The sequence below is a fragment of the Pseudomonas sp. NFPP02 genome (assembly GCF_900119355.1).
In the GTDB taxonomy this organism is placed as follows: Bacteria; Pseudomonadota; Gammaproteobacteria; order Pseudomonadales; family Pseudomonadaceae; genus Aquipseudomonas; species Aquipseudomonas paracarnis.
Map to the genome: position 1 here is coordinate 57672 of NZ_FPJI01000017.1, position 56828 is coordinate 114499.

The 56828-nt window shown below is 59.4% G+C and carries 55 protein-coding genes (2 of these 55 cut by a window edge); 27 read left to right on the forward strand and 28 right to left on the reverse strand.

The features are described from left to right. Together BT204_RS24270 and BT204_RS24275 are read right to left on the reverse strand one after the other, a co-directional pair. On the reverse strand, positions 1-108 hold the beginning of the coding sequence (locus BT204_RS24270; RefSeq protein ID WP_020303212.1) for a hypothetical protein. 171 nt of this gene lie to the left of the window's left edge; the window shows 108 of its 279 coding nt (coding positions 1-108); it begins with the start codon at positions 106-108; the stop codon falls past the left edge of the window. 5 nt (positions 109-113) lie between these two features. After that, a complete protein-coding gene (locus BT204_RS24275) occupies positions 114-368 on the reverse strand; it encodes a hypothetical protein (RefSeq protein ID WP_014718023.1) in 255 nt (84 codons plus the stop codon). 192 nt (positions 369-560) lie between these two features. Here BT204_RS24275 and BT204_RS24280 point away from each other — a divergent pair, with 192 nt between their 5' ends. The 11 genes from BT204_RS24280 to BT204_RS24335 all read left to right on the forward strand — a co-directional run bounded on the left by BT204_RS24280 (position 561) and on the right by BT204_RS24335 (position 16268). Next, the gene (locus BT204_RS24280) at positions 561-1775 is read left to right on the forward strand and encodes an EAL domain-containing response regulator (protein WP_054895710.1); all 1215 of its coding nucleotides are present in this window, start codon (positions 561-563) and stop codon (positions 1773-1775) included. A gap of 20 nt (positions 1776-1795) precedes the next feature. Further along, positions 1796-2218 carry a hypothetical protein gene (locus BT204_RS24285; protein WP_032892354.1) on the forward strand — a complete coding sequence of 141 codons (423 nt, stop codon included), beginning with the start codon at positions 1796-1798 and terminating at the stop codon, positions 2216-2218. 137 nt (positions 2219-2355) lie between these two features. Next, entirely contained in the window at positions 2356-3690 is a 1335-nt protein-coding gene (locus BT204_RS24290) for an EAL domain-containing protein (protein ID WP_054895709.1), read from the forward strand. 324 nt (positions 3691-4014) lie between these two features. Further along, positions 4015-4680 (forward strand): response regulator transcription factor, encoded by a 666-nt coding sequence (locus tag BT204_RS24295; RefSeq protein WP_032892352.1) that lies wholly within the window; start codon positions 4015-4017, stop codon positions 4678-4680. 151 nt (positions 4681-4831) lie between these two features. After that, the gene (locus tag BT204_RS24300; RefSeq protein WP_003190442.1) at positions 4832-5497 is read left to right on the forward strand and encodes a response regulator transcription factor; all 666 of its coding nucleotides are present in this window, start codon (positions 4832-4834) and stop codon (positions 5495-5497) included. A 29-nt stretch (positions 5498-5526) separates the two neighbouring features. Further along, complete coding sequence (locus BT204_RS24305; RefSeq protein WP_072448504.1) at positions 5527-7887, forward strand: ATP-binding protein; 2361 nt, start codon at positions 5527-5529, stop codon at positions 7885-7887. Continuing rightward, positions 7884-10226: an ATP-binding protein gene (locus tag BT204_RS24310; RefSeq protein WP_054895707.1), complete on the forward strand. Its 2343-nt coding sequence runs from the start codon at positions 7884-7886 to the stop codon at positions 10224-10226. The genes BT204_RS24305 and BT204_RS24310 overlap by 4 nt, the downstream gene beginning before the upstream one ends. 923 nt (positions 10227-11149) lie before the next feature. Further along, positions 11150-11698, forward strand: coding sequence for a fimbrial protein (locus tag BT204_RS24320; RefSeq protein WP_003190448.1), 549 nt, complete (start codon positions 11150-11152; stop codon positions 11696-11698). 71 nt (positions 11699-11769) lie between these two features. Next, positions 11770-12516: a fimbrial biogenesis chaperone gene (locus BT204_RS24325; RefSeq protein ID WP_054895706.1), complete on the forward strand. Its 747-nt coding sequence runs from the start codon at positions 11770-11772 to the stop codon at positions 12514-12516. Between the two features lie 33 nt (positions 12517-12549). Further along, positions 12550-15147 (forward strand): fimbria/pilus outer membrane usher protein, encoded by a 2598-nt coding sequence (locus BT204_RS24330; RefSeq protein WP_044273270.1) that lies wholly within the window; start codon positions 12550-12552, stop codon positions 15145-15147. Between the two features lie 2 nt (positions 15148-15149). Beyond that, complete coding sequence (locus tag BT204_RS24335) at positions 15150-16268, forward strand: fimbrial protein (protein WP_239695926.1); 1119 nt, start codon at positions 15150-15152, stop codon at positions 16266-16268. A 68-nt stretch (positions 16269-16336) separates the two neighbouring features. Here BT204_RS24335 and BT204_RS24340 read toward each other — a convergent pair whose 3' ends face one another. Further along, complete coding sequence (locus BT204_RS24340) at positions 16337-16519, reverse strand: con-10 family general stress protein (protein WP_003190457.1); 183 nt, start codon at positions 16517-16519, stop codon at positions 16337-16339. Between the two features lie 320 nt (positions 16520-16839). Here BT204_RS24340 and BT204_RS24345 point away from each other — a divergent pair, with 320 nt between their 5' ends. The 4 genes from BT204_RS24345 (at position 16840) to BT204_RS24360 (ending at position 20378) form a co-directional block, all read left to right on the forward strand. Next, positions 16840-17070 carry a hypothetical protein gene (locus BT204_RS24345; RefSeq protein WP_054895704.1) on the forward strand — a complete coding sequence of 77 codons (231 nt, stop codon included), beginning with the start codon at positions 16840-16842 and terminating at the stop codon, positions 17068-17070. Between the two features lie 165 nt (positions 17071-17235). Further along, complete coding sequence (locus BT204_RS24350) at positions 17236-18120, forward strand: manganese catalase family protein (protein ID WP_014718025.1); 885 nt, start codon at positions 17236-17238, stop codon at positions 18118-18120. 63 nt (positions 18121-18183) lie between these two features. Continuing rightward, positions 18184-18693, forward strand: a complete 510-nt coding sequence (locus BT204_RS24355) for a ferritin-like domain-containing protein (protein ID WP_072448510.1) — start codon at positions 18184-18186, stop codon at positions 18691-18693. Positions 18694-18800: 107 nt separating this feature from the next. Then, on the forward strand, positions 18801-20378 hold the full coding sequence (locus tag BT204_RS24360; RefSeq protein WP_175550985.1) for a histidine kinase famiy protein: 1578 nt from the start codon (positions 18801-18803) through the stop codon (positions 20376-20378). Between the two features lie 214 nt (positions 20379-20592). Here BT204_RS24360 and cyoE read toward each other — a convergent pair whose 3' ends face one another. Genes cyoE through cyoA form a run of 5 tightly spaced genes read right to left on the reverse strand, consistent with a single transcriptional unit; the run spans position 20593 to position 25292 of the window. Next, positions 20593-21489 carry a heme o synthase gene (gene cyoE, locus BT204_RS24365; protein WP_072448512.1) on the reverse strand — a complete coding sequence of 299 codons (897 nt, stop codon included), beginning with the start codon at positions 21487-21489 and terminating at the stop codon, positions 20593-20595. Further along, a complete protein-coding gene (gene cyoD, locus BT204_RS24370; RefSeq protein ID WP_034127103.1) occupies positions 21447-21785 on the reverse strand; it encodes a cytochrome o ubiquinol oxidase subunit IV in 339 nt (112 codons plus the stop codon). Before cyoD ends, cyoE begins: the two co-directional genes overlap by 43 nt. Before the next feature lies 1 nt (position 21786). Next, positions 21787-22401 carry a cytochrome o ubiquinol oxidase subunit III gene (locus BT204_RS24375; protein ID WP_034127104.1) on the reverse strand — a complete coding sequence of 205 codons (615 nt, stop codon included), beginning with the start codon at positions 22399-22401 and terminating at the stop codon, positions 21787-21789. A gap of 3 nt (positions 22402-22404) precedes the next feature. Beyond that, positions 22405-24378 carry a cytochrome o ubiquinol oxidase subunit I gene (gene cyoB, locus BT204_RS24380; RefSeq protein WP_057978062.1) on the reverse strand — a complete coding sequence of 658 codons (1974 nt, stop codon included), beginning with the start codon at positions 24376-24378 and terminating at the stop codon, positions 22405-22407. 2 nt (positions 24379-24380) lie between these two features. Then, a complete protein-coding gene (gene cyoA / locus BT204_RS24385) occupies positions 24381-25292 on the reverse strand; it encodes a ubiquinol oxidase subunit II (RefSeq protein ID WP_233097344.1) in 912 nt (303 codons plus the stop codon). Between the two features lie 409 nt (positions 25293-25701). Between cyoA and BT204_RS24390 the strand changes: the two genes are divergently transcribed. Both BT204_RS24390 and BT204_RS24395 read left to right on the forward strand, forming a co-directional pair. After that, a complete protein-coding gene (locus BT204_RS24390; RefSeq protein ID WP_034127106.1) occupies positions 25702-26016 on the forward strand; it encodes a hypothetical protein in 315 nt (104 codons plus the stop codon). A gap of 402 nt (positions 26017-26418) precedes the next feature. Continuing rightward, complete coding sequence (locus BT204_RS24395; RefSeq protein ID WP_003190473.1) at positions 26419-26688, forward strand: DUF6555 family protein; 270 nt, start codon at positions 26419-26421, stop codon at positions 26686-26688. A 476-nt stretch (positions 26689-27164) separates the two neighbouring features. Here BT204_RS24395 and BT204_RS24405 read toward each other — a convergent pair whose 3' ends face one another. From BT204_RS24405 to BT204_RS24420, 4 genes are all read right to left on the reverse strand, one after another. Next, a complete protein-coding gene (locus BT204_RS24405; RefSeq protein ID WP_019821490.1) occupies positions 27165-27398 on the reverse strand; it encodes a DUF2934 domain-containing protein in 234 nt (77 codons plus the stop codon). 29 nt (positions 27399-27427) lie between these two features. After that, positions 27428-27979: an ATP-dependent Clp protease proteolytic subunit gene (locus BT204_RS24410; RefSeq protein WP_038449759.1), complete on the reverse strand. Its 552-nt coding sequence runs from the start codon at positions 27977-27979 to the stop codon at positions 27428-27430. Between the two features lie 53 nt (positions 27980-28032). After that, positions 28033-28383, reverse strand: coding sequence for a con-10 family general stress protein (locus BT204_RS24415; protein ID WP_014718036.1), 351 nt, complete (start codon positions 28381-28383; stop codon positions 28033-28035). Positions 28384-28711: 328 nt separating this feature from the next. Beyond that, complete coding sequence (locus BT204_RS24420) at positions 28712-28888, reverse strand: con-10 family general stress protein (protein WP_003190478.1); 177 nt, start codon at positions 28886-28888, stop codon at positions 28712-28714. Positions 28889-29305: 417 nt separating this feature from the next. On the opposite strand from BT204_RS24420, the gene BT204_RS24425 reads away from it, so the two are divergent. Next, positions 29306-30829: a sensor domain-containing diguanylate cyclase gene (locus BT204_RS24425; RefSeq protein ID WP_072448514.1), complete on the forward strand. Its 1524-nt coding sequence runs from the start codon at positions 29306-29308 to the stop codon at positions 30827-30829. Between the two features lie 27 nt (positions 30830-30856). Here the strand turns inward: BT204_RS24425 and BT204_RS24430 are convergent, their stop codons facing one another. Beyond that, positions 30857-31189 (reverse strand): hypothetical protein, encoded by a 333-nt coding sequence (locus BT204_RS24430; RefSeq protein WP_072448516.1) that lies wholly within the window; start codon positions 31187-31189, stop codon positions 30857-30859. A gap of 23 nt (positions 31190-31212) precedes the next feature. Continuing rightward, positions 31213-31668: a GNAT family N-acetyltransferase gene (locus BT204_RS24435; protein ID WP_054895693.1), complete on the reverse strand. Its 456-nt coding sequence runs from the start codon at positions 31666-31668 to the stop codon at positions 31213-31215. A gap of 267 nt (positions 31669-31935) precedes the next feature. Here BT204_RS24435 and BT204_RS24440 point away from each other — a divergent pair, with 267 nt between their 5' ends. Then, positions 31936-32775 (forward strand): DNA/RNA non-specific endonuclease, encoded by an 840-nt coding sequence (locus tag BT204_RS24440; RefSeq protein WP_072448518.1) that lies wholly within the window; start codon positions 31936-31938, stop codon positions 32773-32775. A 3-nt stretch (positions 32776-32778) separates the two neighbouring features. Here BT204_RS24440 and BT204_RS24445 read toward each other — a convergent pair whose 3' ends face one another. Beyond that, positions 32779-32997, reverse strand: a complete 219-nt coding sequence (locus BT204_RS24445; protein WP_054895691.1) for a hypothetical protein — start codon at positions 32995-32997, stop codon at positions 32779-32781. A 234-nt stretch (positions 32998-33231) separates the two neighbouring features. On the opposite strand from BT204_RS24445, the gene BT204_RS24450 reads away from it, so the two are divergent. Both BT204_RS24450 and BT204_RS27960 read left to right on the forward strand, forming a co-directional pair. Beyond that, positions 33232-33675, forward strand: coding sequence for a DUF421 domain-containing protein (locus BT204_RS24450; protein ID WP_034127111.1), 444 nt, complete (start codon positions 33232-33234; stop codon positions 33673-33675). A 135-nt stretch (positions 33676-33810) separates the two neighbouring features. Beyond that, entirely contained in the window at positions 33811-33960 is a 150-nt protein-coding gene (locus tag BT204_RS27960; protein ID WP_003190489.1) for a hypothetical protein, read from the forward strand. 282 nt (positions 33961-34242) lie between these two features. Here the strand turns inward: BT204_RS27960 and BT204_RS24455 are convergent, their stop codons facing one another. The 4 genes from BT204_RS24455 to BT204_RS24470 form a co-directional block, all read right to left on the reverse strand. Continuing rightward, positions 34243-35583: a c-type cytochrome gene (locus tag BT204_RS24455; protein WP_072448519.1), complete on the reverse strand. Its 1341-nt coding sequence runs from the start codon at positions 35581-35583 to the stop codon at positions 34243-34245. 16 nt (positions 35584-35599) lie between these two features. Further along, on the reverse strand, positions 35600-37837 hold the full coding sequence (locus BT204_RS24460; protein ID WP_054895689.1) for a xanthine dehydrogenase family protein molybdopterin-binding subunit: 2238 nt from the start codon (positions 37835-37837) through the stop codon (positions 35600-35602). Next, a complete protein-coding gene (locus tag BT204_RS24465) occupies positions 37837-38295 on the reverse strand; it encodes a (2Fe-2S)-binding protein (RefSeq protein ID WP_014718046.1) in 459 nt (152 codons plus the stop codon). Before BT204_RS24465 ends, BT204_RS24460 begins: the two co-directional genes overlap by 1 nt. Positions 38296-38575: 280 nt before the next feature. After that, complete coding sequence (locus BT204_RS24470; RefSeq protein ID WP_072448521.1) at positions 38576-39517, reverse strand: LysR family transcriptional regulator; 942 nt, start codon at positions 39515-39517, stop codon at positions 38576-38578. A 108-nt stretch (positions 39518-39625) separates the two neighbouring features. Between BT204_RS24470 and BT204_RS24475 the strand changes: the two genes are divergently transcribed. Both BT204_RS24475 and BT204_RS24480 read left to right on the forward strand, forming a co-directional pair. Further along, a complete protein-coding gene (locus tag BT204_RS24475; RefSeq protein WP_057978048.1) occupies positions 39626-41125 on the forward strand; it encodes a CoA-acylating methylmalonate-semialdehyde dehydrogenase in 1500 nt (499 codons plus the stop codon). 174 nt (positions 41126-41299) lie between these two features. Continuing rightward, positions 41300-42076 (forward strand): ABC transporter substrate-binding protein, encoded by a 777-nt coding sequence (locus BT204_RS24480; protein WP_072448522.1) that lies wholly within the window; start codon positions 41300-41302, stop codon positions 42074-42076. Positions 42077-42231: 155 nt separating this feature from the next. On the opposite strand, the gene BT204_RS24485 is transcribed toward BT204_RS24480, so the two are convergent. The 7 genes from BT204_RS24485 to xylA all read right to left on the reverse strand — a co-directional run bounded on the left by BT204_RS24485 (position 42232) and on the right by xylA (position 50512). Beyond that, on the reverse strand, positions 42232-42858 hold the full coding sequence (locus tag BT204_RS24485; RefSeq protein WP_057978045.1) for a helix-turn-helix transcriptional regulator: 627 nt from the start codon (positions 42856-42858) through the stop codon (positions 42232-42234). Beyond that, a complete protein-coding gene (locus BT204_RS24490; protein WP_072448524.1) occupies positions 42858-43991 on the reverse strand; it encodes an NAD(P)/FAD-dependent oxidoreductase in 1134 nt (377 codons plus the stop codon). Before BT204_RS24490 ends, BT204_RS24485 begins: the two co-directional genes overlap by 1 nt. Positions 43992-44108: 117 nt before the next feature. Further along, positions 44109-45050: an ornithine cyclodeaminase family protein gene (locus BT204_RS24495; RefSeq protein WP_072448525.1), complete on the reverse strand. Its 942-nt coding sequence runs from the start codon at positions 45048-45050 to the stop codon at positions 44109-44111. 223 nt (positions 45051-45273) lie between these two features. Next, the gene (locus BT204_RS24500; protein WP_034127128.1) at positions 45274-46410 is read right to left on the reverse strand and encodes a sugar ABC transporter permease; all 1137 of its coding nucleotides are present in this window, start codon (positions 46408-46410) and stop codon (positions 45274-45276) included. Continuing rightward, the gene (gene xylG / locus BT204_RS24505) at positions 46411-47955 is read right to left on the reverse strand and encodes a D-xylose ABC transporter ATP-binding protein (RefSeq protein ID WP_072448527.1); all 1545 of its coding nucleotides are present in this window, start codon (positions 47953-47955) and stop codon (positions 46411-46413) included. It abuts the gene before it with no gap. A gap of 97 nt (positions 47956-48052) precedes the next feature. Next, positions 48053-49051 (reverse strand): D-xylose ABC transporter substrate-binding protein, encoded by a 999-nt coding sequence (xylF, locus tag BT204_RS24510; RefSeq protein ID WP_072448528.1) that lies wholly within the window; start codon positions 49049-49051, stop codon positions 48053-48055. A gap of 144 nt (positions 49052-49195) precedes the next feature. Next, positions 49196-50512, reverse strand: coding sequence for a xylose isomerase (gene xylA, locus BT204_RS24515; protein WP_054895675.1), 1317 nt, complete (start codon positions 50510-50512; stop codon positions 49196-49198). A gap of 249 nt (positions 50513-50761) precedes the next feature. On the opposite strand from xylA, the gene BT204_RS24520 reads away from it, so the two are divergent. The 4 genes from BT204_RS24520 to BT204_RS24540 all read left to right on the forward strand — a co-directional run bounded on the left by BT204_RS24520 (position 50762) and on the right by BT204_RS24540 (position 54903). Beyond that, a complete protein-coding gene (locus tag BT204_RS24520; RefSeq protein ID WP_072448530.1) occupies positions 50762-51232 on the forward strand; it encodes a hypothetical protein in 471 nt (156 codons plus the stop codon). A gap of 86 nt (positions 51233-51318) precedes the next feature. Beyond that, the gene (locus BT204_RS24525) at positions 51319-52731 is read left to right on the forward strand and encodes a PAAR domain-containing protein (RefSeq protein ID WP_072448533.1); all 1413 of its coding nucleotides are present in this window, start codon (positions 51319-51321) and stop codon (positions 52729-52731) included. 518 nt (positions 52732-53249) lie between these two features. Further along, entirely contained in the window at positions 53250-53639 is a 390-nt protein-coding gene (locus tag BT204_RS24535) for a hypothetical protein (protein WP_072448536.1), read from the forward strand. An 88-nt stretch (positions 53640-53727) separates the two neighbouring features. Further along, the gene (locus BT204_RS24540; protein WP_034127136.1) at positions 53728-54903 is read left to right on the forward strand and encodes a XylR family transcriptional regulator; all 1176 of its coding nucleotides are present in this window, start codon (positions 53728-53730) and stop codon (positions 54901-54903) included. Here BT204_RS24540 and BT204_RS24545 read toward each other — a convergent pair. Next, positions 54900-56162 (reverse strand): carbohydrate porin, encoded by a 1263-nt coding sequence (locus BT204_RS24545; protein WP_072448538.1) that lies wholly within the window; start codon positions 56160-56162, stop codon positions 54900-54902. The genes BT204_RS24540 and BT204_RS24545 overlap by 4 nt on opposite strands. A gap of 57 nt (positions 56163-56219) precedes the next feature. Beyond that, positions 56220-56828: the end of a glucose/quinate/shikimate family membrane-bound PQQ-dependent dehydrogenase gene (locus BT204_RS24550; protein ID WP_072448540.1), read on the reverse strand. Its footprint extends 1800 nt past the window's final position; the window shows 609 of its 2409 coding nt (coding positions 1801-2409); the start codon falls outside the window, past its right edge — the gene reads right to left on this strand; its stop codon occupies positions 56220-56222.

Consider the following 56828-nt stretch of genomic DNA (forward strand, 5'->3'; position numbering starts at 1 on the left):
CACAAGTTGCCCCATGCATTCGCTGGCGAGCGTGTTCACACCGAACAGCGTGTCATGCAGGTATTGAATGTTGACCGGTTGCAGCGTTGCGTCAGTAGCGTCTGGCATATCTGTTACCCCACCGATGACAGCCAGAAAGACTGTCTGGCGATGACCATTTCTTCACGTATTTCCCGCACAAGCCGGTTGATCCCCGAAACACCGTGGTAGTGGGCGCGGTTGATGTTGGCGATGGTGAATTGGTCCATACCGTGCGCCGTTACAGTGACTGAAAGGCTGCCGTCCGCGTTGAGTGCGCACTTGACCGCGCACTTGGGAAGGCGAGCGGACAGGGCCGTTTCGATTTCGGCTTTCGTTAGCGTATCCATGAGTTCACCGCATAAAGGACTCAGCGCGTTAAGGCTAGCTCAGAATCAGTTGGCGTAAATACTGGCAAGGTAATGGCTGCTGGGGCAGATGTTCTACCTTACATATTTCTGGCCCTTTCTAGGAGCGTTCCTAAATACGCCGGCTGAAGGTCTGCCGATAATTCGCACATCCCCACTTATGTGTGCTCTGCCATGTCCTTCCTACCTATTCGTGTTCTGGTCATCGAAGAACACCCGTTCAAGCGGCTTGTTGCCACCCAGGTGTTCCGGGAGGTCGGGTGTGAAGAGGTGGCCGCCGTTGCCGATGTCGTGGCGGCCGTTGAGTTGCTCGAGCGTACCGGGCCTGTCGATATCGCCTTGTGCAACTTGAAGGACGAGGGCGCACACGGCTTGAGGGCCATCGAAGTGCTCGGCCGTGGCCACTTGGCTAAAGCGCTCATTATGTTCAGCGCCCATGGCACGGACCTGCACGATGCAATTGATCGCATGGCAGGCCTGTTGGGCATCAGTGTATTGGGTTATGTGGACTTCCCGGTGCCAGCAAGCGCCATTGCGCCTATGCTCAGCCGCTACTTGGAGAGGATTGGCGCGCCGACAAAGCAGGCGCGCCGAAGCAGCCGGTCTGGGTTCTTGAGCAAGGCCTGCGTGGCTGGGGGTTTTTCAAGGCATGAGTTCAAGGCGTTCTTCCAGCCCAAGTTCAATTTGAGCACGGGGCACGTGCGCGGTTTTGAAGTGCTGGCGCGTTGGCAACATCCACAGTACGGCCTGTTGTATCCGGCAGATTTTTTGCCGCTGCTCGCTCAAGTTGGCGCATTGGATGAACTGTTCTTCGCGCTGTTGCAACAAGGCCTTGAGTTCTTGCAGCAGTCGGCAGAGCAGCAGCAGGTCTTATCGCTGGCATTCAACCTGGAGTCCGACCAGCTCGGTCGTGGCTCATTATTGCCGCGTCTTTGCGATTCACTCCAATCCCACGCCATTGCTGCGTGTCGTCTGACGTTTGAAATCACTGAATGCGGCCTGCTGGAAGTTTCTCCCGCCGTGCTCGACACCCTGATACGACTGCGCATGATGGGTGCCGGCCTGTCGATTGATGACTTCGGCACCGGCTATTCCTCGCTGGAGCGCCTGTGCCAGTTGCCGTTTACCGAAATCAAACTGGACGCCGCATTTACCCGCGATCTTCAAAGCAGTGCGCGCAACCGTGCCGTGGTCAGTAGCACATTGGCACTGGGCGAGGCACTGGGCATGCGAGTGGTGGTGGAGGGCGTCGAGAACGAAAACCAGCGCCAGGGATTACTGAAGCTGGGATGCAACGAGGCCCAGGGCTATCTCTGTGCTCGTCCCATGAACGCTGCGCGCGCGTTGGCCTGGCTGGCGACCCAGTTGAACTCGCGCAGCAATATTTGATGTCAATCAGGAGGGCTTTTATGTCCAATCCACGTTTGCGGATCGCGTTGGTAGATAGCGATGCCACCCGGCGAATGAGTATTGAAAAAGACCTTGGCCATTTGGGATACCACCGCGTTGTGCCTGTCGATTCCCTCAAGGTGTTGATTACGTTATTGGATAACGCAAGGGATGTATTTGATCTGTTGGTGATCAATGAAGAAACCGTGCACGCGGCGGGCGCACAGTTTAAGCAAATGCTTGAGGAGTACGCGTGTGTCAGACACTCATTGATTTATCAGGGCGTGACCCTGCAAGCGTTTCCCGATAATCCAGTCACGGCGCAACGCTGCGGCTTTATTGCCTCCGGTGTTCCGGACCGATCGATTCTGGCGCGCGTCATGGATCGGGTGGATGTGCAAATAAAACAGCGCTCGGGCAGACCGTTGCTGGAATCCAATTAATCCTGATGTGAGCTATTGCACGCTTTTCGCGGGACCCGCCACCGCCTCAGTTTTATGCTTTTAGTCCCATTCCTATTTGCTTCTTTTTAGGCACTGATAAGCTTTTTCGCTGAAACAATCTCGGGAAATTCTTTGTCATGATCTTAAATGCCGCCGTGCCTAACGAGTTCAGCGCCCTGCGCGTGATCACGTTGGCAACCGACCCTGCGTGTGTCTTGCGCCTCGCCTCTGCGTTGGGTGGCATGGGGGTCACGCCGCTGGCCACGGTCGCCTCGCTGGAGGCGCTGCAGGCGTGGTTAAGCGCGCACCGCGTGGACATCATCGTGTGCGAAATCCGCTCCGAGTGTGGCGATGGCTTGATGTTGCCAAGTGTGCTCAAAGCACTGCATGACGCGGGTACGTTAATGCAGTTTCCGAGTATTTTCTGGACCGGCGAAACCACCCTGAATGTGCAGGAAAATTTGATCGAAGCAACAGTTACACCGGCGTGCGAAGCGCCCGCTAAGCAGTTGTGGGTCAAGCACATGGGCGGCGTAGCCATCAGCGCACTGGAATCCCATTCGCGCCTGGCGCAGTCGGCGGGAATCAGCGTGCAGATCTTGCGTGACGGTGGCCCGCTGGAGCTGGGCGATGCCTTGCGCACGGTGCTGCTGACCCTCGCTCAACCGGACCCCAAGCTGCAGGCCATGACGTTTGAGTCGCTGGCTGAGGATGAAGTCATCAACGCCCTGACCACCGGCGAGGGATTGCGCTTTGTCTTTCAGCCACAGTTCGAGTTGCTGAGCCGGCGCATCGTCGGCGCTGAGGCGTTGGTGCGCTGGAAGCACCCGCGCTTTGGTGAAATTCCGCCTGCGGTGTTGATGCCGCTGGTCAACCGTCTCGGCCTGGACCTGTTGCTGTTCAGCCTGGTGGAGATGTGGACTCTGCGCGTGATGCTAGCGTTAAAGCGCGAAAACATTACGATCCCTATCGCGGTGAATGCGTCGGCCAAGACCCTGTGCACCCCCAATTTTGCCGAGCGCCTGGCCTTGCGCATGCGCCAGGCAGATCTGCCGAGCCGCTTGCTGAAAGTCGAACTGACCGAAGATGTGCAGGAGCCGGATGAGCTGCATCTTTCGGCGTCATTGACGACTATTCGCGCCAAGGGTTTTCAGGTTTCGCTGGATGACTTCGGCAGCGGCGCAGCCACTTTCAAGCTGTTGGCGAACCTGTCGTTTGATGAAATGAAAATCGACGGCTCGTTTGTGCGCGGTGTCGAGCAGCACGCCTCGTCACGCAAGGTGATCGCAGGCATTGTGAACTGGGCAGGTCTGCTTAACCTGAGCCTGGTGGCGGAGGGGATCGAGGACGAGTCCACGATCCCCCTGCTGCACCGCCTGGGTTGCCGGGTAGGGCAGGGCTATGCGCTGGCGCGCCCGATGGAAATAGACGCCTTCTTGAACTTTGTGATTGAGCGGGAAAAGAACGGCTGAGGCTGTAAAGTTTGGCGGGCAGGTAAGTATTGGAACTTGATGTGTGTAGGTCAGCTCTTGGTTTTTAGGAGTTTTCTTATATTAAGTTTTTCGCAGATCTATTAAGTTTTATACCGTTGTTATTGTGAAGAATTGGCGCATTTTTTAACTGCGATGGTGAGCCTGTGCGCGTTAAGTTATAGGGAGTGAGCGTGTGGCGTGTGATGTTCAGTTGCACGGATGTAATTGATGAAATGGATGAGTCTGAGAGGACCTTAACTTATTCAGAGTGAGGCAGCGCTGTTGTCCATTTTTTTGCACGCTATACAGAGTGTTCCGTCATTTATGAAACGCCTACAAATTGCTTTGCTGGATGATCATGCAATCGTGCGGCATGGTTTGGTCAATCGGTTGGTACAGGAACCTGATTTTGAAGTGGTGGGGGTCTACGCTCGCAGTCGTGAGTTGATGGCCGGCCTGCTGACACACCCGGCCGAGGTGTTGTTGCTCGATTTTGTGCTCGGCCCTCATGAGCTGGATGGCATCCTGCTGATCCGTGCTCTGCGGGTAAAGTACCCGGGCTGCCGAATCCTGGTGTTTTCCACTCACCATGACGCGGCCACGGTGATTCTTGCCCTGCGCGTCGGTGCCCGTGGGTTTATCGGCAAGGGTGAAGACATGAGCCAATTGATCAGCGCAGTGCGGCTGGTGGCCTCGGGCGCTGTCTACCTGAGTGCTGACATGGCCTATCGGGTGGCCGAAGCCACGGCGGTCAACTATGACGGTGAGGAGCAATCACGCGATGACGCGATGCGTTTTGTCAGCTTGTCTGCGCGGGAGCAAGAGGTGATCCGCTGTTACCTGTCGGGCATGACCATCACCGAAATTGCTGAAAAATTCAGCCGCAGTATCAAGACCATCAGTTCGCAAAAGGCCTCGGCTTTTCGCAAGTTGGGCGTGATGTCCAACAACGAGCTGTTTCGGATCAAGCACATCATCGAGAGTGTTTAACGCTAAACGCAGGCCACGCCGACGCGCGCAAAAACAGCGGTAGGCGGGCGTGCCCTTTGGCGGTTGTTGCATATACTCCTTGAAGTGCCGTAATAGCTGTCCCTGTTGTTTGACCGCGCCACCTAAGCGGGGCCAAGTGGGTTCGAATACGATGAAACCTGTACGCATTGCTCTATTGGACGACCACGCTGTTGTTCGGCATGGGCTCGCCAACACCTTGGCGGCCGAGGCCAACTTTGACGTGGTTGGCATTTATGAAAAAAGCCGCGACTTGCTCGCCGGCCTGGTCAGCGCTCCGGCTGACCTGCTGCTGCTGGATTTCTCCCTGAGCCCCGACGAGATGGATGGCGTATCGCTGATCCGCGCCTTGCGGGTCAAGTTTCCCAGTTGCCAGATCCTGGTGTTGTCCGCCCATCATGACCCGGCTACCGTGGCCCTGGCCATGCGGGTCGGTGCCCGTGGCTTTGTTGGCAAGGGCGAGGACATGACGCAAGTGGTCAAGGCCATTCGCAAGGTGGTCTCCGGCGCGGTGTACCTGAGCACCGACATGACGTATCGCCTGGCGGAAACCGTCACCAGCGAGACGCGCAAAGACCCCAGCGAAGCCTCGGATGCCCTGGTCCAGGCCGAGCTGACCAGCCGTGAGCAGGAGGTGATCCGCTGCTATCTGGCGGGCATGACCGTGAGTGAAATCGCAGAAAAATTCAATCGCAGCATCAAGACCATCAGCACCCAGAAAACCTCAGCGTTTCGCAAATTGGGGGTCACCTCGAACAATGAACTGTTCAAGCTCAATAAAATCATCGGCTCACCATGAGGCGATGGCGACCGGGTGCCCTCTTATTCATGTTGCTGATGCTGGATGCCGCGCTTGCCTGTGCGGCGCCGGTTGAGCTGACGGAGCAGGAGCGGCTGTGGATAGCGCAGCATCCGGTCCTTCGAGTGGGGGTGATGGAAAACCTGGTCCCCTTCGAGTACATGAGTAATGGCGTGCTGCAAGGGCGGCCGGTGCAGTACCTGCAATATGTGCGCGATGCCACGGGGCTTGAATTCACCTATGTGCCGGTCAAGACCCGGGCTGCACGTGAGCGCATGCTGTTGGATGGCCAGGTAGACCTGCTGTCTTCGCACTTTCGCTTTCGTGACGAGCCGCCTATCGAGGATCTTACCGCGCTGGTCTACGACACTACCGTGCCGATCATCGTGACCCGTGTCGACGACGCCGATATTTTTGACCTTGACCAGCTACAAGATAAAACGGTCGTGATCCCCGATGTGGAGTATTACGAGCAGTTGCTCAGAAAAAGGGCACCCCGAGCCACTCTGATCAAAAGCCCCCAGGCCTTGGCCATGCTGAACACCCTCCGGGACGGTGGTGCCGATGCAGTCGTGGCCTCCGAAGCCTTCTTGATGCCCTATTTGTATCGACAGTTTCAGGGCGTGCTGGAAATTTCTGGCGTGGTGGGCAGCAGCATGTTGGATGTGAACATGGCGGTGCGCACCGATAACGCCATGCTGGCCTCGATCATTGGCAAAGCCCTAGGCTCGATCAGCCCCTCACAACAGAATGCGATGTACGAGCATTGGTACCGGGACCTGGAGGTAGATGCGCCGACCCTGTGGGACATCGCCAGCCATTACTTGCATCTTTTGATCCTGGGCATGTTGGCGTTGATTGGCTTGTGTGTGCTGGTCTATCGCGGTTACCGCCAGCAGCGGCAGGCCGAGCGGAACGAGCAGGAAAAAACCATGTTCCTGGCGGTGATGGGTCACGAAATACGCTCGCCAATGAACGCCGTGCTGGCGGCCATGGAGCTGCTGTGGCACACCCGACTCAATGACCAGCAGCGCCACTTCGCGCACTTGGCCAACAGCGGCGCCAATATGCTGGTGCGCTTGCTCGATGATGTGCTGCACCGGCCGGATTCAGGGGCCAAGGCGTTACGTCTGACACTTGAGGCGACGGATGTCATCGCGCTGGTGCATGGCGTAGTGGGCTTGCATCGCCTGCGTGCGGGGGAAAAACACTTGAGTCTGAATGTGAGCGTGCAGACACCCCTGCCGTCGTTGTGGCTTGACCGTTCGCGGCTGACGCAGGTGTTTCATAACCTGTTGTCTAACGCCATCAAGTTCACCGATACCGGCGCTGTTGACATCACCCTGCGCCTGGAAGACTTGCTGGACGGTAAGCATCAGTTGCAGGTTGAAGTCCGCGACACCGGCATCGGTATGGGCGAAGCGGTGCAGGCCTCTTTGTTCCGGCCTTATGCCCAGGCGAGTCAGTCCTACAAGCGTGCGGGAGGCAGCGGCCTGGGGCTGATGATATGTCGGCAATTGATCGATTTGATGCAAGGCTCGCTGACCCTGCGCAGCGAGCCGGGAGTGGGGACGTGTATCAACCTGTACTTGCCCGCAACCCTTGCCCCTGAGGCCGCTGAACCGACGCGAGCCCCAGCCCCAATGCCTTTGCATGTCACCGATGGTTTGCAGCTGCTGGTGGTGGAAGACACCCTGGCCAACCAGGAAGTGCTGCGGGCGCAAATCAGCGGGTTTGGTTGTGTGCCAGTGATTGCCGCCGATGCGGCCCAGGCCCGCGTGCGGTTCGCTGAGCGCGCTTACGCGTTGGTATTGATGGACTGCGACCTGCCGGATCAGGACGGCTACAGCCTGGTCTGCGAACTGCGGGCGCTCGAACAGCAATGGGGGCGAGCGCGCTGCCCGATCATTGCCATTTCCGCCTTGACCGGCGAGCAGCACCTTCAACGCTGCCTGGCGGCGGGCATGGATGGGGCGTTGAGCAAGCCCATACGTCTGGGGCAGTTGAGTGACGTGATCGAGCAGTGGTGCGGCGTCACGTTGGCGGCACCGCGTGCCAGCTTGATGGCCCCGACACTTGATCAGGCCGCTATCATCCGTGAGATGGCGGCCGACCTGGGGAGCCTGCTCAGGGCGATGGCGCTCTGTGATCGCCCTTCGGCCATCCATGTTGCCCATCGGTTACACGGCGCGGCACTGATCATCGAATGGCCGGCCCTGGCCCAGGCGGCCGCGCACATGGAGAACCTGTTGCGGGCAGAGGAGGGCTGGGGCAACCCGGTTTACGTGCACACGCTTCAGGCGTTGGTTCAGCACTGGCGTGCCGTGAGCGAGGAGACCCCGCTGGACATGCTGGCCATGGTCGCGCCGCCGCCGATGACGCAACAATGAAGGTTGTACGGTTGCGCCTGCTGCTGGGGTGGTTGCTGCTGGCAAGCGCGGGCCTGGCCGATGCGCAGGCCGACCCGCCGTCGATGACCTTGACCCAGCAAGAGCGTGACTGGATCGCCGCCAACCCCGTGCTGCGTGTCGGTGTGTTCGACAACCTGCTGCCCTTCGAGTACATCAGCGACGGCCAGTTGCGTGGGCTATCGGCCAAGTACCTGGGTTTGATTGCGGCGCGTACGGGCCTGCATTTTCAGTCGGTGGTCACCGGCAATCGTAGCGCCCGCAAGGACATGCTGATCAGCGGCGAGGTGGATATCTTGCCAACCCGGCGCCGCGACGACGATCCGGTCAAGGACCTGGGCATGCGCTATACGACGCCCTACAACACCAGTTCCACCATCCTCGTCAGCCGCTTTGGCCAACAGCCATTCGTGGACCTGGAACAACTTGCCGGCAAACGCCTGGTGATGTTGGGGCGCGAGGGGTATCAGGCGTTTTTGCAGCAGAAAGTCCCCGGCATAACGGTGATCTCCGGCCAGAACGCTGTCGACATCATGGCGATGGTCAAGGACGGTCGGGCGGATGCCGCCATCGCCTCTGAATGGTTACTGATCCCCTATCTTTCCCGGCAGTATCAGGGGGTGTTGCAAGTATCCGGGGTGGTGCCGCAATTGCACACCGGCGTGAGCATGGCGGTGCGTGACAGCGACGCGATCCTGTTGTCGATCCTGGAAAAAGTGCTGGGGTCCATCAGCAACGATGAGCGCAAAGCGATCTATGACGCCTGGTTCGATGACATGAACCTGGACATTCCGACGATCAAGGACATCGCCGAGCATTTCCAGGGTGAGTTGTGGCTGTTGCTGTCGGTGGTGCTGCTGTTGATCGCGTTCGCCTGGCAAAGCCGTCGTCAGCGCCGCCAGGCCGTGCAGAGCGAGCGGGAAAAGGCGATGTTTTTGGCGGTGGTCAGCCATGAAGTGCGTTCGCCGATGAACGCGGTGCTGGCGGCTATCGAGTTGTTGGAGCACACACCGCTGGACGAACAGCAGCGCCACTTCACTCAATTGGCCAACAGCGGCGCCAATACCTTGCTGCGGCTGGTGGATGACGTGCTGGACATTTCCAGGATGGAGGCCGGGGAACTGACCCTGACCCTGGAGCCTGTGGACCTCTGGGCCTTAGTCCAGCAGGTGGTGGAGGAGTATCGCGCCGGCGCCGAAGAAAAAGGCCTGTTGCTGACATTGAGTGGTGAACGCCCCAGCGGCCCCTTGATGCTGGAGGGCATGCGCTTGAGTCAGGTGCTGCGCAACCTGATCTCCAATGCGGTCAAGTTCACTGAGGTAGGCGGGGTGGAGGTGCAGCTCAAGGTGGTTGAATGGCCAGAGGTTCCTGTGCCGCACGTGCTGATCCGCATCATCGACAGCGGCATTGGCTTGTCACAGCAGGCGCAGGCCAGCCTGTTTCGGCCCTATGCACGGGCCAAGCACTCTTACAAACGTACCGGTGGTAGCGGGCTTGGCCTGGTGATTTGCCGTCGCCTCGTGAGGCTGATGTCGGGTGAGCTGACCCTCAACAGCACCCAAGGCGTGGGTACTGAGGTTGAAGTCAAACTGTCTGTCGAGTGGGCCAAGACCCTGGATATACCCCAGGCTGAAGCGGCGCAGGCCCAAGTGGAGGGTAACGGTGTACACGTGTTGGTGGTGCAGGCGCCTGTGACCGGCCAACAGACACTGCCTGCACACCTGCAAGCGCTGGGTTGTAGGGTGTTGCTGGCGGTTGATGGCGCCCAAGGGTTGACGCTATTCAATGTGCGACGGGTCGATATGGTATTGATCGATTGCGACTTGCCAAACAGTGAAATCGAGCCGCTGGCGGGCGCCTTTCGTGAGTTGGAGCAGGTGTTGCAGCGTGCCCATTGTCCGCTTGTAGCTGTCGCGGGCTTCAGCGATAACGAGCACCTTGAGCGTTGTTTTGATGCGGGGCTCGACGGGGTGCTGGTCAAGCCGGTTACACCGGCCAAGTTGCAGCAGATGATCGAGCTTTGGTGTGACATGCCGCAAGGTCCGCTGCCGGCAATGCCCAAGGAAGAGCCAGAGGAGGAGTCGCATATCCTGCGCACGGCCTTCAACGACTTGATCGAGGCACTGGCCTTGCGCGAGCGAAGCCAAGCGTTGCAGGCAGTTCAGCGTCTGCACGAGGCGGCGCTGGGGCTGGAGCGGGACGACCTGGTGGGCACTGTCGAAAGCCTGGGACGGCTATTGCGCGATGAGCGTGACTGGCCAGCGCAGCAGATTGCCGAGCGTCTCAGCGTGCTGCTTGGTCAAAGGCCTGCGCCAGCATAGCCTCGTTGCTGTACCCGCTCGTTCTCACAGGTGGGGCTTGCCTTAATGCCGTTCAGTTAAGCGTATATCGCCCTCTGTAGGAGCGAGCTTGCTCGCGAAAAACGTCAACGATAATGTGTGCTTCCTGAATGAGCGCGGCGCCTGTGAGTTTTTCGCGAGCAAGCTCGCTCCTACAAAATGCCTTAACTGAACGGCATTAGAGCTTGCCTGCGATAGCCATGGGTATCTATACAACTCTGTAGCGCTCAATGGTAACCACGATGCGAAGCGAGCCGCTCAGGCGGCCCCCAAATCACTGGCGGATTACGGGCACACCGCGCCTGGGCGAGGTGCCGAGTGGTGGGGCAAGAGCGTTTTGCTTGCTTTTGCGCTGTTCAAAAGGGAGCCGCCGTCAGGGCGGAACCCTAGGTGGCCGTTACCGCAGGAACGGATATGTACCCAATCCAACTGTGTTGACTGTCAGGTCGCCTTCGCGAGCAAGCCCGCTCCCACAGTTGGATCGCGGGGCGCCAGGTAAATAAGCGTCGGCTGTCAGGCCGCCACGGGTCCAGCCTAACCTCGAAGTTGTGTAGATGCTTAGGCTGCGATAACGGTGGGTCAATCAACATCTGATGATCAGAATAACGATGACCCATTATATAAGCTGGATTTAAATATACCGTTCAGGCGCGCTTTTAGGACCACTCCTATAGACGCTTTGTCTGTTGGCTTATTAAAGCCAGCCCACTATGGTGGGGGGCTTTGTTTGTTGCTTTTAATCGCCTGTTTATAAGGTAATTTGCCCGGGTTATTTGTTTTTCAGAGCACTCCTATTTTGAAAATTAAGTGCGCTGCTTACACTTCACTTCGCAACAACGCAGAAGTATTTCCCGTCCAGGGAACTTCAAAACTTAATCAAGTCTATCGTGCTCTCGGAGTTACTCATGAATTACAAAGCTCGCGCCCTCGCTGTACTGGTCGCTGCCACCGTCTCTTCTGCTGCCATGGCTTCGGACGGCAAAATTGATTTCAACGGTGAGCTGAAAGCCGAAACCTGCCAAGTGGCCGTCAATGGTGCAGCAGCTTCCGGCGCGACCACCGTCACCTTGCCAACCATCTCCACCGCTTCCTTGGCTTCCGCCGGGCAAGTAGCTGGCCAGACCGGTTTCAACATCGAACTGAGCAAGTGCTCTGCTGCGATCAAAACCGCGGCGGCGTTCTTTGAGTCGGGCGGTGGTGTTGATCCGGCCAGCGGTAATGTGAAGAACATCAGCGGTTCAGCCACCAAGGTTCAACTGCAGTTGGTGGATGCCACCAATGGCAACGCGATCAAGGCCGGCAACACGTCTCAGGTTACCTCCACCAGCCGCGTAACTGTTGACCCAACTGCCCTGACCGCTGTGCTGCCGTACGCCGTTCAGTACTACGCCCAGTCGGCTACCACGCCGGGCACCGTTGTGGGCTCCGTGACTTACTCCATCAATTATCAGTAAGTCGCAGGCTTTGGACACACGCCCTGCTCGGTATTGAAGGGCGTGCATCCAGACGGTAAAGGGATTGCTCTATGTCGTGCACACGTGCATTCAAACCACTGCTGCTGATCGGCCTGGCCACACTGATGTGTTCCCATGCATTCGCTGCAGTGGTGATTACCGGTACGCGCCTGGTCTATCCGGCGGACCAGAAAGAAATCACCGTAAAACTGAACAATAACGGCACGTTGCCCGCACTGGTCCAATCATGGATCGACACCGGCAGCGTCGAATCGACACCCACCAGCTCCAAGGCGCCGTTCCTATTGTCGCCCCCGGTGGCGCGCATTGACCCGACCAAGGGCCAAAGCTTGCGAGTGCTCTTTACCGGCGCGCCTTTGGCGCAGGACAAAGAGTCGGTGTTCTGGCTCAACGTTCTCGAAATCCCGCCCAAACCCGAGGCGGGTGCAGACCTTAATACGCTGCAAATGGCTTTCCGTTCGCGCATCAAGCTGTTCTATCGCCCGGTCGGCTTGCCTGGAAATCCCAATGAGGCGGTTGAGCAGGTGCAGTGGCAATTGGTTACGGCACGCGATGGCCAAGGCCTGGCGCTGAAGGCGTACAACCCGTCGGCGTTCCACGTCTCGCTGATCGAGTTGGACCTGGTGGCGGGTAACCAACGCTATCGCAGTGAGGACGGCATGGTCGGCCCTGGAGAAACCCGGCAGTTCGCGCTGCCCACGCTCAAGGCCAGGCCGTCGAGCCAGGCCCAGGTGGAATTCAGCGCCATCAACGATTACGGCGCGTTGGTCCCGACCCACAACACGCTGCAGCCCTGATCCATTCCTGACGTTTTTAACCGCGAGTCATCTATGTCGACCTTTTCTTGCTCCAGGCTTTTTCTGCGGGCGCGGCCTCGCTTCGCCTTGAATCCGCTCACTGCCCTGATCCTCAAGGCATTGGCCATTGCTCCAGGCGTGTGGGGCATGCAAGGCGCACTGGCGCAAGAAGTGCAGTTTAATGACGCCTTCCTGCCCGAAGACTCGCGCAATCTTGACCTGAGTGCCTACCAGGCCGGCAACCCGGTGATGCCAGGCCAATACCGAGCCGACATCATCCTCAACGGGCAACTGAACAACCGGCAGGATATTCGCATTGACGCCCAGGCCGACGGCAGCAAGCCGGTGGTGTGTATGAACCGTGGCTTGCTTGAGCGCCAGGGTGTGCAAATGGCCAGCCTTACGCCCGAGGCCAGCACGATGCTCGACAGTCAGGCGTGCCCGGCAGTGGGGCAGGTAATCCCTGGCGCTACCGCGAACTTCTCCCCAGAGAACCAGGCGCTGGACTTGAGCATTCCCCAGGTGGCGCTCAAGCGTAATGCGCGGGGTTACGTCAGCCCGCAGTTGTGGGACCGTGGCGTGACGGCCGCCATGCTCAGCTACAACTTCAACGCCAATCGTAACCGCACCCGCAGTGGCAACTCCGATTCGGCGTTCATGGGCCTCAACGCGGGCCTGAACCTGGGGGACTGGCGCCTGCGCCACAACGCGTCCATGAGCTGGCAGTCACGTTTGGGCAGCCGGTACCAGGCTCTGGACACATACGCCCAGCGTGATATCACCGCGTTGAAAAGCCAACTGACGGTGGGTGAGTCCAACACCACCGGCGAGATCTTCGACACCTTGTCCTACCGCGGTGTGCAACTGTCCACTGACGACCGCATGCTGCCCGATTCGATGCGCGGGTATGCGCCGGTCATCCGGGGTATTGCCCGCACCAATGCGCGGGTAACCATTCGCCAGGCCGGCAATATCTTGCTGGAAACCACCGTGGCGCCCGGCGCGTTCGTGATCGATGACCTGTACTCCACCGGCTATGGTGGCGACCTCAGCGTGAGCGTGGCCGAAGCCGACGGCACTGAGCAGAACTTTATCGTGCCCTACGCCTCGGTCAGCCAGTTGCTGCGCCCCGGCACCTCGCGGTTCAGCCTCACTGCGGGTGAAACCCGCAACAACTTCGTCGACGATCAGGCGCGCCTGCTGCAAGGGACTGTGCAGTACGGCTTGAACAATACCTTCACCGGTTTTGCCGGTCTGCAATCGAGCGATGACTACACGGCGGTGCTCACCGGCCTGGCGTTCGGCACACCCATCGGTGCGATGGCCGTGGACATCACGCACGCCCAGACCGACCTGGCCGGCGGCGCTGCCAAGGGCCAGAGCATGCGGGTGTCGTACAGCAAGAATGTGCTCAGTACCGGCAGTAACTTCTCGCTGGCAGCCTATCGGTTTTCCACTCAGGACTACCTGGATTTCAGCAACGCCATCCAACTGCTGGATGCCGAGAAAAATGGCTGGGATTCGAGCATGTTCGGTCGCCCGCGCAGCCGTTTTTCGGTGACCGCCGACCAGAACCTTGGGGCTTGGGGGCAAGTCTCCATCAGCGGTTACGCGCAAAACTACTGGAATCAGCCGGGCAGTGATGTGCAGTACCAGTTCAGCTACAGCAAGCAGTTCAACCGCGTCAGCTTCAGTGTGAATGCCAACCGCAGCCGCATGGGGCTGGGCGACATGGAGAACAGCTTTTTGCTGACCATGAGCATGCCCCTGGATTTCGGCGCGTCGGGTAACACTCCGCAAATAACCGCGCAGGTGGGCCGCGATACCCAAGGCAATTACAGTGAGCAGGCCGGTATCAGCGGCACCGCCGGCCAAGACCGTCAATATGGCTATAGCGCCAATTTCGGCCATGACGGCGCCAACCACAGCAAGAGCGCCGCGCTTAACGGTCAGTACACGGGTGGGCGAGCCATGCTCAGTGCGGCACTGGGGCGTGGCGATGGCTATACCAGCGCCTCGATGGGCGCCAGCGGCACCGTGGTGGCCCATGCAGAGGGCGTGACCATGACGCCGTACCGCGGCGAAACCATGGCGGTGGTCAGTGCGCCGGGTGCCGCGGGCGCCAAGGTTTCGGGGTACCCCGGCCTGACGCTCGACAGTCGCGGCAATGCCGTGGTGCCGTACCTGCGGCCTTATGAGCTGAACGAGGTGGCCATCGACCCGATTGGCAGTTCGCTGGATGTCGAACTCAACGAGACCAGCCAACAAGTCGCCCCACGCGCTGGCGCCGTGGTGCATCTTAAATACACCACTAATCAGGGCCGTGCGGTGCTGCTCAATGTGCGCCTGGACGATGGCAGCAGCTTGCCATTTGGCGCAGGCGTGACCGACGGCGAAGGCGCCTCGGTGGGGATGGTCGGGCAGGGCGGTCTGCTCTATGCCCGGATCAAGCCAGAAACCCGCCAGTTGTTGATCAACTGGGGCAGCAAGACCCATCAACAGTGTGCCCTGATGATTCCTCCCGGCCCCGGCGAGGGCCAGCAATTGCAGCAGGTGGACGCTATTTGCGCCGCCGGCAAACAGGTCGCGGGCAGCACGCCGCCCAACAACATGCAAAAGGTACCGTTATGAACATGGGCGCTTTGATCAAACCCAGCCTAGCGCTGGCGGCACTTTGGGCGATGGCCGATACGGCCATGGCAGTGACCTGTACATATAACAACGGTATCCAGGCCGCAGTGGGCAACATGCCATTGCAGGTCTCGGCGATTACCGTCGGACGTGATGTGCCGGTGGGCGCCGAAGTCTATCGACAGCGCTTCAGCATGGCCTTGGGCCAGGCACCCGAGCTGGACTGCCGGTTTGCTCCGTTTCAACAGTGGACCGAGTTGACGGTCGAGGCGACTTCTGGCTTAGCCAATTGGTCCAGCGGCCCCTATGCCAACAAGGTCTACAGAACCCGAATTCCAGGGCTGGGGGTGGTTATCAATAGTCTCGGCGGCGTGCTGCCCAGGCAAACCAACAAATCCTGGACTGCCTGCACATCGGGCTCTCGCTGCCTGATTCCGTTTGATGGACCTTCGAACTTCGAATTGATACTGATCAAACTAGGGGAAGTAACGCCAGGTGTATTGGCGGGCAGCTCATTGCCGGTCGTGAGCCTGTTTGGCAACTTCGGCGATGCCAGGATGCAGGGTTTCAGGATGGGCATCTCCGGCAGTATCCAGATTGTCTCGCGCACCTGCAGTACGCCGGATGTTTCAGTGCCGATGGGGACGCACTTGACCAATAAGTTCACCGGGCTTAACAGCGCCACAGGGTGGACAGATTTTTCCATCAACTTGAATGATTGCCCGGCGTTCCATGGCACCTATTCCACCATCGGACCTGGCTGGCTTTCGCAAAGTGGTAATTCACCCACCGGCGTTGGCTCCGGCGGAACCCTAGCGGGTAACACCCTGCAATTTCGCATCGACTCCTCGCGCCCGGCGATCAATGCCAGTACGGGCGTGCTGAGCATTGATCCCACAGGCACAGGTAATTCGCCTGCCGCAAGCGGAGTCGGCATCCAAGTAGCGACACTAGACAGTACCCCGGTACCCCTGGGGATGAATCGGGCCAGCGGTATTAACCCACTGTCCTTCGAGTCCAGCTACAACATCCGCTTGCGTGCCCGTTATCTGCAAACCGCCAACCGAGTCACGCCAGGCCCGGCCAATGCGTCGGCGACGTTTACGATTATTTATCAGTGATGAATATGTCACTTATGTTCTGTGCGTTTGGTTTGAAGGGGCAGCCAGGCTGCCCCTCCCACCGTTACTCAAGAACCCGACTTCCGACCGCCGCCATGGCTGTGCTGCCCACCTTTACGGCCGGCTTCCGAGGCTTTTTCACGGTCGTTGGCGAAGTTCCCGCCCGACGCTTGGCCGCCTTTTTTACCGGCTTCGGAGGCTTTTTCGCGATCATTGGCAAAGTTGCCCGGGTTTTTATTACCTGTAGTCATGATAGTTCTCCAGTCGCTAAGTTTGCGTTTCGTTAGTTGGCCGTTTCGCAACGGACACTTATTCCGATATTGGCTTTTTGAAAAATGTTTTACCGATTTTTCTAACCGGCGACGAACGGTAATTTCGCTGAAAAAGTTATACAGAAACTTGGTTGATGCGCCGCTTCGTATAACTTTTATTGCCGGCCAGCGCTTTGATATTAATCAGATCGAAACTGCTGGTTTAGTTAACGGTCCTGCCATTCGTCTTTTTCGTCGCACTCCAAAAAAGGGTGTGGTTCCAACGAGGTTCCTAACCTGTGAACGGGAGCTTTTCAGCCATGAAACACAACCCATCCAACCCACAGTACCGGCCGCTCGAGCATCCAGACGCACCCAATGAAGACGGTTGCGTCATCGGCACTGCCGGGCGCGACGAAGACCCCAACGCGACCACCGATTGGGACCATCCCGACAGCGCCGCAACGCCCGCTGACGCCAGCATCAAGCCCGCCAACGGTACGCCCGGCATCGACGCCGTGCCCGAGTCGGAAAACCACGGCGCCGATTGAGAGAACTGCGCTACAAGTGCCGTTTCGCTTGGCCTGCAGCGCATTACCGCTGGTCGTGAGGCGTCGGTTTATTTTGAAATTTTCCACGCGCAGGCCACTTCCCATGCAAGGTAGGCGCGCATTCCAGCAGGGCGCCTTTTTCCGTAAGCCTGAGGAGATTTGTTCATGTTTCTACATAACAAGCGACTTCAATACACCGTCCGCGTCGCCGAGCCCAATCCGGGCCTGGCCAACCTTTTGCTCGAGCAGTTTGGCGGCGCCCAAGGTGAGTTGGCCGCCGCGTCCCGTTACTTCACCCAAGCCTTGGCGGAAGACGATCCGGGGCGCAAAGATTTGCTGATGGACATCGCCACCGAAGAACTCAGCCATCTGGAGATCGTCGGCTCCATCATCGTCATGCTCAACAAGGGCGCCAAGGGGCGAATGGCCGAAGGCGTGGAAGAGGAGGGCGAGTTGTATCGTGCCCTCAATGGCGCCGGCAATGACTCGCATATCACCAGCCTGCTGTACGGGGCGGGTTCGCCTTTGACCAACTCTGCCGGCGTGCCGTGGACCGCCGCCTACATCGACACTATTGGTGAACCCACCGCAGACATGCGCTCGAATATCGCCGCCGAAGCCCGGGCCAAAATTGTCTATGAGCGGTTGATGAACGTCACCGATGACCCGGGTGTAAAAGATGCGCTGGGTTTTTTGATGACGCGGGAAATCGCTCACCAGATATCCTTCGAAAAAGCGCTGCATGCGATCCAGCCGAATTTTCCCCAGGGCAAGTTGCCGGGCAAACCGGAGTTCACCCAGGTGTACTTCAACATGTCCCAAGGCGCGGAGAACCTGCGCGGGCCCTGGAACCAGGGTGACGGTTGGGAGTTTGTGGAAAACCCACAACCGGCGGTCGATGGCGGTGACGGCACCGCCAGCGTGCAGTTGGACGCCGACGATGAAGCGGTGCTGAGCGCGATGAAAATCCGCACGCTCTCGGACCCCACCAGCGACCCCACCACCGGCGCTGACCTGGGGGCGGGCCTCAAGCCCAAGCCCGACCTTTGATTGAGAATAGCCGCACGCTGAAGGGCGTGCGGTGCTTTCGACTTTCTTGACGAGGACAACGACATGGCAACCCCACAGGAAAACCTGCTCGACTGGCTACGTGATGCCCATGCGATGGAGCAACAGGCCGAGAAAATGCTCAAGGCACAGTCCGAGCGCCTGGAGAATTACCCCCAACTCAAGGCGCGAATCGACGAGCACATTGAGGAAACCCTTGGGCAGCAGCAACTGATTGACGAATGCCTGACGCGTTTGGGAGGCAGTGCCTCGACCCTTAAAGACGTGGGCGGCAAGCTGATGGCTTTCGGTCAGGCGGTCGGTGGCTCGCTGATGAGTGACGAGGTGATCAAGGGCGCGATGGCCGGCTACGTGTTTGAAAATATGGAAGTGGCCAGCTACACGGTGCTCATCGCGGCCGCGAAGGCAGCGGGCGACGCCGAGACACAAGCGGCGTGCGAAAAGATTCTACCCCAGGAAGTCGCCATGGCTCAGTGGTTGCTCGCGCACTTGCCAGAGCTTACGCAAGCGTTTTTGCAACGCTCTGAGGCGCCTGACATACAAGCCAAGCGTTAATGACACGTGCGGTGCCCTTGGGGGCGCCGCGTCCGCTCGGCACAAGATGGCACTGCGCAGCGTTTTCACGGTCCATGGAACACGTACCACGTATCTGGAGGTGAACCTTGGCGACAAAGAAGAAGCCTGTGGTCGACGGTATGGAATTGGCAATGCTGTCTGCCAGCCGCAAAGACCTGTTCTTTGCGGCCATGCAAGCCAGCCACAGCGCAATGATCGTGACCGACCCCGCGGGGCCTGATAATCCGATCATCTTTGCCAACCAGGCGTTCCTGACCCTGACAGGCTTTGAACTGGACGAAGTGATCGGACGTAATTGCAGGTTCCTGCAGGGGCCCCAAACCGACAAAAACGCGCTGCACCAGGTGCAACGCGCAGTTGAGCAGCACCATGAAGCCTGTGTCGAGGTGCTCAATTACCGCAAGGACGGCTCGACCTTCTGGAACGAGTTGTTCATTTCGCCGTTGTTCAACGAACGAGGGCAACTGGTGTATTTTTTCGCCTCGCAGCTGGACGTGAGCCGGCGCCACGACGCGGAACAGCGCGTGCGTCGCGCACAAGACCTGGAAGCGCTGGGGCAACTGACCGGTGGCATCGCCCATGACTTCAATAACCTGCTGCAAGTGATGATGGGTTATCTCGACTTGATTCAGCAGAGCGCCAAGCGTCCCGGTAGCGATCCGCAGCGCATCGTCAACAGTGCCAGCCGTGCCAGGGCCGCGGCGGAAAAAGCTCAGACCCTGACCCAGCAGTTGCTGGCGTTTTCGCGCAAGCAACGGCTCGACAGTCGGGTGATCAACTTGAACAGTTTGCTCGGTCGCCCCGAATTCATGGCACGTGCGCTGCAGGGCGTCGAGTTGCATGTAGAACTTGCCGAAGATCTGTGGAACTGCCGCATCGACCCTGTCCAGGCGGAGCTGGCAGTGCAGCACCTGTTATCGAATGCCCAGGATGCTTTGCACGGGCGTGCTGACCCGACGGTAACCGTCAAGACCTGCAACGTCCAGGTACCGGGCGATGTCGGTGCCGAGCGGGATGGGTTGACCGAGGGCTGTTACGTGAGTATTTCGGTCTCGGATAACGGCAACGGCATCGACGCAGGTATTCAGGACAAAGTCATGCAGCCGTTCTTCACCACCAAGGAAGAAGGCCAGGGCTCGGGCCTGGGGTTGTCGATGGTGTACGGCTTCGTCAAGCAATCGGGCGGCACGGCGCGGATTCATTCAGACCCGGGCATCGGTACGACGATTCGCTTGTACTTTCCTGCAGATGACAGCCAGCTGTGGGTCGAGCAGCCCCCCACAGCCATCTCACCGCAAGGTAACGAACGCATCCTGATCGTGGAGGACCGGCCCGAGGTGGCCGAGTTGGCGCAGGTCATTCTGTCTGACTACGGTTACCACACGGACGTCGCCCTCAATGCCGCCGAGGCATTGGGCATGCTCAAACAGGCGACGTATGATCTGGTGTTCAGTGACTTGATCATGCCCGGCGCGATGAACGGCGCGGCGTTGGCGCGGGAGGTGTCGCGCTTGTATCCGCACATCAGGATCTTGCTGACTACCGGCTATGCGAAAGACGCATTGGCCCGCGCGGAGATAGAGGTGCATGAGTTCGAGTTGATTCCCAAGCCGTATCAGCCTGCTGATTTGCCGCGCAAAATCCGGGCGGTGCTCGATGCCTGATCGAGCAGGCCAATGCGCTCAAAATGTGGGAGCGGGCTTGCCCCAATGCCATTCAGTTAAGCGCAATCCCCTGTGGGAGCTGGCTTGCCTGCGATAGCGGCGGGTCAGTCAACATCAATGTTGGGTGGGCCGACGTCTTCGCGGGCAAGCCCGCTCCCACAGGAGATCTTTGTTGCTTTGAGCACTGCATCCCTCGAGGGCGCCGCCCACAAAGCTACCTCAGCACCGCCAGCGCCAGGTCAAGCGCCAGCACCAACACAATCGAAAACCCGAATATCCTGCGTGCCCAGCCGGTCGGGTCAGCGAGGCGTGTACCGCTGGCCGCGAGAGTTAGCCAATAACCCCCCAGCCCGAGCATCACTACGAAATACAACGCCGCCATCTGCGCCACCGCGCCTAGCATCAGGGCGCTGGCGAGGAAGGCCAGCATGTACGCCTGGATCTGCCGATGGGCTTGGGCCAGGCTCAACAGCGGCAGGCCTGCGGCGCGGAAATCCTCGCGGCGCATCACGGTGATGGCGTGTGAATGCGGCATCTGCCAACAACAGAACACCGCGATCAGTAGCATGGCCGTGAGGTCAAACCGCCCGGTGACCGCGCAATAGCCGATCACCGGTGGCATCGCCCCGGAGACGCTGCCGATCAAGGTGGCCCAGTGGGAGCGTCGCTTGAGCCAGTAGGTGTAGACCCCCGCATAGATCACCAGCCCGACCATTGCCAGCCCACACGCCAGCGCATTGCTGCCGGCCCACAGCAAGCCAAAACCGCAGGTGCCCAGGACGATCCCATAGCCTGCGGCAGTGGACACGCTGATGGTGCGCAGTGCCAATGGCCGATGACAGGTGCGCACCATGCGCCGGTCGATGTCGCGGTCAATGCAGTTGTTGACGACACAGCCGCAACCGATCACCAGGGCCGTGCCGAGCAGTGTGGCAAGCCCGTGCGTCACCGAGGCCACATGCCCGCTGGCGGCGAGCAGGTAACCGCCCAGCACCGACGCCAGGTTACCGACAATAATGCCCGGCTTGGTCAGCTCGATAGCGGTATTGAACAGCCCCCGCCAGTGTTTCAGTGCGCCAGCATGTTGTGATGAATACTGTCCATGATCCATAACGAAAGCCCCACCAACAGAAGAATGATGACCGCCGAGAAAATCAGCGCAATCAGGTTCCAGCGTTGTTCTTCGGCCGTGTCCAGGTGCAGGAAGAACTTGAGGTGGACCACGATTTGTATCGCGCCCAACGCCACTACCAACCAGGCGGTGACGGTGCGCGGCAGTGACGGGAACATCACCAGGGCGAACGGAATCAGGGTGAGCAGTACTGACACCAGGAACCCGACCAGATAGGAGCGACTGCTGCCATGGCTGGTACCGGCACTGCTGTGAAGCGAGCTTTGCTTGTACATGTCACACCACCCCCAACAGATAGACCACGGTAAAGACGCAGATCCACACCACGTCCAAAAAGTGCCAGAACAGGCTCAGGCAACTGAGCCGGGTGGCGTTGGTGCTGGTCAGGCCGCGTTGCTTGACCTGGACCATCAGCACCGCCATCCAGATCAGCCCGGTCAACACGTGCGCGCCGTGGGTGCCCACGAGGGTGAAGAAGGCCGTCAGGAAGCCGCTGCGGTCCGGCCCGTAGCCTTCTTCGATCAGGTGGTGGAATTCGTTGATCTCCATGGCGATAAAGCCCGCGCCCAACACGAACGTGAGCCCCAGCCAGCGCAGCACATCGCGTTGCTTGCCATGGTTCATGGCGAGCATGGCGTAGCCGTAGGTGATACTGCTCAACAGCAGCAGCATGGTTTCGGCCAGCACATAGGGCAGTTCGAAAATATCCATGCTCGACGGCCCGCCCGCCACGCTGTCGCGCAATACGGCGTAGCCGGCGAACAAGGTCGCGAACAGGATGCAGTCGGTCATCAGGTAGATCCAGAACCCGAACAGGCTCAGGGAACCGGCGTCTTCATGCCCTTGTTCGTGGGTATGGGCAATGTCTTTTTCCATAACGATATTGGACATGGGTCAAGCCTCCGCCAGGTCTTTGAGACGGGCCGTTTCGATGCGCGCGACTTCCTGGGCGGGCACGAAGTAATCGGTGTCTTCGTCGTAGCTGCGCACCACGAACGCGACCACCGAGGCCACCAGGCCGAACGCCGCCAACCACCAGATGTGCCACACCAACGCAAAGCTGCAGACCAGCGCAAACAGGCTGATGACCAGGCCCGACGCGGTATTGCGCGGCATATGGATGCTCCGATAGTCGGTGTGGCTCAGGGTGCTGACGCCGCGCTCCTTCATGCCCCAGTACGCGTCCAGGTCATTGACCTTGGGCTGCTCGGCGAAGTTGTACAGCGGCGGGGGAGACGCGGTGGCCCATTCCAGGGTGCGCCCGTCCCACGGATCGCCGGTGCGGTCGCGGTATTGATGACGGTTGCGGATGCTGACAAACAATTGCAAGGCTTGCGCCGCCACGCCGCAGAGGATGATTGCCACCCCCACCAGCTCCAGCAGCAGCCAGGGCCGCCACTCGGGGTTGTCGAAATGATTGAGACGGCGCGTCATGCCCATGAAACCCAGCACGTAGGAGGGCATGAACGCGAAATAAAAGCCCACCAGCCAGCACCAGAAGGCGATGCGGCCCAGCTTGTCGTTCAAGCGGAAACCGAACGCCTTGGGGAACCAATACGTCAGGCCGGCCATATAGCCGAACACCGCACCACCGATGATCACGTTGTGAAAGTGCGCGATCAGGAACAGGCTGTTGTGCAGCAGGAAATCGGCCCCGGGCACCGCCAGCAGCACCCCGGTCATGCCGCCGATGCTGAAGGTCACGATAAAGCCCAGGGTCCACAGCATGGGCGTTTCGAAGCGCACACGGCCGCGGTACATGGTGAACAGCCAAGTGAAGATTTTCACCCCGGTCGGCACCGCGATGATCATCGTCATGATGCCGAAGAACGCGTTGACGTTGCCCCCCGCGCCCATGGTGAAAAAGTGATGCAGCCACACGATGAACGACAACACGGTGATCGCGATGGTCGCCCATACCAGCGACACGTAGCCGAACAGCCGCTTGCTGCTGAAGGTGGCGGCAATCTCGGAAAACACCCCGAACGCGGGCAGGATCAGGATGTACACCTCCGGATGCCCCCAGGCCCAGATGAGGTTCACGTACATCATCGGGTTGCCGCCGGCCTCGTTGGTGAAAAAATGCATGCCCAGATAGCGGTCCAGGGTCAGCATCAGCAGGGTGGCGGTGAGGATCGGGAATGCCGCCAGAATCAGCACCGAGGTGCACAGCGCGTTCCAGGTGAACACCGGCATCTTGAACAGCGTCATGCCTTCGGTGCGCATCTTCAGGATGGTGACGAAGAAATTCACCCCCGTGAGCAGCGTGCCGATACCGGATATCTGCAATGACCAGATGTAGTAATCCACGCCGACGCCGGGGCTGTAGCCCAGCTCGGATAACGGCGGATACGCGACCCAGCCGGTGCGCGCGAACTCACCGACCCCCAGCGAAATATTCACCAGCGCCGCACCCACCACGAACAGCCAGAAACTCAGGGCGTTGAGAAACGGATAAGCCACATCGCGAGCGCCGATCTGCAACGGCACGACGATATTCATCAAGCCGACCACGAAGGGCATGGCCATGAAGAAGATCATGATCACACCGTGGGCGGTGAAGATCTGGTCGTAATGTTCCGGCGGCAGGTAACCCGGCCCGCCGCTGGCGGCCATGGCTTGCTGGGTGCGCATCATGATCGCATCAGAAAACCCGCGCAGCAGCATCACCAGGGCGACGACGATGTACATGCAACCGATCTTCTTGTGGTCCACCGAGGTGAACCACTCGCGCCACAAATAACCCCACTTGCGTTTCCAGGTGATCGAGCCCACCAGCGCCACCCCGATCAGGCCCACGACGGCCAGGGTGTACATCACAATGGGTTCAGTGGTTGGGATCGCGTCCCACGACAGTTTTCCGAACATGGTTACCGCTCCTCAGCCAGCAGACTTGGGTGTTGATCGGTGCGTTGTGCAGCGTCGCTCAATGGCGAGCGCCGGGGTTTATTGGCCTTGTTCATGCCCTCGTATTTATCGACGATGTCCAGGAACAAGCGCTCCTGTACCGCCGAGTAATAGGTCACCGGGTGCTTGAGGGTGGGCTTGGCCAATTGCGCGTAAGAGCTATGGTCCAGAGAAGTGGCCGCGCCCTTGACCTTTGTCACCCAGGTTTGAAAGTCGGCAGTGCTCAGGGACAGCGTGGTGAAATGCATGTCGGAAAAACCGGGGCCGTTGTAGTTGGCGGCAATCCCTCTGAACTCACCGGTTTCGTTGGCGATCAGGTGCAACTTGGTCTGCATGCCGGCCATGGCGTAGATCTGCCCGCCGAGTGCGGGAATAAAGAACGAGGTCATGGCCGCGTCGGAGGTGACGGTGAAACTCACCGGCGTGTGCACCGGCAGGGCCAGTTCGTTGACGCTGGCGATGCCCAGGTCAGGGTAGATAAACAGCCACTTCCAGTCGGTGGCCACCACCTGCACATTGATCGGCGGGGTGTCTGATTCCAGCGGGCGATAGGGGTCGAGTGCGTGGGTGGTCTCCCAGGTCACCCACCCCAGGACGATGATGATCAGCAGGGGAACGCCCCATACCACCGCTTCGATTTTGTGTGAACTGGCCCAGCGGGGGGAGTAACGCGCTTTTTTATTGGTGGCGCGGTAGCGGTAGGCGAAGACAAACATCATCACAATCACCGGAACGACCACCAGCAGCATCAGGCCCGTAGCGAGAATAATCAGGTCGCGCTCATCGGTTGCTACTTGCCCCTTGGGGTTGAATACCACCAGGTTGCAACTGGTGAGTAAGAAGAGGCTGGTGATAGTGACCAGGCAATAACCCATCGCTCGTTTCATGCCTTGCTCCTGTATTGGAAACTTGCGTTTTGCTGTGCCGAATCTGTGCTCGCGCGTTAACTAAGCGAAGCGCTTGTTAACACCAGGAGCCATCAGGTGATAAACATTCGGCAATAAGCTGCCGTCAGTAGATAAAATGCGTCTACTGTCCGGTTCTATTGGCTTTTTCTGCCGCTCTGCAGGGCGCATTTCGCCGCGCTCCCGAACATTTTGAATAGAGCCCGATGGGTTGGTTTAACAATTTGTTTCCTCGCCTGACGAACGGTTTAACAGGCGAAACGGTAAAGGGTTTTTATCGGTGCATGATGGAGGTGGCCTTGCAGAAAGTCTGAATTCTGATTAGGGATTTCAGTCGTTAGTTGATGGCCAACCCCACTAACGGTTTTGGAGAAGCGCTATGTTTATACGTGGCAACACCTATAAAGCCTGGGTCTCAAAAGCACTGGAAGAAAAATGCTTCACCCGGGAAGTCGAAAACGGCTGCCATATCGAAGTCAGGGCCCGAGAGCGGGACGATGCTGATATTGAAGTGCTGCTCTGTGTTTATACCGCGACGGGACAATGTGTGGTTGAACGCATCAAGCAGTTGCCGGGTGCCGAATGGACGGTGAATGACGCGCTCAAACGCGGTATTGATCAGGCGGAACGTATTGCCGGAGGTGAGTCCGGCCGACTGCCCTGTGCTGACGCTCACGTGCACGACGATGATTGAGTGGCTCCGCGATCTTGAATGTGGGAGCTGGCTTGCCTGCGATGACGGCCTGACAGCCGACGAGGATTTTGGTCCGACAGGCAAGCTTGGACCTCGGTTCGTCAGTTAGACAAGCGTCGGCTGCCAGGCCGTCACGGGAGCAAGCTCCCTCGCCACAGGGTGTAGCGTCGCGGCAAAATAAAAAAGCCCGCACAGAGTGCGGGCAAGACAGGAGTTTTTACCAAGAGCCTAGAGTGAACAGACTCAGTATTAAGAAACAAAAGAAGCATGAGCAGTTTTATTTTTTTAATGCGAGGCCGACGAACGGTAGTGCAACAGCAAGTGCGTGATCGTCGTCATTAAAACATTAAAATTTCTGAACCTTCGTTCTGAGCAAATAACAAAAAGTCAGAAGGAGAGGTTATGAAAAATTCTTTATATGTCATCGAGTACGAATACCACCACGAGCCTAAGTCTTTCATTATAAGAGCGGAGGTGATGAATAACGCAGAGGCGTGGCATTGGGCCTGTTGCGATGCTGGAATTGGCATTATTCCCAGATCGCGTAATGAAAAGATCAAACGCATCAGTAAACCGCTGGCCGAGCGCTACGGTCTTGAGAATGTAAGATGGCGCCCGTCTGGGAGTATCCCGTTTATTGCAAAGCCTTATGTGCCGCCGCCACCCGAATGAATGTATTTTTAATGGACGGTGTCCATGCGGGTGGCGGTAGGGGCGAGGCGCGTGTTTACTGTTTTTTGCGTCGCTCCTGCAACATGCACAACTTTTGCACGCTGCGTTGAAGTGCCTCTTTCATCAGGTCGGCTGCATAGTGTTGCTGGCACGCCGGGCAGAGCATGTCAGAGGCCGACGACACTAGAAAGTCGGGGTCATCCAGCGTCGATTCGTAGGGTTGTTTGCATTGCAGGCAACTTCGGTTCGCTTGTAGATGGATCACATCGATTCCTCCCTGAATGAACGGCCACTCTCGATTAAGAAATGGGCGTTTTCAACTGCTAAAAAGGAAGAATTCAAACAAGCGATTAGTTGATGTTTTAATGCCAGTATCGAGAGGTGGCGGGGCGGGGATGACGCTTGGACGGCTGCCGATGTTTTAGTACCCTGGCGGGTTTATCGACAGGCGCGTCCTCACTCTCGGCTCTGTGGGTTCAGCTGTTGGGTTTTCTGCTGCGGGTTTTTTGCCCGGCGGCGGTCGCCTGGCGCTTTGATCGGTCCGGGTTGGGCGGGGTGACGCTACTTTCTATCGAGCCTGCCAGGCCGTCAGTCGGCGGGGTTGTCAGCTCCTCCCTGGCTTGTAACCAGTGCACGAAATCCTGACCGTCAGGCTTCCCTTGCTGTTCCCAAATGCGGTACGCGGTGAGTCGGATCGTTTCTTCGTCCATTGTGAGGCTCCCCTATTGAATAAAAGGTGCTAGGAGTGAATGAAGCTGCTCACGTACTCCGCCTTGATCACGGGAAGTTCGATCCCATGGATCAAGCCGGCGGTCAGCGCTTGTTGCGGATCAAGAATGCGTGGCGCGGCGATCAGGTACTTTTCGGTCTCCAGTTTTTCGACAGCATCGGCGGTGCGCTCGGCCACGATGCGTGCGTACAACTGCAAGTCGTAATCGAGGCTCATCGCATATTCGGACATGCGCGAGTGGTCAACCGCGCCTTGCACATGCCAGTGGAAGGGGTGGAACAGGAATTTGCTGTGCTTGCAGGCGGTTCTGCGCTCACCGGCCAGGAAAATGATATTGCCCATGGATTCCACGGTGCCGAGGTTATGGGTATGCACCGGAATCGGCAGGGACAATAAAAAGTTGTACATCGTAAAGCCGTAGCTGCATTCACCACCCATTGTGGCGATATTCAGTACCAGGCCCTGGGCATCTTGTTGTACGGCCAACGAGGCTTTTTCAATCAGTTGGCTGCACGTAGAAGCGGTGACCGGTGCGGTGAAGTTGATAATGTGTAAAGGCATGGTGTCCCTCATCAATGAAAGCAGGGGAGCATGGCTCCCCTGCATCAAGCACATCAGCTTTTGCGTCCGCCGCCGTGGCTGTGTTCGCCACCTTTACGCCCGGCTTCGGAAGCTTTTTCACGGTCATTGGCAAAATTGCCGCCACTGTTCTGGCCGCCTTTGCTGCCCGCCTCGGCGGCGCGTTCGGGGTCATTCTTGAAATTGCCCCCGCTGTTCTGGCCGCCTTTGCTGCCGGCTTCAGCGGCGCGCTCGGGATCATTCTTGAAGTTCCCGCCACTGTTTTGGCCACCTTTGCTGCCGATCTCCTGGTAGAACTCTTTGTCATGGGACGCAGAAGTGGCTTCGCCGCCTTTTTTACCGGCTTCGCTGACGCTCATCTGGCCTTGCTTGTCTTGAGTAGTCATGTTCAGTTACCTCGTCGTTATGTAAGTAATGTAACGTTCACTTCGATTGTGCTGGAAACGTGCACTTAGGCGCGTGAGTCAAGCTGCACGGTTATAAGTGCCTTTCACACAAGGGTGGCGTTTTAGATGCACTTATCGTGGCTTCGGCTTGTTCAGCAAGTTGCTGATGTTCGTAACACGCAGACGTATTAGAACGCAGGCCAGTCCTTGCTTTAGTTTGCACTTCTACAATCGGCCTGCGAGCTGGCTCGCCGCGCTGATTATCAATGGACGCACGCATGATGAATGCCCTTTGTTAACGAACGGAACAGCGGTACTGCCCGTGTGGTCAGGACTTACGTCCACCACCATGACTGTTCTGGCCGCCTTTACGCCCGGCTTCCGAGGCTTTCTCGCGGTCGTTGGCGAAGTTGCCGCCAGAGGCCTGTCCACCTTTCTTTCCCGCCTGTGATGCTTTTTCGCGATCATTGGCAAAGTTTCCAGGGTTTTTATTGCTCGTCGTCATAACAATACTCCCAGTTTTGAAATGTCGTTTCGCTAGTTGCCCGTTTATGCAACGGACATCTTTTCTGATAAGGGCAAGTGCGCAGATGTTTTGAAATTTTTTAAAAAGGGCGATGAACGGTAGAGTGGCAGATGAAACTTGTACAAGTAGGCTCAGAAAGTGCCGCTTCGTCTAAGTTTTTCTGCGTCGATTGATATTGAATTAATGGCGACCTTAACGGTTGGTTTAGCTTTCAATACCCTGTTTGATAGTGGTCATTAAAGGCGCTGGCTCCGCTGGCCGGCGCTCAGCCGCACACTCTGTTGCTGCAGCCCGCACAGACTGCTTGTATGCTGGCACTCTGGAACCGGTTGCCCTGTGAGTACCGACGTTCGAATGATGGCTGGAACGGAAACCGGACTTCCTTAAGGTGCTGACGTGAAGCGTGATACCCGTCTTGTGATGCTGTTGCTGTTGGTGATCGGCTGTTCCCTGACTTCGCTGACGATTTGGAAAGTCCTGTCTTCCCGCGACCGTGCGCTGGCGGAAGTGGATGTGCATGGCTTGAACCTGACCCAGGCCCTTAACACCTATACCGAAGGCATCGTGCGGCAAAGCTCGTTGCTGTTGCTGGGGCTGGTTGAGCGCCTGGAAACCGAAGGCAGTGGCCCGGTGCAAATCCAGCGAATCAGCACGCTGATCAACCTACAGCAGCCGCTGATGCCGCAGCTCAGCGGCATCACCATTTATGATCATCAGGGCCGGTGGCTGCTGTCTTCCAATCGTGCGATTCCGGAGGGCGCCAATAGCAGTGATCGGGCCTATTTCATCCACCATCGCGACGATCCGAGCGCTGAACCTTTTATTGGCCCGCCGATTCAAAGCCGCGCCAACCATGAATGGGTGGTGACCATCAGCCGCCGTTTCAACGACGCGGCCGGCAACTTCGCTGGCGTGGTCGCCGTGACCCTTGGGGTGGAAAACTTTCTGCGGGTATTCGGCAAACTCGATGTGGGCCAGGAGGGCGCCATCGGCCTGTCCTACGCCGACGGCACGTTACTGGTGCGTTACCCGTTCCGCGAGCAGGACATGGGCCGCAACTTCTCCACCTCGCCTATTTATTCCAAGTACCTCGTCGACCAGCCTGTGGGCACTGCGGCCTATACCTCCAGCCTCGACGGGGTTGAGCGGCTCTATGCCTTTCGCAAAAGCGAAACCCTGCCGCTGATCACCACGGTCGCGTTGGGCAAGCACGAAGCCCTCGCGGCGTGGCGTATCGAGGCGGCGCTGTCAGCGGTCGTGGTGGTGGGGCTGTTGGGGCTGACGGGGCTGATCGGCTGGTTTCTGATCCTGGATATCCGCAGGCGAACAGCGGCCGAAGAGGCGTTGCGTGTCGCCCAGCAACAGTTGCTCGACTCCAATCGGCAATTGGCGCTATTAGCGAAAAAGGATGCGCTGACCGGCCTCGCCAACCGCCGCTGTTTTGACGAAACGCTGGCCCTGGAAGCGCGCCGGGCGCAGCGCGAGGGTACGTCACTGGCATTGCTGATGATCGATATCGACCATTTCAAACGCTTCAACGATGCCTTTGGTCACGTCGCGGGAGATGCTTGCCTGCAGGCGGTCAGCACGTTATTGGAAACGTGCGTGCGGCGGCCCTCGGACCTGGTGGCGCGCTATGGCGGAGAAGAAATGGCGGTCGTCATGCCCGCGACTGACAGTGCAGGCGCTGCGGTGGTCGCGCAACGCATTCTTTCGCGCCTACAGCAGGAGAACATCACACACCCAGGCAGCCCCTTCGGGCGCGTGAGTGTGAGCATCGGCGTTGCGACGGGCCTGGGCTCACGGCTGGAGCCGGTGTTGGGTTTGGTCGAGGCGGCTGATGCAGCGCTTTACGGTGCGAAGGCGGCGGGGCGCAATGGGTTCAACGTGCACCCTGCGGACGTGACTTCGGGCGGCTGAAACGGCTTTTACCTCGGTATGCGCGGCTCACATCCCAAGCGTCGGGATCATGAGTTCGCCGCACTCCATCAGTTGGCCAGCAGTGACTTGCAGCTGCGGGGTGGGTTTGGCCGCATAGCCTGCGATGAAGCCGGCACTTAGCAGTGCCAGGCAGAGGACGGCTTTTTTCACAAGCATGCGCAGGGTCTCGATCGGTTCAAAAGGGTGAACCACAGATTGTGCATTCGAGAAAAGGTTCCTGGCCGCGCAGAGGGCTTTCTGCCTTCTTCTTTCTGTAGGAGCGAGCTTGCTCGCGAAAAACCTCAACGATAACGCGTGCTCCCTGAATAAGCGCGGCGCCTGTGAGTGTTTCGCGAGCAAGCTCGCTCCTACAAAAGGTATCGTCAGCGAATGAACCTGACGTACACACGTTCAGGGTCGTTATCGTCCAGATTCTCGATCTGCCCGCTGGGAATAAAGCCGGCTTTCGTCAGCAGGGCCTGGGACGCGCCGTTGGAGGCATTGGTCGACGCGAACAGCTTGGGCGTCTTGCAGGCCGCTTCGGCCGCTGCCAGCAGACGAAGGGCGACGCCTTTGCGTTGATACAGCGGTGAAACCACCACCAGCGCTATAAACCCATGGTTGAAAAAATCGTGGGTGAGCACCAGGTAGCCGGCGCACACGTTAGCGTTGGCGGCTACCAGGCATTGCTGGCGAACCACGGCATCATAGATAAACACACGACGGCTGGCATGCTCGGTTGCGTAGGCATCCAGTGCGACCAAGGCATGCACATCGTCGGGGATGGCTTGGCGGATCAGCCAGTGTGGAGCAGCGGGAGGCAGAAGGTATTCAGCCATGGTCGTGGAGCATCCTCTGTTTAAACATTTGCCCCCACGTGCTTGATGACAGTCCCTTGTGCATTGATGACGCGATGCTATCGCCCGCTAGAGGGCGGCGTTATGGATAGCACAGTTATGGGGCGCGAAGGGGTTACGTTTGTTGGCCTGATTGCAGTCGTTGTTTAGAAATGTTTATGTGTTCCAATGGTTATTTCGACTTGCGCAGGAAGCGCATCGGCCGAGGCCATTCAGTCTTTTAAAAGATTTATCCCAAGGAGTAACACCATGCAAGGAAGCACATCGTTCAAGTACCTGGCGTTTTCGTTGATCCCGTTGATGGCCGCCTGTACCACGCCCACACGCCAGTCCGCCGTCCTCCCTGCGCCAGCCTTGCCGTTCGATAACTGCGCGGTTGGTTGCCCCACCGGTGGCAGCCCGGTGACGTTGAACCGCCAGGCCTACACGTTGAACAACAACGGCTCGACCAAGTTTGCCAATTGGGTCTCCTACAAGATCACCAAGGCCACGGCGGCCAGCGGGCGCTCCCGTGACTGGCGCACCGACCCGGATATTCCAGCCGGGGAAACCCTGGACCCGGTGGATTACAACGGCGCCAACGTCGCGCTCAAAATCGACCGTGGGCATCAGGCCAACCTGGCGTCAATGGCCGGGGTGGCCGACTGGCAAACGCTCAACTACCTGTCGAACATTACCCCGCAAAAGGCCGAACTCAACCAGGGGCCGTGGGCGCGCCTGGAAGACCAGGAGCGCACTCTCAGCAAGGAGCCAGGCGTCGATCAGGTGTATGTGGCCACCGGGCCGCTGTATGAGCATTTTGTGGGCTCGTTGCCGGGTACGAACAAAGTACACACCATCCCGAGTGGCTATTGGAAAATCATCGTGGTCGGCAGTTCGCCGGAAACGGGTCTGTACGCCTCATTCGTGATGAACCAGGAAACCCCCAAAGGCGCAGACTTCTGCGATTACCAGGTCACCGTGGATCACATCGAAGAGCGCTCGGGGCTGACGTTCTGGAGCACCTTGCCGCAAGCGATGCAAGCCACGCTGAAGGCCAGGCAGGGTCAGTTGCCGAGTCGGATCGGCTGTAGCCGAACCAAAGCCTGACGCCTAGTCGGCACACACCAACGAGGGCCTGCGGCTGTTGTTCTTGCCCAGGCGCTCATGCGTGGCGACGTCTGTGGCCTGTTCACGCAGTGCGTCTTCGAGCGCTTGCAAATGCTTGGAAAGGATTTTCACCGACCCACTCGGGTTGGCGGGGTCGAAGGGGATCCGACCGTTGGCAATCAGCACCATGGCCAGTTCCCACGCGCGTTGTGAGTCGTTCATGACAGGGATTCCTTCTTCAGCGTGATCGATATAGAGCTGTGACCCGCTGCCAGCGCCCGGGTATCAACTGGGTTGCTGCCGAAATTTCGATCATTTCACCGATTCAGCGGCGCTGGAACCATCATCTTTTTAGATGGTGGCCGGGACGCGTCGAAAGAATGAACCTGAGCGGCACGGTGCTCACCTAATCCGTATGAATCGGTCGTTTCCCATTCACTGTTCCGAGGGGCAACCATGGACTCTGTACTGCGGGCTGTGGCGATTTACCTGGTGCTGCTGGTGCTGTTCAAAGTTGCCGGCAGGCGCACGCTGGCCGAGCTCACCACCTTTGACCTGGTTTTGTTGATGGTCATCGGCGAAGCCACCCAGCAGGCGTTGCTGGGCGAAGATTTCTCAATGACCAACGCCGTGCTGGTCATCGCTACCCTGATTGCCATCGACATTGGCTTCTCGCTGGCCAAGCAGCGTTCAGCCTGGTTCGCGCGGGTGCTCGATGGCGGGCCGACGGTGCTGGTCGAGCAGGGCCAGGTGCTGCATAAACGGCTCAAGCATGCGCGGCTGGACGAGGGTGACATTCTTGAGGCGGCCCGGTCCACCCAAGGGCTTGTCGAGCTCAAGCAGATCCGCTTCGCGATTCTTGAGCGCAACGGCAAGATCTCGGTGATCCCGTTTGATTGATACGCGGCCCCCATTCGTCAGCCAAGGGTCTGTTTTTTGAACGCACGCGCCTCTGTACCAGACAGATAGATCATGGGCGGACGAATGTTGCTGTCGTCACGCGGATATCACTCACTCGCCAGCAGGTGAACCCTCATGAAGAAGCTCTATATGTGCCTGGGTCTGTGCAGCGCATTCATGCTGCACGGCTGTTTTGACAACGCCGACAACGCCACTAAAGACAACAACAGTGGCACCCAGTCGTCGGTGCAGATGCAGGAAGGCAAGGCGGACGAGAGCAAATAGAGCGGCCTGCCAGCCGCCGCTTATATCATTGATGCTCATTGCCGAATGTGGGAGCTGGCTTGCCTGCGATAGCGGTGGTTCAGTTAACGATGCAGTGACTGACCGTCCGCCTTCGCGGGCAAGCCCGCTCCCACAGCGGACCTGTGCCAGGCGCTGATTTTGTGGGCAATGCATGGCCAGTGTGGGAGCTGGCTTGCCTGCGAATGCATCGACTCGGTTTACCTGAGGAACCGAGGTGTTTGCATCGCAGGCAAGCCAGCTCCCACAGTTGATCGCGACCGATCAGCGCATATGCAGGATGATAGGGCTACTGCTCGCCGGGTCGGTATGCCCACGCAACTTGCCCACGGCCTTCGCATCGACCGCGCCGCCGTGGTTGCCCCAGGTGCCGCGCACGTAGCTCAGCACGTCGGCGATTTCCTGGTCGGACAATTGCTCACGAAACGCGGGCATGCGGTAGGCGTCTGGCATCCCGGCGGTGACCACGCGTTGTGAGCCATTGAGCGTGATGTTGATCGCAGACGCATCTTCCTGGGCCAGGGCCGAGGTAGCGCCGGCCAGAGGCGGCATCCAGTCGGGCTGGCCTTTGCCGTCGAGCCCATGGCAGGAGGCGCAGCGGGTGGCGTACGTGTGGGCACCGGGGACATCCGAGCGTGCCGTTACCGGCTGATATTGCCAGGGGCTGCCGTCACGCTGGGGGTCGCCGGGCAGTGACTTGAGGTAGCGAGCGATCGCGGCCAGGTCATCGTCTTGCATGAACTGCGTGGAGTTGTTGAAGGCTTCGGTCATTGAGCCATAGACCACGGCATGCTGGTTGCGACCGGTCTTGAGGAACTGCACGATCTGTTCCTCACTCCAGCGCCCCAGGCCGGTGTTGTGGTCCTGGCGCAGGCTCGGGGCGTACCAGCCGTCGAGCAGGGCACCGGCCAGGAACGGCGCGCCGGATTCGTCCAGGGCCTTTTCGTTGAACGCCAGCCCCCGTGGCGTGTGGCAACTGCCGCAGTGGCCGGGGCCTTGGACGATATAGGCGCCCCGGTTCCACAGTGCGTCCTTGCCGGGCTTGGCGGCATAGGTCGCGGTCGGTGCAAACACACCGTTCCACAGGGCGATGGGCCAACGCAGGTTGAGCGGCCAGGGAATGTCGCTGGGGATATTAGGCTGGTTGGCCGGTTGCACGCCTTTCATGAAAAACGCGTACAGCGCCTGGATGTCGTCGTCGCTAAGCTTCACATAAGACGGGTAGGGCATGGCCGGGTAGAGTCGTCGCCCACCCGGTGCTACGCCGTGGCGTACGGCGCGGTCGAAGTCGGCCAGGCTATAGGTGCCGATGCCATGCTCGCGGTCGGGGGTGATGTTGGTGGCGTGGATCGCCCCCAGCGGTGTGGCCATTTCCAGGCCACCAGCGAATGGCTGCTTGCCGGCCAGGCTATGGCAGGCCACGCAGTCACTCACTCGCGCGACGTATTCGCCGCGACTGACCAAGGCGGGGTCGAAACTCGTGGCCTGTTGCTGCTCAAAAGGCGAGGCAGGCTCGCGAGTGACGTACCAGGCCAGCAGGCCGGCGGCGACCACGCAGGGCAGCACCAGCCACCCTGCGGTTCTTGCGAATCGGCGGTTATTCATGGGCATTCCCTGTCGGTTAGCTGAAGGTGTAACGGCTCAAAGGCAGACTGCGGATGCGTTGGCCGGTCAGCTGCGCCACGGCATTCGCCACGGCCGGGGCCACAGCCGGCAACGGCGGTTCGCCGATACCGCCCATTTTTTCTCCGCTTTCGACGATCTTCACGTGTACCTGCGCCATACGCGAAGGCGGCAGCACCGGATAAAGGTCGTAGTTGCGCGCCCTTGGCTTGCCATCCACGTATACCGCTTCCTCCAACAAGGTTTGCGACAGGCCCAACGCCACGGCACCGTTGACCTGCGCTTGCACAATCGCCGGGTTGACGATGCTGCCCGGGTCAATCGCTTCCCAGATGTGATGAACCTTGACCTGGCCGTTCTCGATCGACACCTCGGCCACCACCGCTGCATGGGAGCCAAACGGCGAGGCCATGGCTACGCCGCGTGCACGGCGGGTGCCGTCTTCGGCGGTGTAGGGCCCACGCTTCCAACCGCCAGAAAGCTCGGCGGCCGCTTGCAGCAGGGTGGTCAGGCGCGGGTTGTCGCGCAGCAGGTGCAGGCGCAGTTCATAGGGATCATGGCCGCCTTTGTCGGCCAGTTCGTCCAGGAAGGCTTCGTAGAAAAAGTCATTGAGCGAATTACCCACCGAGCGCCAATAACCGAGCATGGCCGGGCCTTTGACGTAAATCTGCGCGATGCGTTTGTTGGGTATTGCGTAGCTCTTGCCCGACAACCCTTCCAGGGCAGTAGGGTCGATGGCGTCGCCCTGTTTGCCGGCGATGGCTTCGGTGGGGCCTTCGGTGGCGCTCACCGCTTCGATGGCGACGGGCAGGCCTTTGTCATCCAGCGCGGCGCGGAACTTGACCACGGCGACCGGACGCAATACATCGCGCACGAATTCTTCTTCACGGCTCCAGATCAGTTTGATCGGCCGGCCCACCGCCTTGGCCAGCGCAATGGCCTGCGGGTAAGGATTTGCCGAGTCATACAGGAAATGCCGGCCGAAAAAACCGCCCAGCAGCGGCGAGTGCAGGGTGACTTGCTCAATGCTCAGACCGGTGCGCTTGGCAATGTCGGCACGGAACATATCCGGCGCCTGGTTAGGCAGCCACACCTCCAGTGTGCCGTCGGGGTTAAAGCGTGCCAGGGCTGAAGGCGGTTCCAACTGGGCATGGTTGAGGTACTGGTTGTGGTAAGTGGCTTCGACGCGGGTCTTGGCGCTGGCCAGTGCACCGGCCACATCGCCTTCGTTTTCGTCATCGCGGGCCGGGCCCTGCTGGGCGGCGAGGAAGTCGCGGTACTTGTCGCTGGAGAAATCCGCTGGCATGGCCCGCACGGTGGAGTCGGCGGCGGCTTCAAGCCATTCGACCTGGATGGCTTCGACGGCCCGCTTGGCATGCCACCAACGCTCGGCTACCACGGCCACGGCGCCGGGCAGGGTGTGAACCGAATGCACGCCTTTCATGGCTTGCACCTGCGCCTGGTTGCGCAGGCTGCCCACGGTCATGCCCAGGCGTGGCGCATGCTGGACGGCGGCATGGAGCATGCCGTCGATTTTCAGGTCGATGGTGTACTGCGCCTTGCCGGTGGATTTGTCATAGGCATCCAGGCGCTTGACCGGCTTGCCGATCCAGCGGAACTGGCTCGGGTCGCGCAGGGTGATGCTGGCCGGGTCGGGCACCGGCATATCCAGGGCGGCACCTGCCAATTCGCCGTAGCCCAGGGAGCGACCGGAAGCGGCGTGCACCACGCGACCGGGCTGTGTGGTCAGCTCGCTGAGCGGTACGCGCAGTTGCTCGGCGCCGGCCTGCATCAGCATCGCGCGGGCGAGGGCGCCGAGGCGCCGCATGGTCGGGTAGCTCATGCGCACCGACATGCTGCCGCCGGTGATGCGCATGCCATTTTCCATCACCACGTAGGCTTCGCCGGGCGGGGCCGCTTCGACGATGAACGTGGCCGGGTCGGCATCCAATTCTTCACCGACGATCTGCGCCATGGCGGTGTGGGTACCTTGGCCGCCTTCCATGAAGGGGCTGAGCAGGCGCACGCTGCCGTCTGGGCGAATCTCCAGGAAGGCGGGTACCTGGGTTCCACGCTCAGCGGCCGCGCCGGTCGCGGCTTGCACGCGGGAGGTGCCCAGCGGCAAGCCGAAGCCGATCACCAGCGCGCCCACCGCGGTGCTGGCCAGGAAGCGGCGACGGGACAGGTTGATCGGTTCGCCCAGGGTAACGCCGGGAATGATCTCGGTGGTGTTCATCAGGCGGTCTCCTTCCCGGCGGCCAAGGCATCCATGGCGGCATGGATCGCGTTGTAGGTGCCGCAACGGCAGAGGTTCACCATCGCCGCGTCGATCTGCGCCTTGGTCGGCGCGGGGGTATGTTTGAGCAGCGCGGTGGCCGCCATCACCTGCCCGGACTGGCAGTAACCGCATTGCGCTACTTGATGTTCGACCCAGGCCGCCACCACACGCTTGCCCACGTCATCGGCCTCCACGGCCTCGATGGTGGTGATCTCGCGACCGACCACGCCCGCCACAGGCGTCACGCAGGCGCGCACCACATTGCCGTCCACCAGCACCGAACAGGCGCCGCACTGGGCCAGGCCGCAGCCGTATTTGGTGCCGGTCATGCCCAGGTTATCGCGGATCACCCACAACAACGGGGTGTCGGCTTCGGCATCGACCTGATAGGCCTTTTGGTTGATACGTAATTCCATGCGGGCTCACCTGCTGATCATCGGTTGGTGGTGCTGAGTTCTTATAGGAGCGGTGCGACTGGAAGTCGCCCATCGTCGAACTCTAGACCAACGCGCAAGGGCTATCTATCCGATTGCCCTCAAGTTCAGAGGATCAGGCAAGAATTCAACAGGATTGGGTCACTGTCCTCTGTAGGAGCGAGCTTGCTCGCGAAGATCGCCAACGATAACGCGCGCTATCAGGTTTAACGCGGGGTTCTCGGTTTTTTCGCGAGCAAGCTCGCTCCTACAAGAGCCTTCATCAGCAGCCACCAAATTGAAACCCGCCTGACAGCTTTTCCTTCAAATACCCTACCAATACGGTCACCGATTTGGGCACATGGGGCGAGTAGGGCCGAATGAGGTAAATCTCATCGGCAAACGCGCCTTTGAGTGTCCAGTCCTTCAATACCTGCACCACTTTGCCAGCGGCCAGCGCCGCCTGGGCGCTGAAGTCCGGGAGCAGGGCGATGCCCAGGTGGTTGAGTGCGGCGTCGCGCAAGGCTTCGCTGTTATTAGTGGCGAAGCTGCCGGCGATAGGCACGGTGAGGCGCTCGAGGGGCTGGCTGCCGCGTTCAAAGGTCCAGGCGGGCTGGTCGGTGCCGCGTGGGTAAAACAGGCAGTTGTGGGCCGACAGGTCGCCCGGCTCGCGGGGTTCACCGTGGTGTTGCAGGTAATCATGGGTGGCGACCAGTACCGAGTTGGTGTCGCACAGTTTCCACGCCACGTGGGTTTCGGGCACCTGGAAGCCGTGGCGCACCGCCAGGTCGTAACCCTCGGCGGCCAGTGAGCTCAAGGCATCGGAGACGTCCAGTTGAATACGCACCTGGGGGTACTGCTGCAAAAAGTCGGACAGGTGCGGCACCAGTTGTTGCCGGGCGAAGGCCACGGGGGCGGTCAGGCGCACCAGCCCGCGTATTTCCCCGACCGAGTCGCGCACCGAGGAAAAACTGCGGGCGATCTGCGCATAGGCGCTGCGCACTTCGCGGGCCAATGACAGCCCTGCATCGGTCAGCCGCACGCTGCGGGTGGTGCGCGTCACCAGCCGCGTGCCGGTGGCCTTTTCCAGGTCGGAAATGCGCTGGCTCACCGCCGATTTACTCACTCCCAGGCGCGCGGCGGCAGCGGTGTAGGTGCCTTGCTCCTCCAGAACAGACAGCCAGTGAATGTGGGTCCACAGCCCTTCGATCTCAGCCTTTTCCATGGGTGTATTGTTCGCATATAAGGACAATAAGTTCTGGATTCTGCTCTGGTTCGGAACAAAGCGAAAGCCTATCGTGTGGACCAACGCTACCCACCTGGATCGACTGCCATGACTGCAACCATCGAGCACTACATCAACGACCAGCGCGTCAGCCGCGATGACCGTTATCAGGACGTCTACAACCCGGCCACCGGTGAAGTCACCGCCCGTGTGGCCCTGGCCAGCCGCCAGACCGTGACCGAAGCCGTCGCCGCCGCCCAGGCCGCGTTTGCCGGCTGGGCCGACACCCCGCCGATCCGTCGCGCCCGCGTGTTGTTCGAGTACCTGCATCTGCTGCGCGAACGCAAGGACGACCTGGCGCGCATCATCGTCGCCGAGCACGGCAAGGTGTTCACCGATGCCCAGGGCGAAGTCGACCGTGGCATCGACATTCTCGAATTTGCCTGCGGCATTCCCAACCTGCTCAAGGGCGAACACTCCGACCAGGTCTCCCGTGGCATGGACAACTGGACGATGCGCCAGCCGTTGGGCGTGGTCGCCGGCGTGACGCCGTTCAACTTCCCGGTGATGGTACCGATGTGGATGTACCCCATCGCCATTGCGGCGGGTAACACCTTTATCCTCAAGCCCAGCCCGACTGACCCAAGCGCGTCGCTGTTCATGGCCGAGCTGCTGCATGAAGCCGGCCTGCCCAAAGGTGTGTTCAACGTGGTGCAGGGGGATAAAGAGTCGGTGGACGCGCTGATCGAACACCCGGACGTCAAGGCCGTGAGCTTCGTCGGCTCCACGCCGATTGCCCAGTACATCTACGAGAGCGGCGCCCGCAACGGCAAGCGCGTGCAAGGCCTGGGCGGGGCGAAAAACCATATGGTGGTGATGCCCGACGCCGATATCGAACGCACCGTGGACGCGCTGATGGGCGCCGCCTACGGCAGTGCCGGCGAGCGCTGCATGGCGATCTCGGTGGCGGTGCTGGTAGGCGACGTGGGTGACAAAGTCATTGCCGCCTTGACCGAACGCGCCAAATTGCTGCGCATCACCGATGGCCGCGATCTCAAAGCCGAGATGGGCCCGATCGTGTCGCGGGCCGCGCTGGAACGCATCAGTGGTTACATTGAGCAGGGTGTACAAGCGGGCGCGCAGTTGCTGCTCGATGGCCGTGACTACGTCCCCACCGAACCCGGCCTGGAAAATGGCTTCTGGCTCGGCGCGACCTTGTTCGACCACGTAACCCAGGACATGAGCATCTACCGCGAAGAAATCTTCGGCCCGGTGCTGGCCTGTGTACGGGTCAACGATTTTGCCGAGGCAGTGAAGCTGGTCAACGACCACGAGTTCGGCAACGGCGTCAGCTGCTTCACCCGCGATGGCAACATTGCTCGTGAGTTTGCGCGGCGCATCGAAGTGGGCATGGTCGGTATCAACGTGCCGATCCCGGTGCCTATGGCCTGGCACGGGTTTGGTGGCTGGAAGAAGAGCCTGTTCGGCGACATGCATGCCTACGGCACCGAGGGCGTGCGCTTCTACACCAAGCAGAAGTCGATCATGCAGCGCTGGTCGGAGAGCATCGAGCAGGGTGCGGAGTTTGCGATGCCGGTGTCCAAGTAACGTTCAAGCTGTGCTGCAGGATCTGATGTGGGAAGGCTCAAGCCCTCCCACATTTTTTTTGCCTGTTGACGGTTGAACACATAAAAGTCCAGTATGGAATTATAAGTACAAAATAGCCGCTCCACGTTTTTCTTCACTCTTGCCAAACCAACAACAACTTGCGAGAACCCCTCCATGAAGAAACGCCATCTCCTTCCCGCCCTGGCCCTGAGCCTGTTTGCCGCCAGCCACCTGCTGGCCGCCGAGAAAACCCTGCGTATTGGCATTGAGGCCGCTTACCCACCGTTCGCCTCCAAAACCGGTGACGGCAAGATCGTGGGGTTCGACTACGACATTGGCAACGCCCTGTGTGCGCAAATGAAGGTCAAGTGCGTGTGGATCGAAGGGGAGTTCGACGGGCTGATTCCGTCCCTCAAGGTCAAGAAGATCGACATGGCGTTGTCGTCCATGACCATCAACGAAGACCGCAAGAAGTCGGTGGATTTCACCCACAAGTACTACTTCACCTCGTCGCGTCTGGTGATGAAGGACGGCGCCGTGGTGGATGACCAGTACGCCAGCCTCAAGGGCAAGAACGTCGGTGTACAGCGCGCCACGACTACCGACCGGTATGCCACCGAGGTGTTCGAGCCCAAGGGCATCAACGTCAAGCGCTACAGCAATAACGAAGAAATCTACATGGACCTGGCAGCGGGGCGCCTGGATGCGATCTTTGCCGATACCATCCCCCTGAGCGACTTCCTGTCGATGCCGCGCGGGCAGGGTTACGCCTTTGTCGGCCCGGAGCTCAAAGACCCGAAATACGTGGGTGAGGGGGCCGGCATTGCAGTACGCAAGGGCAATGGCGAGTTGGTCAGCGAACTGAATGCGGCCATCGACGGCATTCGCGCCAGCGGCGAATACCAGAAGATTTCACAGCAGTACTTCAAGGCCGATATCTACGGCGACTGACGCAAAGACGCGGTCAATGTGGCAGCTGTCGAGCTTTAGCGAGGCTGCGAAAGCGGTGGGTCAGGCGATGACAATGTTGACCTTGCCGGCCCCTTCGCAGCCTCGCTAAAGCTCGACAGCTCCCACCGGGGATCGGCGCTGTGGTCAGAAAGGGTTCATGCCTTCAATTCCTTCAAATGCTTGTAGACCGTCGCCCGCCCCATGCCCAGCACATTGGCCACATAGTTGGAGGCGCTCTTGCCCTTGAAGGCTCCCTCAGCATGCAGCGCCAGCACCAGTTCGCGTTTGTGGTCGCGGGTCAACAGGTTCAGGCTCAACTGACGCTCGCGCAGCCAGGCATGCAGGAAGGTGTTGATGCGTTCCTGCCAGTCATCGCGAAACAGCGCGTCTGGCTGTGCGATCAGCTTGCTTGGCGACAGGAATAAATCCAGCGCCGCCTTGGCCGTTTCGAACATTGAAATATTCAGGTTGATGCACAATACAGCCAGCCGGTGACCTTTGTGGTCGTGCAGCACAGTGCTCAGGCTGCGGATTTTCTGGCCGTCCCAGTTGAGCTTTTCGTAAGGGCCGATATTCACCTCGCTGACGTCGCCGTCGAGCATGTCCTCCAGGGACGAGTCGTCACCCAGGCTGCGTTTGGACAGGTTATTGGCGATGTAATCCACGGTTTGCGTGCGCAGGTCATGCAGCACCACTTCTGCATGGGGAAAGAACAACGTAGCGATTGCATCGGCAATCGCGCGAAAGTTCTGCATGACCTTGTCTTGTTCAGCGGTGTTCATCAATGGGGCTCCAGGCGGACCGGGGAGAGCATACCAGCGTCCAGGCCGAACCGGGTCAGTGCCTCCGGCAGCGGTTCGCCGCGCACCAGAGCGGCGCTTGCCTGGCCCATGGCGGGTGAGGTCTGGATACCATAGCCGCCTTGCGCTGCCACCCAGAACAGCCCCGGTACTTGCGGGTCAAAGCCCGACAGCAAATCACCGTCCTGCACAAAACTGCGCAGCCCGGCCCAGGTGCGCGTGGGGCGGCGGATGGTCAGGGTGGTGGCTTCCTCGATCTGGTAAATGCCCATGGCAATATCCAGCTCTTCGGGTTGCACATCCTGGGGTTCTACCGGGTCGGCGTTGGCCGGTGAGCCGAGGAACATGCCGGCATCCGGTTTCATGTAGAACGCTTCGTCGAGGGCTACCAGCATCGGCCAGTCGTGGCTGTCCATGCCCTCGGGGCCGGCAAAGACAAAGGCCGAGCGGCGCTTGGGCTGCAAGCCGATGGACGCTGCGCCCGCCAGCCCGCCGATATGGTCGGCCCAGGCACCGGCGGCGTTGATGATGACCGGCGCGGTGAAGGTCGCATCCTGGGTGCGCACCTGCCACAGGCCGTCGGCGTCGCGGCTCAAGCCCAGCACATGGCTGTCGGTGCGCACTTCGCCCTGGTTGCGGCGGATACCGCGCAGGTAGCCTTGATGCAGGGCGTCGGTGTCGATGTCACAGGCGGTAGGGTCGTAGATTGCCCCGTGGACTTTTTCACGGCGCAGGATCGGCAAGCGTGCACAGGCTTCATCGACCGTCAGGCGCTGCACCTGCTCTACGGTCGCCTTGGCGCTCAGGTACTGGCTGTCTAGTTCGGCCGGGTCACCGTTGAAATCAACGGTCATTTCGCCCCGGGGCGTCAGCAGGGGATGTTCGCAGAAGCCTGCGGGTGGCTGGTCGAAGAAGGCCCGGCTGGCCAAGGTCAGCGCGCGTACTTGCGGGGTGCCGTACGCGGCGGTGTAGAGCGCTGCCGAACGCCCGGTGGAGTGATAGGCCGGGTGGTTTTCACGCTCAAGCACCAACACCTTGCCGTGCTGCGACAACCAGAACCCGGTGGACGCGCCGGCAATGCCGCCGCCGATAATGATGAAGTCTGCCTGGCTCATGGAGATCTCCTGAAATAAGCATTGTAGGCGCGTGCGTGCTCGCGAAAAACGTTGACGATAACGCGCCGATTCTGTGTGACCGCAGTGCCTGTGAGGTCTTGGCGAGCAAGCTCGCTCCTACAGTCGATACAGGGCATTGGCCAGGGCGATGTCTTCCAGGCCCAGGCCGATGGAGCGGAAAAAGACGTGACGATCGTAGTCGGGGCGCTGGGCCATGTCGCTGAACAACTCGGGCAGGTCGCCGACAATCGTGCGTTTGTCCCAGTCGTGCTGCTCGCTGGCGATCAGCATCTCACCGGCCGAATCCGGAGTGGTCTGGCGGTAGTCGCAGAACACGTGCATCTGGTTGAGGCAATGTGGCGGTACTTCATGGGCACGTGGCGCATTGGTGCTGATGGAGGTAATCAGCGCGGGTTTGCTCAGGCGCGAGGGGTCGATGACCGGCCCGGCGGACGAGGTGCACAGCAGGATCACATCCGTGTCTTCCAGGGCGGCCTCACAACTTGAGACGAGACTCAGGCGCGGGTCCAGGCTGGTCAACTGCGCACGCGTCTCGGCGCTGGCGCTGCCCAGGCTTGGCGAGTACAGGCGGATCTGCTGCCAGTCGCGCAGGTTCTGCACATAACGCAGGTGCGCCTGGGCGACCTTGCCGCTGCCGATGATCGCCAGGCGTTGCGCCGCCGCCGGTGCCAGCGCATCCACTGCCAAAGCCGTGGCGGCGGCGGTGCGTGCAGTGGTCAATTCAGCGGCATCGCACAACAGCAATGGCTGGCCGCTGTGCATCGACATCAATAAGGTCCAGGCCGTCACCAAAGGGCCCTGATCACGCACGATATAGGGGGAGGTCTTGACCCCGTACACGCCGTCTCCGGCCAGTACGCCCAGGTAGTTGATGAAATCCCCGGCGCCTTGAGGAAATTCCACCAGCTGTTGCGCCGGCTGTACCGCTTGCCCGGCGGCGAGGTCGCGGAACAGTTTGCGCAGGATCGCGGGTACATCGACTTGAGCCAATAAAGTACGGGCCTGGGCCTGGTCGATGACGAGGGGCGTCGTGGACATGGGGTTCTCCGGATAAACTAATTTGTCCATTATGGACTTTTAGTTTTTATCCGCAATAACCTGAGGGAAAAATGAGATCAATGTGGGGGAGCCATGAAGATCAAATGTGGGAGCTGGCTTGCCTGCGATGGCGGTGTGTCAGTCGGTCCATCAGGTGGCTGACCCGCCGCCATCGCAGGCAAGCCAGCTCCCACAGGTGATCGGTGGTGTTCTGGCGGACGAGTTATCGCCTGCCCGAGCGGGTACTCACATCCACCCACACCGCCAGCACCAGAATGCTGCCCTTCACAATCATCTGCCAGTAGCTGTCCACATCCAGCATCGACATGCCGTTGTCCAAACTTGTAATCACCAACGCGCCAAGCAGCGCGCCATAGACGGTGCCCGAGCCGCCGCGCATCGATGTGCCGCCGATAAAACAGGCCGCGATGGCATCGAGTTCGCCCATGTTGCCCGCCGAGGGTGAACCCGCAGCAAGGCGCGCGGTGTTGACCAGGCCGGCCAGCGCGCACATCACCCCCATGATGCCGAAGATCCACAGTTTCACTGCTTGCACGTTGATGCCGGATAGCCGTGTGGCTTCCATATTGCTGCCTACCGCATACACGCGGCGGCCGAATACGGTCTGGCTGGTGACGTAGCTGAATACGCCGAGCAGCACCAGCAACAGCAGAACCGGCACGGGGATACCGTCGTAGCTGTTGAGGGTGGTGACGAACCCGGCGAGCACCGCGCCGATCAATACCACACGTAACACGTCGCGCACCAAAGCGTGCGCGGCCAAGCCATGCAGTGCGCGGTTGCGCCGCTGCTTCCAAGTCAGGAACAGCGTCAGTGCGAACAGCAGTACGCCAAGCCCAGCGCCCACACTGTGGGGCAAATACCCCTGGCCCACATACACCAGCGACGGCGACACCGGCGCAATAGTGGTGCCGCCGGTAATCCCCAGCAGAATCCCGCGAAACGCCAACATTCCGCCCAGGCCGACGATGAACGAGGGAATGCGCAGGTAAGCGGTCATGTAGCCGTTGGCCAGGCCGATCATCAAGCCGCACAGCGCCACCAGGCTCAGGTTGGCCAATAGCGGCACGTGATAGACCACATCCAGAATCGCCGCCAGCCCGCCCAACAGTCCGAGCAACGAGCCCACCGACAAGTCGATCTCGCCGCCGATAATCACCAGCACCATGCCGCAGGCCAATATCCCGGTGATCGACATCTGCCGCAGCAGGTTGGAGAGGTTGCGCGGGGTGAGAAAACCGCCCTCGGTCTGCCAACTGAAAAACAACCAGATGAACGCCACGGCGATCACCAGCGCGAGCATCTTGTAGCGGGTAAAAAGGTGTTTGACCTGATTCATCTACGCGGTCTTCCGATCATTAGGGTTATGGCTGAGCGCGGCGGCGAGCACCTGTTCCTGGGTGAGCCCTTCATTGATGAAATCCCCCCGCAACTGGCCGTCGCCAATCACCAGCACGCGGTTGGACACGCCGAGCACTTCGGCCAGTTCTGAGGAGACCATGATGATCGACACGCCTTCGGCGGCCAGCGCACCCATCAGTTTGTAGATCTCGTACTTGGCGCCCACGTCCACTCCGCGTGTGGGTTCGTCGAGGATCAGCACCTTGGGCTGGGTCATCAGCATTTTCGCCAGCACGGCCTTTTGCTGGTTGCCGCCTGAGAGGCTGGTGATCGGCAGCGACGGGCTGGCGGTCTTGAGGTGCATGCGGCTGATCTGCTGGTCGATGCTGCCCAGTTCGGCCTCAGCGTCGATGCGGGTCATGTGCGCGTAGGTGTCGAGCACCGCCAGGGTAATGTTCTGGCCTACACCCAGGTCGGGAATGATGCCTTGGCGCTTGCGGTCTTCGGGCACCATGCACAGCCCGGCGTGGATCGACTTGAGCGGCGTGCGCGTATCGATCACCTGGCCGTCCAGCCATACTTCGGCGCTGTAGCGGCCGGGGTAAGCGCCGAACAGCGCCGACACCAACTCCGTGCGCCCGGCGCCCACCAAGCCGGCGATGCCAAGGATTTCACCGCGCCTGAGCACGAAGGAGATGTCGTCGACGCGCTTGCGCTTGGGGTTATCGACGTCGTAGCAGGTGACGTTACGCGCTTCGAAGATCACCTCGCCCACTTCATGGTGCTCGATGGGGAAGAGGTTGCTCATTTCGCGGCCGACCATCTGCGTGATGATCCGGGGGATGTCCATGTCTGCCATGGCGGTGGTTGCGATGTGCTTGCCGTCGCGAATCACCGCAATGGTGTCGCACACCGCCGCCACTTCATCAAGCTTGTGGGAGATGTACACGCAGGCCACGCCCTTGGCCTTCAGGCCCTTGATAATGTCCAGCAACACCTCGATTTCGCCACGGGTCAAGGCCGAGGAGGGCTCGTCAAGAATCAACAGGCGCGCCTGTTTGTTCAAGGCCTTGGCGATCTCCACCAGTTGCTGGTAGCCGCCGCCGTACTGCGACACCGGCAGCGCCACATTCATGTCTGGCACCTTGAGTTCACGCATCAACGCCTCGGCGCGGTGCAACATCGCCGGGTAGTTCATGCGCCCACCGGGCAGGGTCAGTTCGTGGCCCATGAAAATGTTCTCGGCCACCGACAGGTCGGGCACCAGGGTCAGTTCCTGATGAATGATGACAATCCCGGCGGCCTCGGTTTCGCGGATGGACTGGGCCTTGAGCGGCTGCCCATCCCAGAGGATTTCCCCCTCCCAGGTGCCGTGCGGGTACACCGCCGACAGCACCTTCATCAAGGTGGATTTACCCGCCCCGTTTTCACCGCACAGGCCCACGCATTCCCCAGGCTTGACCTTGATGTCTATGCCGTTGAGAGCGTTGACACCGCCAAAGCTTTTGACAATGCCGTTCATTTGCAGCAGGTAATGCGACATGGCAATGGCTCACACAAAAGGCCGACGAAACACCGTCACTGTAGGAGCGAGCTTGCTCGCGAAAAACCCCCAGGCGACACGGGCTGCCTGCCAGGACCTACAGGCCGATCTGCTCTTTGGTATAGAAGCCGTCTTTCTCCAACACATCGATGTTGGCCTTGGTCAACGGCGTCGGCGTGAGCAAGATGGTGTCGACCTTTTTGCTGCCATTGTCATATTGCGAGCTATAGGTAGGCTGTTCGCTGCGTGCCAACTGCACCGAAAGTTTGGCCGCTTCGGTGGCGATCAGCTTGAGCGGTTTGTACACGGTCATGGTCTGGGTGCCATCGATCACGCGCTTGATCGCCGCGAGGTCAGCGTCCTGGCCGGAGATGGGTACCTTGCCCGCCAGCTTCTGCGCAGCCAGGGCCTGGATCGCACCGCCGGCGGTGGCGTCGTTGGAGGCGACGATGGCGTCGATCTTGTTGTCGTTACGGGTCAGGGCGTTTTCGACAATGCTCAAGGCTTCGGTGGGGTTCCATTCCTTGACCCATTGCTGGCCGACGATCTTGATATCGCCTTTGTCGATGGCCGGTTGCAGTACCTTCATCTGACCTTCGCGCAGCACCTTGGCGTTGTTGTCCGTCGGCGCGCCGCCGAGCAGGAAGTAATTGCCCTTGGGCGCCGCTTGCAACACGCCGCTGGCCTGCATCTCGCCGACTTTTTCGTTATCGAAGGAAATATAGGCGTCGATGTCGGCGTTGAGGATCAGGCGATCATAGGACACCACCTTGATCCCGGCCTTCTTGGCTTCGGCCACCGCGTTGGTCAGCACCGTGGCGTTGAACGGCACAATCACGATCACATCGACGCCCCGGGAGATGAGGTTTTCGATCTGGGCAATCTGCTTCTGTTCGTTGGCATCGGCAGACTGCACGAAGACCTTGGCGTCGAGCTTTTCCGCAGCGGCAACAAAGTAATCACGGTCGCGGGACCAGCGCTCCAGGCGCAGGTCGTCGATGGAAAAACCGATTTTCGGGTGCGCAGGGTCGGCCATCACCGGCAGGGCGAGCAGCGCCACGGCTGCGGCGAGCAGGGCAGGTTTGAATGACTTCATGGTGGTGCGTCCTTTTATTGTTGTTGGAAAGACACTAGGTGAAGATCCTCTTTGTGGCGAGGGAGCTTGCTCCCGCTGGAGTGCGCAGCACTCCCATTTTTTGGGGCCGCTTCGCGCCCCAGCGGGAGCAATCTCTGGTCACAGTCAGGTGTAGATAAACCGATTCACCACGCCTTCAAGCATCTCCTGGCGCCCGCTCACCGCCTGCGGGTTCAGCTCGTTGGCAAAGGCATGTTCAGCCAATGACTCCAGGCTGAACTCACCGGCCAACACCGCCTGGCCCAACGGCTGCTGCCAGCCGGCATAGCGTTGGTCCTTGAACTGCTGCAAGCGGTCGTCCTGCACCATCGCCGCCGCACGCTCCAACGCCAGGGCCAGCACATCCATGGCGGCGACATGCCCATGGAACAGGTCCACCTCGTCGAGGCTCTGGCGGCGCACCTTGGAGTCGAAGTTATAGCCGCCGTTCTTGAACCCGCCAGCCTTGAGGATTTCGTAGGTGGCCAGGGTCATCTCCTCGACGCTGTTGGGGAACTGGTCGGTGTCCCAACCGTTCTGCGGGTCGCCGCGGTTGGCGTCGATACTGCCGAAGATCCCCAACGACACGGCGGTGGCGATCTCATGATGAAAGCTGTGCCCGGCCAGCGTCGCGTGGTTGGCCTCGATGTTCACTTTGATCTCGTGTTCCAGGCCGTACTCATGCAGGAAGCCGAACACGGTGGCGCTGTCGTAATCGTATTGGTGTTTGGTCGGCTCTTGGGGCTTGGGCTCGATCAACAGGTCACCCGTAAAGCCGATCTTGTGCTTGTGCTCCACCACCATGCGCATAAAACGCCCGAGCTGTTCGCGCTCGCGCTTGAGGTCGGTGTTGAGCAAGGTTTCATACCCTTCACGGCCACCCCACAGCACATAGTTGGCGCCCTTGAGGCGCAGCGTGGCATTCATTGCACTGAACACCTGGGCGGCGGCGAAGGCGAACACCTCTGGATCTGGGTTGCTCGCCGCCCCGGCGGCAAAACGCGGGTTGCTGAAGCAATTGGCGGTGCCCCACAGCAGCTTGATGCCAGTCTGTTCCTGATGGCGCTCCAGGTGGTCGACCATCTGCGCAAAGTGATTGCGGTACTCCTTGAGCGTGCTGCCTTCGGGCGCCACATCGGTGTCGTGAAAGCTGTAGTAGTCGATGCCCAGCTTGGAAAAAAACTCAAACGCCGCCTCGGCCTTGCCGATGGCCACCTCCATCGGATCGCCACTGCGCTGCCACGGGCGCTTGAACGTCCCCATCCCAAACATATCCGCCCCCGGCCACACAAAGGTATGCCAGTAACAGGCGGCCATGCGCAGGTGCTCCCGCATGGGCTTGCCGAGGATCAGCTTGTTGGCGTCGTAGTGACGAAACGCGAGGGCAGAGGTGCTGGCAGGGCCTTCGAAGCGCACCTTTTCGACACCGGGGAAGTACGGCATGGGGTTTTCCTTATTGTTCTGGGCGGTGTCTGGATACTAGCAATGGCACCTGGGTGGCTGATTATGAAAATCACCAAAGGGGAGTGCGATTTTGAGTGAAGGGCTGAGAACGGCTGAGGGAGTACAGGATTTAGGGAAACGTCTGACTTTACGGTGGGGATATGCCTCTTCAAAGTTTGGGTTGTCAGCCATTGCCTTGATGTGAACAAGCGCAGGCGACTAACTAAGCTGAGAATGAGGAAGATAAAGATGAGTGCATCGCACACCTTGCTATATACCAATGAAGTGTCGGCTGAGTTTTTAATTGAGCTGGACATGCCTGCATTTTCCGAGCAACAACTTTCGGGTTTCAGCGAGCAAGCTCTGAAGATCATTAATGAACGAGATGCCCAAAACAAGGCTCATCCGGCTATTGCAATTTATCGAGTGGCGGCCGAAGGCAGCCAGACGCGTAACGGTGGGGTGATTAAAAAAACCACATCGCAAATGGCATTCAAATTGGCTGATGGTTCGCAAGTACGTGCTGCGCACAAAGGGGATTGCGCTGTATACGCCGACGGCACGACGGCGCAGATCGTGACGTGTGCGGGTGAAGCTAATAGCCATATTGCGCTTGTAGGAAGCACGCTCAGCAACGGTGACGAAATTATCAATACGCCACAAGGTTCAGTACTGCTGATTGCTCGTGAAGGCGTGCAGAAGGCAGATGATTTTTTATGAGGGATTACTAAGTGTGTTGTGTATGACTTAGTTGTTTTTCCGCGCTATGCACTTGAGTACATAAAATTTTAAAAGAGGGTGCGTGAATGAGTGAAGGATATTTTGTGGGTTTGGGTGATAATACAACCTGTGGCGGAAAAATTATCGAGGGCGATCCTAGAGTTAATATATATGGTGTTCTCCATGCTCGCGAAGGCGACTTGGTTACTTGTGGAAAACATGAAGGGACTTACCAGATCGTCGGCGGCATTTCTCATATCGAAAGTCATGGAAAACGTGTGGCCGGCACGCTGGACAGCTTCAGCAGCTGCCCCTGTCGAGCTCGGCTTATTCCTTCGGTTTACTCCGCCACCTATGAAAATGAAAGTTCAGAGCCGCCAATTAATCAGCGAGTTGCTCAGCCAAGCACATCATCTGCAAATGGCAGCCCTGTAGCGCCGCGTCAGTCTGGTTTCGCCCCGTCGGGTCGTACAGTTCCAACGGCATACAACGGCATGAATGGGCAAGAGCCTGGTTTCTATATCGTGCCCCAGAGCATGACCCGCGAGGCGCTGGAAGCCACACTTTTTCCGACGCTCGACCCGGCTGTAATGCGCAAGTTTCAATCGCTGAATCCCAACACAGGCCACGTCAAAGCTGGTTCGATGATCGTGCTCAGCGATCCGAACAACGCCTCCTGCACGTATGAAGAAGCTCAGTTGATGCAGGCTGCACAACACGTCAGCGCATCACTGGATGAACTGACGCCGGACGAGGCTGATTTTCTGTATCGCCACGGTGCAGAGATCGCCGGTTTCATCGGCCAAACCTCAACCTGGCTCGGCGTCAGCGCGGTGGTGATGGAAAAGCACCTGAACAACCTGCGCGAAACGCTGCAGGCTATGGAACGCCTGCATCAGGACAGCTATCGGCAGCACGGGCATCTTAGGTCAGCGCAGTTCTTTGCTGATCGCCAACGGTTGATGAACCAGTTGGATGCTCATCTGCTCAACTCCACCCGCCTGCGCGGGCAGACCACCTTGGGCGATCACCCCAAGTTGAAAGCGGCCCTGGGTATATCCAGCCGCAGCTTGGTGCATCACTGGGACAAGGCGGGTGGGCCGGGGCAGATTCCGGGGTATGCCGCGCATGTGGAGGCGGTCAGCCGTGCCACGAAGTATATGAAGACCGGTGGGTACATCGGCATTGGTCTTGGCGCGGTATCTTCGTTGTTGGCAATTCAGCAGGTGTGCAAAGGGGATTCTGCGGCAGCGTGTAAAAAGGTCAAGTTTACTGAAGGGGGAAAATTTGGCCTTTCTACTGTCGGTGGTGCTTGGGGTGGCAGGTTAGGTTTACAGGCCAGCGGTCCTGTCTGCCTGGCGCTAGGTATCTCTACAAGTATAGGAGGTGTTATTTGTGCTGCTGCACTGGTAGGAACTGGTGCATGGGTGGGCACGACGGCAGGTGGGATGGGAGGGGAGCTAGGTGGAGAAATCCTTCACGAGAAAACTGCGCTATGACTGAGGAGGAATTCTGGAAGTCCTGGTTCGCTTTTTGGATTGTTGGCGGTGGTCCTTTTTTGCTTGGAGTTATAAGCATTGGATACACGTTGTATCTGAGCCGGTGTCACTTGGACGCCATGAAGGACGCGTTGAAGAATAGCCGTTACATTTACTTATGGGGACCGAGTTTGGGGCGGCGGGGGGTGATTTGGACCCTGTTGGAGATAGCGAAAATCGCAGGAATGGTGACGTGGTCGAAGACGTATATCCGAATTGGGGATGTAAACGCTGCTGATCTTGAAAGCTTTCCACCCTACCTAAAGCGTCTGCTGATTATTGATACGGCTATGAAAGTCATTGGTTTTACTTGGCTTGTTATCGTAGCTGTACTACTGAAGTTTAAGTAGTTTGAGGGGGCGACATCCCTTACTTGAAAAGCACTCGGCGTTTCCAATTCGTAGCCTGACGCATCACTAGGTTCCGGTGGGTACGCCGAGGCAAACCTGAGAAATGAAAAAATTTACGAGGCCAGAACTATGACCAGTATCGATACGTGGTCTCCCTGGATCGCTATGATGGCTACAGGAGTGCCAATTATGCTCGCCGCTGCTGGCATTACTTTTAGTCTTTACCTTAGTCGTCGACACTTGGACTCTATAAAGAAGGCACTGAAAAACAGTCGTTTTATTTATATCTGGGGAACAAGCCTGGGAAAGAGGGGGGTAATCTGGTCGCTTCTGGAAATATCAAAAATTGCCGGAATGGTGACGTTGCCGAAGGCGTCTATTCGCATCGGAGAACTGGACCCTGACGATCTTGAAAATTTTCCCCCTCGTCTAAAACGTCTGTTGACCATCAATATGATGATGTTGATCGGTTCCGTATTTTGGGCCGCAGTTGCAGCCATGTTGGTGGAATTTAGGTAAGTTGAGCGGGCCTCCTCCGAGGCCCGCTATCCTGATCAGTCAAACCTCTGCGTACTCATCTGCACCGACCGGCCCCAGGACAAAAACAATGAAAACCCTACCGCCCGTTCACCGCATCGCCTTGCTGTTCAACGGCAGCAAAATCTACGACCGTGGCATCATCGCCGGCATTGGCAACTACCTGAGCAGCACCCGCGCATCCTGGGACCTGTTCCTGGAAGAGGACTTCCTCTGTCGCCTGCGCGGTATCGAGCGTTGGCAGGGGGATGGGATCATTGCTGACTTCGATGATCCGCTGATTGGCGAGGCGCTGGCCGGCAGTCGGGTTCCAGTGGTGGCGGTGGGCGGGTCTTATGAGGATGTGGGCAAGTACCCGAAGGGCATTCCCTATGTGGCCACCGATAACCATGCCCTGATGAAGCTGGCCTACGAGCACCTGGTGGAGGCGGGTTTGACGCGGTTTGCCTGTTTCAGCCTGCCCGAAGCCCAGGCCAATCGGTGGGCCCAGGAGCGTGAGAAAGCTTTTCGCCGCTTGATGCAGCGTGATGGCTTGCAGGTAGAGGTGTATCGCGGCCTGGGCACCAGTGCGCCGTTGTGGGACAGCGCGGTGGAGCAGCAGATTGCCTGGCTGCACAGCTTGCCCAAGCCTATCGGCATCATCGCGGTGACCGATGCCCGCGCCCGGCAATTGCTGCAAGCCTGCCTGACGGCGGGTATTGCGGTGCCGGAGGAGGTGGCGTTGATCGGCATCGACAACGACCCGCTGACCCGCACCCTCACGCGGGTGCCGCTCAGTTCGGTGATCCAGGGCACGGAGACCATGGGCCGTACCGCTGCGGCATTGTTGCATCAGATGCTGCATGGCAAACCCTGCACGGGCACGCAGGTGCTGGTGCCGCCAGACGCCATTAACGTGCAAGCCTCCAGCCTGCATCAACCCCTGGGCAACCCTTACGTGATGCAGGCCTTGTTGTTTATCCGTCAGTACGCCTGCCAGGGTATCAAGACCGATCAGGTCGCCGCTTATGTCGGTGTTTCCCGCTCGTCCCTGGAAGCGCATTTTCGCAAGGCGCGTGGCTGCAGCGTGCATGATGAGATTTTGCGCTTCAAACTCGCCGCTGCCGCCAAGGGCCTGGAAAACCAAAGCCTTGCTATAGCCGACATTGCCGCACGCTGCGGCTTCACCTCTGCGCAGTACCTGCATACGGTGTTTCGCCGCGAATTTGGCTGTACGCCACGTCAGTATCAGCAGGGCGCGAGCTAGAACACCGCTTTGACTTGCAAACCCAGCACCAGCGCATTGTCGATGCTCTCACCGGAAAACGCCCCCGGCTCGATGATGTATTGCACATCCGGGCGCAAGGTCAGCCAAGGCGTGGCCTGGTAGCCATAACTGAGTTCGATCAACTGTTCGGCACTGTCGATTGAGGGGTAGGACGCCCCGGCATTGAACGCAGCCAACTCTTGCACATCACGGCTGCGCGGGTTCGGCACCGCGCGGCCATAGCCCAAGGCGACGGTATCGCGCGGGCGACCTTCGAACGGCTTGTACAGCACCACGCCTGCGCCATACCACTTGGTGAACGGCGAGGCCGCTTGGCTGGCGGCAGAGTACTGGCCGAAGGCGTGCAGGCTACGGCCTTGGGATGATTGTGAGGCCCACACAGCCTGGTCGATCAAGAGGTAGTGACCGCCACGCCCGCTGACGTCCTTGTTGCTGCCAATGCGTTTTACATCGGAACTGTCGTAGTAATAACCGAGCTTGTATTCACCGGGCAGTGCGCCCGCATGCTTGTAGATAAGCTCGATGGGCACCACGGTGCCGGTGGTGTGCTTGGGCCCCAGGTGCCAGGCACGGCTTGAGTTGCCATTGCTGGACGGGTCGACATTGAACGCCGCCACGCGCAGTTGCCAGTTGGGCGAAAAGTCGTATTTTACCCGGGCACCGAGGTGCGCATTCGGGTAGTTGGCCCAGCCACTGCCGCCGGACATATTCAGCGGATGCCCGCAGAAGCCGGCGTTCATGAAGTTGCACAGGATGCCGCTGTCCAGGCCGCCGAGATCATTGCCCATGGCCATATAGCCCAGCTTGAGGTTCAGCGCCGGGGTGAACAGCGTGCGCTCGTAGCTCAGCTCGGTGAGGCGCGTGTAGAGGCCGCCGTAGTTTTCCTGGATCGGCAGGCGGTTGCCCACCAAGTCCTCGGAGGCGCTGTTGCCGCGTCGGTCGTTGATGGTCAGCTGGATGCGGTCGCCGTTGTTGAAACCGTAGAGCTTGCCCAGGTCGAACTGCACGCCGAGCTTGATATTTTGCGAATAGCGCGCCGAACGGTGTTGGCCGCCGTGGGCGTTGTAGGCGGTCTCGCCGCTGTAGTCACCGGTAAAGCGCACACCTTGCGCGTCGAGTTCGCGGCGCAGGCCGCCCCAGTCGCCGGTCAGGGTGGTGTCGTCGGCTTGAACGGGCAGGGCGGCCGCAAAGGCCAGGCCCAGCGCCAGGCGCCAGGCGGTATGAGGAGTAGGGGTCATGGGGGATCTTTCCAAACACAAAGCGCGGTGCCGGAGCACCGCGCGAACAGAGGGCGGTTACGGCAGGGCGTAGGCGATCACGTAGTCGCCACGGTCGGTGGACTGGCGTGCGCCGCCGGCGGTGACGACGATGTATTGCTTGCCGGTTTTCGGCGACACGTAGGTCATCGGCCCACCCTGGCTGCCGACGGGCAGGCGGGCTTTCCAGATTTCATCGCCATTGCCGCTGTTGAAGGCGCGCAGGTAGAAGTCCTGGGTGCCGGCGATAAAGATCAGGCCGCCTTGGGTGGACAGCGTACCGCCCAGGGTCGGCAGGCCTACCTTGATTGGCAGGTGCATGCGGATACCCAGGGGGCCGGTGTCTTCAACGGTGCCCACCGGTACTTGCCAGGCGACCTTTTGCGTCTTCATGTCGATGGCGGTCAAGGTGCCGAATGGCGGCGCCTGGCACGGAATGCCGGCCACCGACAGGAAGCGGTTTTTGTTCACCGCGTACGGCGTGCCCTTGAGCGGCACGGCGCCCATGCCGGTGTTCAGCGCTTCCCCACCGGAAGAGGCCTGGGCCTTGTTCTGCGACGGTACCATCTGGATCCACAGGCCCAGGCGCATGTCGTTGACGAAGATAAAACCGTGCACCGGGTCGGTGGAAATGCTGCCCCAGTTCAT

Coding starts and splice junctions, on each gene's coding strand:
- BT204_RS24460 (WP_054895689.1), bottom strand. CDS start 37,837: ATGAACACCACCGAGATCATTCCCGGCGTTACCCTGGGCGAACCGATC.
- BT204_RS24325 (WP_054895706.1), top strand. CDS start 11,770: ATGTCGTGCACACGTGCATTCAAACCACTGCTGCTGATCGGCCTGGCC.
- BT204_RS24535 (WP_072448536.1), top strand. CDS start 53,250: ATGACCAGTATCGATACGTGGTCTCCCTGGATCGCTATGATGGCTACA.
- BT204_RS24525 (WP_072448533.1), top strand. CDS start 51,319: ATGAGTGAAGGATATTTTGTGGGTTTGGGTGATAATACAACCTGTGGC.
- BT204_RS24470 (WP_072448521.1), bottom strand. CDS start 39,517: ATGGAAAAGGCTGAGATCGAAGGGCTGTGGACCCACATTCACTGGCTG.
- BT204_RS24275 (WP_014718023.1), bottom strand. CDS start 368: ATGGATACGCTAACGAAAGCCGAAATCGAAACGGCCCTGTCCGCTCGC.
- BT204_RS24450 (WP_034127111.1), top strand. CDS start 33,232: ATGGACTCTGTACTGCGGGCTGTGGCGATTTACCTGGTGCTGCTGGTG.
- xylG (WP_072448527.1), bottom strand. CDS start 47,955: ATGTCGCATTACCTGCTGCAAATGAACGGCATTGTCAAAAGCTTTGGC.
- BT204_RS24305 (WP_072448504.1), top strand. CDS start 5,527: ATGTTGCTGATGCTGGATGCCGCGCTTGCCTGTGCGGCGCCGGTTGAG.
- cyoE (WP_072448512.1), bottom strand. CDS start 21,489: ATGGATCATGGACAGTATTCATCACAACATGCTGGCGCACTGAAACAC.
- BT204_RS24375 (WP_034127104.1), bottom strand. CDS start 22,401: ATGTCCAATATCGTTATGGAAAAAGACATTGCCCATACCCACGAACAA.
- BT204_RS24485 (WP_057978045.1), bottom strand. CDS start 42,858: ATGAACACCGCTGAACAAGACAAGGTCATGCAGAACTTTCGCGCGATT.
- BT204_RS24500 (WP_034127128.1), bottom strand. CDS start 46,410: ATGAATCAGGTCAAACACCTTTTTACCCGCTACAAGATGCTCGCGCTG.
- BT204_RS24410 (WP_038449759.1), bottom strand. CDS start 27,979: ATGCCTTTACACATTATCAACTTCACCGCACCGGTCACCGCTTCTACG.
- BT204_RS24340 (WP_003190457.1), bottom strand. CDS start 16,519: ATGACTACAGGTAATAAAAACCCGGGCAACTTTGCCAATGATCGCGAA.
- cyoD (WP_034127103.1), bottom strand. CDS start 21,785: ATGTACAAGCAAAGCTCGCTTCACAGCAGTGCCGGTACCAGCCATGGC.
- BT204_RS24280 (WP_054895710.1), top strand. CDS start 561: ATGTCCTTCCTACCTATTCGTGTTCTGGTCATCGAAGAACACCCGTTC.
- BT204_RS24440 (WP_072448518.1), top strand. CDS start 31,936: ATGCAAGGAAGCACATCGTTCAAGTACCTGGCGTTTTCGTTGATCCCG.
- BT204_RS24395 (WP_003190473.1), top strand. CDS start 26,419: ATGAAAAATTCTTTATATGTCATCGAGTACGAATACCACCACGAGCCT.
- BT204_RS24415 (WP_014718036.1), bottom strand. CDS start 28,383: ATGACTACTCAAGACAAGCAAGGCCAGATGAGCGTCAGCGAAGCCGGT.
- cyoA (WP_233097344.1), bottom strand. CDS start 25,292: ATGGGTTATTGCCTGGTCACTATCACCAGCCTCTTCTTACTCACCAGT.
- BT204_RS24475 (WP_057978048.1), top strand. CDS start 39,626: ATGACTGCAACCATCGAGCACTACATCAACGACCAGCGCGTCAGCCGC.
- xylA (WP_054895675.1), bottom strand. CDS start 50,512: ATGCCGTACTTCCCCGGTGTCGAAAAGGTGCGCTTCGAAGGCCCTGCC.
- BT204_RS24350 (WP_014718025.1), top strand. CDS start 17,236: ATGTTTCTACATAACAAGCGACTTCAATACACCGTCCGCGTCGCCGAG.
- BT204_RS24355 (WP_072448510.1), top strand. CDS start 18,184: ATGGCAACCCCACAGGAAAACCTGCTCGACTGGCTACGTGATGCCCAT.
- BT204_RS24545 (WP_072448538.1), bottom strand. CDS start 56,162: ATGACCCCTACTCCTCATACCGCCTGGCGCCTGGCGCTGGGCCTGGCC.
- BT204_RS24420 (WP_003190478.1), bottom strand. CDS start 28,888: ATGACGACGAGCAATAAAAACCCTGGAAACTTTGCCAATGATCGCGAA.
- BT204_RS24390 (WP_034127106.1), top strand. CDS start 25,702: ATGTTTATACGTGGCAACACCTATAAAGCCTGGGTCTCAAAAGCACTG.
- BT204_RS24405 (WP_019821490.1), bottom strand. CDS start 27,398: ATGGACGAAGAAACGATCCGACTCACCGCGTACCGCATTTGGGAACAG.
- BT204_RS24300 (WP_003190442.1), top strand. CDS start 4,832: ATGAAACCTGTACGCATTGCTCTATTGGACGACCACGCTGTTGTTCGG.
- BT204_RS24480 (WP_072448522.1), top strand. CDS start 41,300: ATGAAGAAACGCCATCTCCTTCCCGCCCTGGCCCTGAGCCTGTTTGCC.
- BT204_RS24455 (WP_072448519.1), bottom strand. CDS start 35,583: ATGAATAACCGCCGATTCGCAAGAACCGCAGGGTGGCTGGTGCTGCCC.
- BT204_RS24290 (WP_054895709.1), top strand. CDS start 2,356: ATGATCTTAAATGCCGCCGTGCCTAACGAGTTCAGCGCCCTGCGCGTG.
- BT204_RS24310 (WP_054895707.1), top strand. CDS start 7,884: ATGAAGGTTGTACGGTTGCGCCTGCTGCTGGGGTGGTTGCTGCTGGCA.
- BT204_RS24445 (WP_054895691.1), bottom strand. CDS start 32,997: ATGAACGACTCACAACGCGCGTGGGAACTGGCCATGGTGCTGATTGCC.
- BT204_RS24520 (WP_072448530.1), top strand. CDS start 50,762: ATGAGTGCATCGCACACCTTGCTATATACCAATGAAGTGTCGGCTGAG.
- BT204_RS24320 (WP_003190448.1), top strand. CDS start 11,150: ATGAATTACAAAGCTCGCGCCCTCGCTGTACTGGTCGCTGCCACCGTC.
- BT204_RS24285 (WP_032892354.1), top strand. CDS start 1,796: ATGTCCAATCCACGTTTGCGGATCGCGTTGGTAGATAGCGATGCCACC.
- xylF (WP_072448528.1), bottom strand. CDS start 49,051: ATGAAGTCATTCAAACCTGCCCTGCTCGCCGCAGCCGTGGCGCTGCTC.
- BT204_RS24345 (WP_054895704.1), top strand. CDS start 16,840: ATGAAACACAACCCATCCAACCCACAGTACCGGCCGCTCGAGCATCCA.
- BT204_RS24495 (WP_072448525.1), bottom strand. CDS start 45,050: ATGTCCACGACGCCCCTCGTCATCGACCAGGCCCAGGCCCGTACTTTA.
- cyoB (WP_057978062.1), bottom strand. CDS start 24,378: ATGTTCGGAAAACTGTCGTGGGACGCGATCCCAACCACTGAACCCATT.
- BT204_RS24335 (WP_239695926.1), top strand. CDS start 15,150: ATGGGCGCTTTGATCAAACCCAGCCTAGCGCTGGCGGCACTTTGGGCG.
- BT204_RS24540 (WP_034127136.1), top strand. CDS start 53,728: ATGAAAACCCTACCGCCCGTTCACCGCATCGCCTTGCTGTTCAACGGC.
- BT204_RS24465 (WP_014718046.1), bottom strand. CDS start 38,295: ATGGAATTACGTATCAACCAAAAGGCCTATCAGGTCGATGCCGAAGCC.
- BT204_RS24330 (WP_044273270.1), top strand. CDS start 12,550: ATGTCGACCTTTTCTTGCTCCAGGCTTTTTCTGCGGGCGCGGCCTCGC.
- BT204_RS27960 (WP_003190489.1), top strand. CDS start 33,811: ATGAAGAAGCTCTATATGTGCCTGGGTCTGTGCAGCGCATTCATGCTG.
- BT204_RS24435 (WP_054895693.1), bottom strand. CDS start 31,668: ATGGCTGAATACCTTCTGCCTCCCGCTGCTCCACACTGGCTGATCCGC.
- BT204_RS24490 (WP_072448524.1), bottom strand. CDS start 43,991: ATGAGCCAGGCAGACTTCATCATTATCGGCGGCGGCATTGCCGGCGCG.
- BT204_RS24295 (WP_032892352.1), top strand. CDS start 4,015: ATGAAACGCCTACAAATTGCTTTGCTGGATGATCATGCAATCGTGCGG.